Here is a 57,671-nt window from a genome sequence, read left to right as displayed (position 1 = left end):
ACTCGTACGGTTGATCGGGGCACCCGCCTGGCGGCGTGGTGGTTGAATCGTAAACCATCCTCGCGTGACCGTGGTGACGAGGCGAGAGGTGATGTACATCGCATCAGCTGCCGTCTTCACCTGGGCTTTCTTGGCCTGGCCCCTCCGGGGGCGGGTCGGTGGCCCGTTGGCGGAGGTGGATGGCGGTGTTGGCGCTGCATGCCTGCCTTGTCGCTGCACGACGGAATCCCGCCCGCCGTGAATGCACAAGAGCAGGCCGCGGGTTCCGCGCAGTCCGCAAAACCATCGGCCCGGCTGCACCGCTCCAGAAATGCAGCCACGGAGTCGCAAACTGCCGGCCTGCCTGCTGCTCCAGGACCCGCCTGGCGAATCGCAGCGCGTCAAGACGCGCAGGCGGCTCTCGCAACTCACCTGTTGCTCCCGGCTGCGGTGCGGGGGACAAGCGCTCTCTTCGGTGCCACTGCCCATTCGGACCGGCGCCAGTCCGGGAGTCCGCTGCGCGCGGCGAGCGTCGAACGACTCGCCATGTTGATTGACTCGACAGCATGGCGGAGTGGGAGCGATAGCCGGCACGGCCGCTCAGAACCTGTGAGGCGAGTGCCGACGGGCCATGCGGCCATGGTTGTCTACCGTGATCCCGGCCTGCAATTTCAGCCCACCGCGAGGGTGTCAAGACCGGGTTGGCAGGACGCCCGCGTAAGCGGTGATCACAGGTAGGTACGCTGCGGGGCCGTGACTCAGGCGCCCGGAAGATGGGCCCAGAAGTCGATCAACGCGCTGGCGGTCTCGGCGGGCTTCTGCAGATTCGGCGAATGCCCTACTCCCGTCAGCACCGTCCGACGGGCGTCCAGTCGCGTGGCCATGTCCTGCAGCAGCCCCGTCGCCCAGGTGTCGTCCTGGTCGCCGTACAGGACGTGCTTGGGCAGCGCGGTGAGGAGCGCGAGCTCCGCCGTCCGGTCGGGTTCGGACAGCAGTTGCCGTCCCACCACGCGCAGGTGCGAGGGGTGGGTACGCAGCCAGCGCAGGCGAAGGCGCTCCGCCTCGGTTGGGGACGCGTTCACGGGCCGGAGCTTCTGCATTGCCTCCCATACTTGCGCCATCGTCATGGTGTCGAGTGCCCCCAGGAGCAGCTTCAGCTGGAGTTGCCGCTCCTCGCCGACCTGGGCCGGACCCGAGGACAGCAGCGTCAGGGACAGGAAGGGGTGTGGGTCCGCAAGCACCGCCGCCCGAGCGACGTGGCCCCCCATCGAGTGTCCCAACAAATGCACCGGCGCGCCGAGAGCCTCGGCCTGGGCCAGCACGTCCGCGGCCAGGGCCTCCTGCTGATACGTCTCCTCGTCGTCGGAGCCGACCGTCTCGTCCTGCCCGCGGGCGTCGACTGCAACCGCGCGGTAGCCGGCGTCGAGGAGGTATGACAAGAGAGGGATGAACTCGTCCTTGCTGCCCGTATAGCCGGGCAGCAGCAGAGCGGTCCCACGGGGACCATCCACCGGAGTGGCCTGCAACGCGGCGAAGTCGCCTCGCCGGGTGCTGAGGCGTATGGGCCGAACATGATGGGGCAAGGTGAAGGGGGAGTCAACGAGCACCCACGGATCCTACCCTTGGACATTTGCCCGGCCTCAAGGTCCGACGTGGTGTCCTGCCAGGCAGAGGGTGGAGCCATCGGCGACGGGCGGAGGGATGCCGGCCTGGCCTGTGGGGGTGGATCTTGTCGGCGTGGCTATTGGCTGGCTGTCCCTGGCCCGCGTCACCGGCCGTATCACCACCGGCAACGCGCGCACCGGCGCAATGCCAGCCACAGCGGAGGGCATGGTCTGCACGGCACTAGCGGTACTGCACCTGGCTACCTGCAACGGTGGCCCCAGCACCGGCAACGGGATCGTGAGAGGCATCGCGGCCAGTCTTTGGGGCTGATCGCGATGCCCTGGCCGGCGCGCTCTCGCCCGCTCCCGACGCATCGAGCGGAGCGCCGAACACGTCGAACACGAGCGGGAGTTCAAGTCCACTCGTGAGCCCCGCCGGGTCTACGCCGACGGTCCGCCCGGGACGTGAGTTCGGGGCACGAACCCACGTGTGCGGCTGTGCGGTTCAGGGCACCCGGCTCGCTCACTCCGCACCGGTACAGCCAGCCGACGTATGTATGTACTGGCTTCAGAGCGAGGAAGCCCTGTCACTGGTGCCGTTAGCGCTGCGACGGAGGGGCTGCTTCCGAGCCTGCGTTGTCGCCGTCAGTGGTTCCCGTCGCCTGGTCGATCAACATGGTGGCCAGTTCCCGGGCGTCCCGATACGGAAGCGTGTCATTGAGTGAGGTGGACAGGGCGTTGGCGCCCTCGAACAGCACGGCGAGCCGCCGTCCGAGGGTCTCGGGCTCGCGTGCGCCTGCTTCGGCGGTGGTTTTGATCAGGCGCTCGGTGAACTCTCTCTTGTGCTGCTCGACCAGTGCTGTGGCTTCGGGCATCGTCCCGGCAGCTTCGACGGCGACGTTGTGCAGTGGACAGCCGCGTACGACCCCTGGTGGCGGCGAGCCGGCGAACAGGGCCAGGAGACGCTCGCGCGCGCTGAGGTCGGTGCGCTGCAGAACGGTCTCGCCGTGCACGGGCCCTTCCGGGTCCGTCTCGAGACGCTCCAGGTAGGCGCTGACCAATGCCTCTTTGCTCGGGAAGTGCTGGTAGAACGTGCGAGTCGACACCTGCGCCACCTCGGTCAGCTTCGCGATACCGGTGACGTGTATGCCGTCGCGGGCGAACAACTCGACGGCGGCGCGCAGGATGCGCTCCCGCGCCCCACGCCCGCCTCGTCGAGGGGTACCGGCCGTCAAATCAGTCGCTGCCATGCCGCAAGTATAGCGATCGCTTTACTTCCAGCAAGAGGCATGTTACGTTTCACGAGGTACAGTGATCGCTTTACTTTGTGGGAGGTGCGTGCGATCTGCTGCAGCCCTTTCCGCGGGCGGGGAGCGTCGGTAGCACCTGTCCCGAGCCTGCGGCCCGGAGTGCTGTGGCGATCGCGCCTTGAGGGCCTCCGGCAGACAAGGGTCGTAGAGCTCGCGGGACCGGTGTGCTGGTCACTTGCCGACGGCCTATTTCGGATCCAAGAGAGGCAATCATGCAGGACAAAGAGGTCTCCGTCGGCGCAGTGCCGGCATCGGAAGAAAACGACCTGGCCGAACTCGGGATTGCTGCCGCGGCCGCCGCAATTCGGGACGGCGACATCACGTCCGAGTCGTACTCGGCCGCACTCCTGCGACGCGCGCGGGAGAATTCGGATCTGAATTCTTTCATCACGATAGACGAATCCGCCGTGCTGACTGCGGCCAGGGACGCGGACAAAGCGCGCGCGGCGGGCTTCAGAGTGCCCCTCCTTGGCGTCCCGATCGGCGTGAAGGACAGCTACGCGACGCGTGGCCTTCGCACAACGCTTGGAGTCGAGGCTCTGCGAAGTTTCGTGCCGACCGAAGACTCCCAGGTTGTCGGCTCGATCAAAGATGCAGGCGGTATTGTCCTCGGCAAGGTCAATCTCGTTGAAATGTCTTTCGGGCTGACCGGAAGCAACAGCTTCTACGGACAGGTGAAGAACCCCTACGGACACGAGCACGTGCCGGGCGGGTCTTCGAGTGGCTCGGGCGCATCTGTCGCGGCTCGTATCGTGCCTGCGGCGTTGGGCGGCGACACCGTCGGCTCCATCAGGGTCCCCGCATCACTGTGTGGCGTGGTGGGCTTCAAACCGACCACGGGACGGTGGCCGAGGGGTGGCGTCGCGCCGATTTCGCACACGCTTGACACGACAGGCGTCCTGGCGCGCAGCGTCGAAGACTGCGCGCTGATCGACCAGGTCGTCACGAAGGATGCCGCCGCTCCCCGTTCTGGTCGTTCCGATCTGCAGGGGGCGAGGTTCGCTCATGCTCCCCGGCAGTACATGGAGTTGATCGACCCTGAGACCGAAGCGCATTTTGAGAATGCGCTCCTGCGTCTGCAGGACGCTGGTGCCGAGGTCGTCGAGATTGACCTCGGTGAGGATTTTTCGCCACTGGCGGACCGGTTGACGTGGAACCTCTTCTTCCGTGAGGCGAGGGAATCTGTGACGGAATTCCTCCGGCAGCACAACTTCCCGGTTTCCTTCGAGGAAATCTACAACGAGCTCAAGCCCGAGCTCAAAGAGGTGTGGAGCCATCTCGTTCAGCCGAGCGGACAGGGCTATATTTCGCAGAAGACCTACGAGGCAATACTTTCCGTCGACCGCCCGGAACTTCAGCGTCGGCTCGGTAGGGTATTCACGCACGGGTTCGATGCCCTGATCTTCCCGACGACGCCCACCCCCGCACCGCTGATCGAGCACCGGTCGAGGTTCAAGGTCGCGGGCGAAGAGGTCAGTGACCTGTTCCTTGCGAAGAACACCGTTCCCACGAGTGGAGCAGGCCTGCCTGGCATCAGTATCCCGATTGGTCTGACCGGACATGGCCTGCCCATAGGGATCGAGATCGACGGCGCACATGGCAGTGACAGGAAACTCCTTGACCTGGCACGTCGAGTCGAGACCGTTTTCGACGCCCTGCCCGCACCTGAGGAAAGGACGGTGTGACACCACTTGACGGGGAATAGCTCGGGCGCCGCCGCGCGGGCCCACCTACGGCTTCGGCATCGGAGCCGCCGGCGTGCACATCTGCTGGCTCCAGCAGAGTCTGTATCCCAACCCCTCGCGTGCTCTCAGGCGGATTTTTGACCTAACCTGCGGCCACGCCTGGCTCACGCGGGGCGGGGTGGTCGATGCCGGCCGCACTTGGCAGGCCGCACGGCGCTCTCCGAAGACCGCAGTGACGAGGTCCTCTGCAGCGGCGACGCTGGCGGTTGTCGCCAGACCGTGCACCATCCGGGCGACAGACGACGGACTGCTTTCCCGCCGCCTGTGCGGCTCCCCGCTCGGGTCATGGTCCGTGGCAGACCGCCTACGAACGCTTCGCTCCCGGGTCCCTTTGTGAAGCTGCTGGAGCCGTGCAGGCCAAAGATGACGCCGTGGGCGCGGTGGTGTGGACCGTGTCGGTGGACGCCACCACGAACGTGCCCACCAGCACGCCGCCGGAGCCGCAGGAGGGGAACCGGCTCAGGACGGACCAAAGGGCTCCGCCACCTCCGATGCCTGACCAGGCGCTGGGCCGGTCTCGAGGCGGATTGACCGCCAGGGTTCCCTCGCGGGTCGAGGAGCACGTCATCGGCAGCTTCCTGTGGTCCGCCTGATGATCCAGACGAAGGTCCTCAGTGGCCCGACGCCCTCCGATCACCGGCCTTCCGCCGCCTGCCCCGGGCGCCTACAGTTTGATGTCGCGTGGTTCAACTCAGGTACCACACCGGCATTTTGAGGCAGCGGCTGACTGGTCGCGCGGGGGGCAACATGCAGGCGCTCGGTCCGGGCGATCCCACACACGTCGGCGGCTACCGGCTGACAGGCAGGCTTGGCGAGGGAGGCATGGGGAAGGTCTACCAAGGTCGTTCTCCGGGCGGGCGTCTGGTCGCGGTCAAGATGGCGCGGCCCGAACTCGCGGCCGACGTCGGCTTCCGCTCACGGTTCCGCAGCGAGGTCGAGGCTGCGCGGCGCGTAGGCGGGTTCCATACGGCACAGGTCGTCGACGCCGACCCGGACGGGGACCCGCCGTGGATGGTGACAGCCTTCATCCCAGGCAAGCCCTTGGACGCGGTGATCGTCGAGGACGGGCCGATGGACCACGCCGAGCTGGGTGAGCTGGGAGCCGCGCTGGCGGAGGCGCTGGTGGCCATCCACAGCTGCGACCTGGTCCACCGCGACCTGAAGCCGTCCAACATCATCATGACCGACGACGGACCACGGGTTCTCGATTTCGGCATCGCGCGAGCCCTGGACGAGACCCGGCTGACGAACACCAGCATGGTCGTCGGTACGCCGGGGTTCCTCGCCCCCGAGCAGATCGGGAGCGGTCTCGTCGGGCCCGCGTGCGATGTCTTCGCGTTGGGCGCGGTGCTGGTGCACGCCGCCGGTGGCCGGGCTTTTGGCGAGGGCGGCCACATGTCGCTGATGTACCGGGCCGTACACGACGATCCGGACCTGTCCGCGCTGCCGGACCCCCTGCGTCCACTGGTCGCCCAATGCTTGGCGAAGGACCCACGGACCAGGCCGACGGCGGAACAACTGCTCCTCGCGTTGGCTCCGGCGACCGACGGGGCGGGCCGGGACACGGTCACCGGTGCGCCCGCGGTCGCGAACGGTTCGGTGCAGACCTTCGTCACGGCCGTCGATCCGGACGCGGCCACGGCTGTCACTGCGCGGCGACCGGCGGCCACCCGGCCCACCATGGCCCCCGGTCTGCGGGCGGTCACCTTCCGCACGCCATGGACGGCGCGCGTCGCCGCCGTGGTGCCGTTGGTCTTCCTGTGCGTCGTGACGGGCGGGGCGTCCGCCTACCTCCTGAGCGCAGGAGCGGCGTGGGCATGGGCTCTTGCGTTGCCCGCGGTCCCCTGCGTGCTGGGCATCCTGAGCGTTTTGATGCGGAGCCGCAGTAGCGTCCGGCTGGACACCGACGGCGTGACGACGCGGATAGGTACCTGGCTCGGTACGAAGTGGGACCTCGTTCCCTGGGAGGACGTCGCCGCCGTCGATGTCGTCGTAGGCGAGCGGCCGTTCGCCGTGCTGAAGCTGGGAATGTTCGACGATGCGCCCCTGCCGCGCGGCGCGACCGGTGATCCCGTGTTCGGGCCGATCGCCGACGTGAATTTGTGGCAGCGCATCGAGGCCCTCGACCCGGACGGCACTCGGCGCAGGCTGCCGGGATCCGCCCCGCGGGAGACGGCGCGCGTCGCACTGGAGGCCGTACGGCGCTTTGCCCCGGAAACCCTGTCGGACGAGGAGGCCGCGACCGGGGGCGCCGCGGCGACCACGAGACCGGCCGGCGGAGACGGTTCCAGGCGGAACACGCCCCAGGACACCGTCACCCACATGGAGTTCACCCGGAGCCGACGCCGCATGGTCGCTGCCGGCGGGGGATGGCTGTCTCTGGCCGTCTGCTGCGGCGCAGTGGCGTACATGATCTGGGGGCGCGGAACGTACCCCGACAACGTCGGCACGTACATCCTGGGCATAGCCTCGATCATGGGTCTGGCCTTCTGCGTCGGCAAAACCATGTTCCCCCATGTGCTCACCGTGACCTTCGATGCGGAGGGCATCAGCGTCCACAGCCGGGCTGAGCGCACCGCGCCGGCCACCACGCAGGTCGTCCCGTGGCGTGACGTGGCCGCTGTCTCCCCCGCTGACAACTCACAGGGCCTCGACTGTGAGATCGAGGTCCGGGTGAAGGAGGGGAGACCTCTGCCACGCCCACAGCACGGACTGGTTCCCGAGGAACCCAACCGTCTGAGGGTGACCGTTCCCTATCCGTCCACCGTGACTGCCGAGACGAAGCGCCACCGCGTCGCGGCCCTGGTCAGTCGCCTGGCCCCCGACGTACACATCGACTACCTCTGAGCCGATGGACCCTCCGTCACTCCCTCGCTGAGGGTGCTCTCGGACCTCCCTGCCCGTCGGTCGGAAGACGAGTCTCCCTGTCCCAGCCGGCCGTACAAACGTAGCGGGTGAGCGCGCGCTCTTCGTCCCCATTTTCTTGGGTGGTTCGACGATCGCCTGGCCGGCAATGGTCATGCACGCCTTCAACTGCCCGTGCTTCCACCGTGCCATGGATTTCGAGCCGGACATGCCGAAGCCGCCGGCACCGGGAGGAAGCCCGCGAAGTACGGAGCGACGGCAGCCCGAGTGTGAGTAAGCGACCGCGGATGTGCCCGCGCAGGATGGGTTACCTCGTCATCGGGCGTAGGCCTGACCAGTCCCCGGCGGTGCGGGCGGCGGGCCGCTGTTCGTTGACTGGTGAACCCCCTGCGTCCGTGGCGCCTGAGCAACTTACGCCGAACTTGAACCGTGACGTGTGTCACTTTCGCCTCGGAGGCTCTGCTCTGAGTGGGGGCCAACCGGGTTGAGGAATTCGACGGGACGTTTTCGCCCGCTCGGCCATGTCCGCTCGACACGATGGAACGACGTGACTCCTCTCTTCAAGATGCGCGCTGCCTTGCCGGTTGCCGCCTCGGCCGCGACCTGTGTGCTGGTGCTTACCGGGTGCTCCCAGAGTGGCAAGACCTCACCCGGTTCGGCTGCCTCGGCAGGCTCGGCGTCGGCCCCGACAACCGCCGCGAACGGTGAACTGGCGGTTCCTCAGGACGCCGACGAGGAGACCAAGAAGCAATACCTCTATCAGAACGCCCTTGCTGCCTGTATGCGGGAGAAGGGCTTCACCTACACACCGCGCGTGGAGAGCGCCGAAGCAGAGCGGTTCCCGTTCGACGGGCAGGACTACGAGCTGGCGAAGGAGTACCGCGCGAAGTACGGGTACGGCGTCACGTACGCCCGGGTCGTCTATCCGAACGACGTCAACGCCATCGGCTCGCGGGCGTACACGGAGAAGTACGAAACAAGTCCCGACCAGGAGTATCGGGACTCGCTTTCCCCGGCTCAGCAGCGGGCTTACGAGAAGGCATTTGGTGAGCTGGTGTTGGTGGACGGAAAGAAGACGGAGCTGCCGGGCTGCCGCAAGGACGCGGAGTTGAGGGCCTACGGTCCGGAGAAGTCCGAGGCCGAACGCGCCCGTGAAGCGGACGCCGCCAGGGCCGCGGACCGAGCGGCGCAGCAGGCTCTCGACGGAGACCCGCAGTTGGTGTCGCTGGCCCAGGACTTCGCGTCCTGCCTCCGCGATGAGGGGATCACTGTCACCACCACGCAGCCGACCTCCATCGGTGACATGGTGAAGTTCGCGGTCAACGGCCAAGGCGAGAATGTGGACAAGCTGAACAAGGAGACCGCGAGGGCCAAGCTCGCTCAGGAGATCAACGTCGCCCTGGCGGATCTGGAGTGCGGCAAGGAGTTCCGGGCCGCGTACTTCCCGAAGCTGGCCAAGCACCCCTTCGTCGGAGTCGGCGGATGAGCCGCGTCCGTAGGGGGCCGGCGGGCCGCAGCAGGCAGGTCGTGATCATCGTCGGCGTGGTGGCCGTAGTGGGGGTGGGCGGCTGGATCACCGGTACGCAGATGCAGTCGCCCGCCGACGCCGCAGCCGCGCACCAGCCGCCGAAGGCCGGTTCGGTGACGGTCGCGGTGGCGCGGCAGAAGCTGACCGCGACCGTGGTGGCCCAGGGGACGGTGGAGTTCGGGGCACCGCAGGGCATCTCGCTGTCAGGTCCCGTGGGCTCCTCCGGGGACGACGAGATCGCGCAACGGGTCACCAAGCTGCCGACCGAGGGAGAAACCCTGACCGAGGGCAGTGTCCTGATGCAGGTCAGCGGCCGTCCGGTGTTCGTGCTGCGAGGCCCGGTACCGATGTACCGCACGCTCGGCCCGGGCAGTTCGGGCGAGGACGTCCGGCAGTTGCAGGGCGCGTTGCGCAGGCTCGGCCACGACCCCGGTGCAGTCAGTGGCAACTTCCGCGAGGGCACCGCGGCAGCGGTCGGCCGCTGGTACGAGAGCAAGGGATACGCGCCGCAGAACCCCGGCGTCGCCGATCGGCAGCAGCGCGCCGAACTGGAGGCGGCGGTGTCTTCCGCCCAGCTGGCCCTGCTTGAGGTGCGGTCGGTCGGGGGCGACGGCACGGACGGCGGCACGGTGACCACACCGCAGTCGGGTGAGGCCGCGGATCTCCGGCTGCGTTCCGCGCAACGGCAGTTGGACCAGGCGAATGCAGCGCTGAACGCGTTCGAGGCCACCTACGGCACCAAGGTCCCGGCGGGTGAGGTGGTCTTCCTGCCCGACCTTCCGGTGCGTGTCGACAAGGTAAAGGTGGGACTCGGCGGCTCCCTGGACGGCGAGGTGGTCACCGTGACGTCCTCCGACGTGGTGGTGCAGGCCACGGTGCCCGGAGCGGACGGCGCCGCACTGCGCGAGGGGATGACGGCGCGAGTCGAGACGGCGGACGGCCGCGAGGTCCGCGGTGTCGTGTCACGGATCGGCGGTGCGGGCGCCGGTCAGGCCGGTGATCGGGGCAGCGACAAGGCCGGTGCCGCGTCGGGAGACGGCCAAGGGGCCGGCACGGACGAGGAGTCCGGCGAGGAGGGAGAGGCCGCGGCCGGATCGGGCCCGGCCGACCCGTCGGCACCCGTGCCCTTGGAGATCTCCGTACCCGATCCCGGTCCGCTGCGGAACCAATCGGGCGGGGCCGCGAAGGTGACCATCGAGGTGCGCGCCTCCAGAGAATCGGTCCTCGTGGTGCCCCTGGCGGCGGTCCGCACGTCCACCGACGGGAAGGCCCGCGTACAGGTGCAGCGGAACGGTACGACCGTCACCGTGCCCGTCAGCGTGGGAATCGCCGCCGCAGGGCTCGTCGAGGTGACCCCCGACAGCGGTTCGCTGGACGTGGGTGACCAGGTGGTGGTCGGACAGTGAAGCAACGTACTACGGCGGCCACGCTCGGAGAGCCCCCGGACGCTGACACGGTCATCGAGCTCCGTGCGGTCTGCCGGACCTTCGACGCCGAACCGCCGGTGCGCGCGCTGCAGGACGTGGACCTGACGGTCCGCCGAGGGGAGCACCTCTCGATCGTCGGCCCGTCGGGGTCGGGGAAGTCCACGCTGCTGAACACCCTGGGCCTGCTGGACCGGCCGACGTCGGGGAGCTTCTGGCTCGACGGGGTGCTGACCAATGTCCTGGGCGACCTGGAACGCGCCGCTCTGCGCGGAAGCCGCATCGGATTCGTCTTCCAGTCCTTCCACCTGCTGCCGTACCGGACCGTGGAGGAGAACGTCATGCTGGCCGAGGCCTATCGGGCTCCCCGGCCGGGCCGCGGACGCGGTACCCGGGCCGAGCGTGCCCGGGAGGCCCTGGCACGGGTCGGTCTCGGGCACCGTTTCGGCTTCCTGCCCGGCCGGCTGTCCGGCGGCGAGCGACAGCGGGCGGCCATCGCCCGTGCCCTGATGGGCGATCCGGCCCTGCTGCTGTGCGACGAGCCGACCGGCAACCTCGACAGCGAGAACACCGAGTCGGTTCTGGCGCTCTTCGACGAACTGCAGTCGCAGGGCATGACGCTGCTGGTCATCACCCACGACGACTCCGTCAGCCGCCGCGCGACCCGGCGGGTACGGATACGTGACGGCCGACTCGGTCAGGAGAGCACATGAGGCGTCATACCCGTGCCCTCAGGGATTCGGGGGCGCGACCGCTCAAGGCCGAACCCCCGGTCTCCGGTTCGGACCCGAGACAGCCGCCCCGAGCACGGGCCACCGAACGCCGCAGCGGCGAACACCGCCGCTCACGCCGCCACGACCGGCCAGGGCGCCCGTGGATCGACCCTCGAGACCTGTGGTCGGAAGCGCTGGCAGGAGTACTCGCCCGCCCTGTGCGATCGGCGCTGACGACGTTGGGCACCGTGCTCGGTATCGCCACTTTGGTGATCACGATCGGGGTGGCATCGACGGCGGCGAATCAGATTGTCGGCCGGTTCGACGCCCTCACCGCGACCTCCGTGAGTGTCACGGTGCCGCCCCAGCAGCCCGGCGCGGACAGCCCCCCGCTGGTGGACTGGGCAGGCGTCGAAGCGGTCGAGCGGCTCGCCGGAGTCGTGTCGGCCGCGGCGCTCGCCGACTCGGGCGGCACCGCGAACGTACAGGTGCGGGCCAACGACGTGGTCGCTCCGGGGGAGCTGACGTCACAGACCCTCGCGGTCGTGGCGGCCGGCCCTGACCTGCCCGAGGCTGTCCGCGGCACGATGGTCAGCGGTCGCTTCTACGACGTCGGTGACATCGCCCGCCACGACCGGGTGGCGGTCCTGGGGGACCAGGCGGCCCGGCTGCTCGGCGTCGACGACGTCCGGCACGCTCCCGCCGTCTTCTTCCGCGGCCAGTCCTTCACCGTGATCGGCGTGCTCGGCGGCTTCCAGCGCGAGCACCGGCTGTCCGCGGCGGTGATCCTGCCGCCGACCACCGCCGCGGACCGGATGGACCTAATGAGTGTCACCAAGGTGCTGGTCAACACCTCGCTCGGTGCGGCCCAGCAGGTCGCCCGGCAGGCGCCGATCGCCCTGTCTCCCGGGAACGAGGACGCTCTCACCGTGGTCGCCCCGCCGGACCTGTCCAAAGCCAGAAAGGGCGTCCAGGGCGACGTCAACGGACTGTTCTTGGTGCTTGGACTCGTCTCCCTCATCGTCGGCGCCATCGGCATCGCCAACGTCACCCTCGTCACGGTGATGGAGCGGACGGGCGAGATCGGACTACGGCGTGCCCTAGGCGCATCCCGACGCCAGGTGGCGGGTCAGTTCCTCGCGGAGTCGACCATGATCGGCCTCCTCGGTGGAGTCATCGGCGCGGCCCTCGGCATCGTCGCGGTGGTCTGCGTCGCCGGGGTCAAGGAATGGACCCCCGTGCTGGACCTGCGCCTGGCCTTCGGTGCGCCGGTGGCCGGAGCTCTGGTCGGCCTCCTCGCGGGTCTCTACCCCTCACTGCGCGCTGCCCGCATGGAACCCGTGGACGCGTTGCGGGCAGCCTCGTGACCCGCTACGCACAAGCCCGGATACGCCGCCCACTGCCCGGACGGCTGCCCGCGCGGCCCGATGCGGTGACTACGACGGGCCTCCAGGAAACTTTTCGCAGCCCACCGCGCAGAGGGGGAGTCGCGAGACCGGAGGACGAGGTCCCGGTCGGTCGACGGGGCCTGCCAGGTGCGCGCTGTGGACCGATGTCGCAGGGACCTCACCGATGGTGGAGGCGGTCCCTGACCCCACCGACCCCGGTGGAGCCATCGTGGAGACTTTCAAAGTGGACGCCGAGCGTCCGGAACGCTGTGAGGTGCGCCACGGCGGGCAACGTCTTCAGCGCGCCAAACGGTTCAGTGTGCGTGAGAGCACCCGGCGCACATCAACAGACGGTACGAGGACGGCATGGGAAGCGGTTGGACGGAGTTCGAGGAGTTTGTGGCCCAGTGCGGACCGCGGCTGCTTCGCTCGGCCTGGCTGCTCACCGGCGACCGGCACCTCGCCGAGGATCTGCTGCAGGCCGCCCTGGCCCGCAGCTGGCCGAAGTGGCGGCGCATCCGCGACGAGCACCCCGAGGCATATGTGCGGCGGGTGATGATCAACGTGCACGCCTCCTGGTGGCGGCGGCGCTGGCGGGGCGAGGTACCGCACGCGTCGCTGCCCGAGTTCGCGGTGCCGGGGGACCGCTACGGAGAAGTGGACCTCGAACGCACGGTGCGGGAGGCGCTCAGGCGTCTGCCGGCCAGGCAGCGGGCCGTGGTGGTGCTGCGCTACCTGGAGGACCGCAGCGTGGAGGAGACCGCGGCGCTGCTGAACTGCTCCGCCGGAACCGTCAGGAGCCAGGCGGCCAAGGCCCTGCGTACGCTGCGTGGCACTCTGCCGAATCCCGTCGCGCTGAGGAGGTGATCACGTGAGCACCGGCAAGGACGAGCCCGGGCCGGAGGTCGAAATACTGCGAGCAGCACTGCTGGATCGACCAGTGGATCTTCCGGCACCGCCCGACCGGATGACAGCGGTACGCAACCGGTTCCGCCGTACCCGACGGCGGCGCGTCGCGGCGACCGCAGTGCCACTGGCACTGCTGACGGCCGTGTTCCTGCCACCTCAACTGGCTCCCGACCGGACACCCGAAATGGCGGGCCCGGCGTCCACACCGGCCTCCTCACCGGGGCCGACGAGCCTGCAGAACCTCTTCGGCCTGCAGTTGCCCGTTCCGCCGCACTGGAACCAGCTCACTGTCCCCTCACAGCGCGAGCGGGCCTCCTCGGTGCGCTTCATCTCCACCGAGCCACTCAGCACGCCGGAGAAGACCTGTCCCGACCTCCGGACCGACGACTGGACCGACTCAGCCTGCCTGCCCCTGTCCGGCAGCGGCCTCGGAGCCCTCGTAGCCTTCCAGATCGAGGACGACCCCGCGGCAGCAGTCAAGGCGAAGGGCCACGCCGCGCCGGTGGTCGTCGAAGTCTCCCCCTCCTGCCGCTCCCTGTCCGGAACGAAGATGTACAAGGTGCAGCGGTCAGTGGGCGCCCGGCACCCCGACGCGGTCCTCACCGGGACGGCCTGTGTGGGTGAGCTCACCTCGGAAGCTCACACCGAGCTCATGTCCATCCTCGACAAGGCCGTCTTCCCCTAGCTCTCCCCGGACCGCCGCCGAAGCAACATGAGAGACGTGCAGGACCGTACTGCCATCGCGCCGCCCGCCTGCTCCGACACCTGTCCATGAGACAGCCCCGGCCGGTCGCAGCCCGGCCGGGGGGCGGACGACCAGCCGTCACAACCGGTAACGGCTGCCCACCCCGGGGATCGCCCGCGCGCCGACAGCACCCGCGACCGGTTTTCGAGAGGTTGGCACGCCAGGGCACGCGCATGGCGGCCCCTGTCGTGCAGTGCCTGTCCCCATGGCCGTGCTTGTCGTCAAGCGGGAGCCCCACGGGAGCCACGTCAGCAGAGGTGGGCGTGATCTTCCGCTGCCGAGGTGTGCGTGTCTGAAGCAGCGTTCGTACTTCATCCCTCGGAAAAGGCAGTGACATTTCTGATGGCCAGATCACAGAGACAATCGGCAGACACTCTTGCCGTCGCCAGGGTGTTCGCTTCGCGAGCGGCCGGCGAGACCGTTGCGGCGTCCCCGGACTGTGGGCAGGGCCTGAGCGAAGGCCTTCCTGCCGGCGGGGGTCGCTGTGGGTAAGTCTGACGCGCAGCGGGGTGGGCGTGGAAAGAGGCGCCGCAAAGCCCCTCGCCGCTCCGTGTGGGTCCGGATGGTTCTCACCACGGTCGTGATGAGCGCGATCGTCGGAGGAGGCGCCCTGGCCATGCGGTACAGCGCCGAGACGGCAGCCACAGGCGTTCAGGTGCCCTCGGCACCGGATGTGACCGCGTCCCCGTCCCAAGGGGGCACGCACTCCCCCCGCCCCTCACCCGTGCCGTCACAGCCGACCAGGAGCCCTCGGCCTGAACCGACGACTGAGGTGCCTGTCGCCGGCCCCGGCACTTTCACCACTGCACAGGCATCCGGTACTCCGGTGGGCTCGGGCCCCCTGCGCCGCTACCGCGTGCAGGTCGAGGACGGCATAGACATATCCGCTGAGGATGCCGCCGCGGAGATTCAGACCATCCTCGCCCACGAGCGAAGCTGGGCCGCCCACGGCCGTGGTTCGTTCCAACTTGTCTCGTCCGAGGCCGACTTCGTGATCAAGATCGCTACCCCTGCCACCGCTGACCGGCTCTGCCTGGCACAAGGTCTCGACACCCGCGGCGAACTCAACTGTGAAACGTCCGAAGGCGTCGTCGTGAACCTGCGTCGTTGGACGCTGGGCTCGCCGCAGTTCGACGGCACTCCGGCGGAATACCGCCACCTGATCATCAACCATGAAGTCGGTCACGAGATCGGCATCCGCACGCACATGGGCTGCCCCGGCCCCGGGCAGCTCGCACCGGTGATGATGCAGCAGATCAAGGGGCTGAATGGCTGCCTTTCCAATGCCTGGCCGTACGAAAAGCACGGCAGATACATCACGGGTCCCACCGTGTACTGACGTGGCGGGCCCGGGTCCGGGGCTGACCACGAGCCAGATGCGGGTCGGGAACGAGGACCCGGACGCCGTGAACGACATCGGCGTCCAACGGATCGTGGTGGAGCGCAACCACTGTCACGGCCTCCCCAAGTTGAGACTCTGGTGAAGCGGTGGGCCGTCAGCGGGGAGGCCCTCGGCGGGCTCTCCTGTTCCTCGTTCTCGGCACGGCTCGGCCGTGCCCGTGACACCACCGTCCGGCACTCGCCCCCGAGTACCCGAACCACCCCACTGCAAGGACATACCCGGCGAAAGAGGAATCCAGCACTAGTTTCCGTGGAGTTGGAGGACGATGCCTGTGACACCGGTGAGTATGGAGGCGACCCCGGCGCGGACCGCCGCTGCACAGCGGGCGGGGGTGAAGGAGGCGGGGTCGTACGTCGAGGACATGCCGAGGCCCTCGCCGCGGAACGAGGCGCCGGACCAGTCGACGGCGGTGACGTTCTCGGTCGGCTCGGCCAGCTCCGCGCCCACCACGAGGAACTGCTGCGAAAGGTGGTGGGGGGTCACTGTGGCGAGGGCGTCGATGAGGTCGTTGCCCGCGCTGACGACGAGGTCGGGTTTCATGTCCAGGGCCTCGGCGATGCGCGGGACGGCGTCGGCCGGGTGCGCGGCGGTCACCGTGCGCAGGTCGGCGTCCTCGTCTTCCGCCCACCGCTGGACTGCGGCCACGAGGGTCCGGGTCGGACGGTCGTCCCCCGAGGTGACCAGGACGACACGGTAGCCCTCGGAGGGATGGAGGCCGGACCACGAGCCAGGTCGCGGAGTCGCGGTCGCCTCAGGGGCGGGCGGGTCGGCCGGGTCGACGAAACCAGGTCCCGCGGCGCCCACGGCGGAGGGGCGGGGGTGCGGTCGTGACCAGTCGTCACCGGAGCCGCATGCGGCGAGCGGCAGGGCGAGGGCGGCAGCCGTGGCCAACGCGGCGACGGACCGAAGCGAGGAGCGCAAGATGATCGTTCTCCGGGTGGTGAGTGGTGCGCCCTCATCCTCATCTGCCGATCCTGCCGGATCCACTCGAGCGACGGCGTCCGCACACTTGTTTGCCAAGGGTTCTTCGATGCTCCGGTTCGGGTTCAGCGAAAGCGCGCACGCTGCGGTGGCAACGTGAAGGAGCCACATGTCACACCACCTCCGCCGCCCCCTTACCGGAATCGTCGCCGCGCTGATCGCCGTCCTGGCTGTCTGGCAGCAACCCGCCTCGGCACACGGCTTTTCCTCGACCGTGTACGCCCACGTCTCCCGATCCGACGGCGGCTTGCTGCAAACCACTCTGGAACTCGAGTACGACCTCTACGTCGTGTCCGCCGCCGACGTCGAGCACGACGACGCCCTCTTCCGTGACGGCACCTCGGCCTTCGAGTCCGGCGACGCCCGTGCCCAGGCCGCGGCGCTGAACGCGCATGCCCGGTCCGCCGTCGCGTACGTCGCCGAGCGCTTCCCGGTCACGGCCGGGGGCGGGCCCTGCACACCGTCGCAGGCAGGCCGCTTCACGATGAAGCGACGCGAAGGCGTGCCGTACACCGGCCTGCGACTCGACTGGTCCTGTCCCGGGAAGGGCGGCGACGAGGTGCTGCGCAGCGGCCTGTTCCCCGACGCGGAGGGCTACGTCAAGGGCGTCAAGACCATCGTCACGTACGACGTCGACGGCCGCTCGGGCAGCGCGGCGCTGGACGCCGCACATGCGTCGTTCTCCCTGGCGCAGTCCTGGTACGAGCGCTTCTGGGAGTTCTTCCGCCTGGGTGCCGAGCATCTGCTGACGGGGATCGACCATCTCCTTTTCCTGCTGGCGCTGATAGCCGGTTCACGCCGTCCGCGGGAGGTCGTGCTGGCCGCGACGAGCTTCACCGTGGCGCACTCAGTGACCTTCATGCTGGCCGCGCTCGGTGTCGTCGAGGTGCCCTCACACGTCGTCGAACCGGTCATCGCGCTGTCGATCGCCGTGGCCGCCGGCTGGTACCTGTGGCGACTGGGCCGTTACGGGGGCAAGGCCATGGACCTGGCGGCGCGGGAGGAGCGCGGTCGTCCGGGGCTCGACCGCGCCGGCTGGTCCCGCCTGGCGGTGGTGTTCTGTTTCGGCCTCGTACACGGTCTGGGCTTCGCGGGCGCCCTGGGGATCGAGGCGGCGTGGTCCTGGACGCTGCTGTGGTCGCTGCTCGTGTTCAACGTCGGTATCGAGGTCGTGCAGTTGGCCGTCATCGCCGTGGCGTTCCCGCTGCTGCTGGCGCTGCGTCGGCACTCGCCACGGGCCGGTCTGCGCGCCACGGGCCTGCTGTCCGCCGGGGTTTGTGTCATGGGACTGCTGTGGTTCGTGCAACGCGTGGCTGGAATCTGAGATTTCCCGACCTTTACATACCTTGGACAGTCTTCCACCATCTGGCGGTTTCGCATTCACCGGATCATCACTTGGCGGCATGAGCGTGCAGATCTCCACTTCATGCACGTTCACGCGTGCACAACGGAACAGAGAACGAGACTCATGAGATCGAGCACTTCCCCGCAGGCCCGTAGGCCTGTGCGGCGCCACATGGCCACCGGGGCCACTGCGGCGTTCCTGGGGCTGACCGTCGTCCTGGGCAGCGGCATGGCCATCCCGGCCGGCGCTGCCGAGTCCGCGACGCTCAGCGGCGTGATACTCGGCGTGGGTGCCAACGAGTCACAGCGCACCGTGACCTGGTACTCCTCCACCGACACGGCGCAGGTCATCCAGGTCGCGCCGACCGCGCAGGTGGCGAACGACGAGTTCCCCGCGGACGCGGCCACCTTCGACGCCATGGGCGCGGCGAACATCGCGAGCAGCGGCGGCTACAACCGCCACGCCACGATCACTGGCCTGAAGGAGCACACCCAGTACTCCTACCGCGTGGGCAGCGAGGGCAACTGGTCCGCCACCTACTCCTTCAAGACGCAGGACTTCGAAGGCGACTACGACTTCCTGTTCTACGGCGACCCGCAGATCGGCTCCTCCGGCGACCTGGCCAAGGACCAGGCCGGCTGGCAGGACACCGTCGACGTCTCGCTGAAGGCCAACCCGAACGCCGAGATCCTGGTGTCGGGCGGTGACCAGGTCGAGACGGCCAACACCGAGTCCCAGTGGAACGCCTTCCTGGCCCCCAACCAGCTGCGCCAGTACCCGTGGGCCGCCACCATCGGCAACCACGACGTCGGCGGCAAGGCCTACGAGCAGCACTTCACCACCCCGAACACCGACCGCTCGGCCCCGTACTACGACAACGGGAACCCGGCGGGGACCAAGTCCGGCGGTGACTACTGGTACATCTACAAGGACGTGCTGTTCATCGACCTGAACAGCAACAGCTACAACTCCGCCAGCGGCGGCGGTGACGCGGCGCACGTCAACTTCGTCACCGACGTCATCAACAAGCACGGCGACGAGGCCAAGTGGAAGGTCCTCGTCTACCACCACGCCATCTACTCGCCGGCCGCGCACGCCAAGGACGGCGACAACAAACTGCGTCGTACGGATTTCCCGACAACGTTTTCCAAGCTCGGCGTGGACCTGGTCCTGCAGGGCCACGACCACAGCTACTCCCGCAGCTACCTGATCAAGAACGGCGAGAAGGAGAACCCGGCCGAGAAGCCGGGTGCCGCCGACGTGTACCCGGGTCCCGGTGGCGTCCTCTACGTGACGGCCAACTCCGCCTCGGGCTCCAAGTACTACGACATCACCAAGCCGGACAGCAGCGGGACCAGCGGCGCGGGCAACGGCGCCGACCCGCTCAACCCGGACAACTACTGGTACAACTCGGTCCAGAACCAGGAGCACGTCCGCACCTACGTCAAGGTCCAGGTGCGCAACGACAAGCTCGTGGTCGAGAACATCCGCAGCGCCGCCAACGGCCCCGACCAGCCGGTCGGTTCGCACGTCGACGACGTCACGGTGCACCCGTTCCACGGCGACAAGCAGGACCTGCAGGTCGACGTCCCCAACCCTGCTCCGGGTGAGTTCGGCTGGACGATCGACGGTTACAACGGCCTGGTCGACCTCGGTACCGCCAAGGAGGAGAACGGCGACCACTTCGTCGCGGGCGGCAAGATCAACCCGATCCTCGTCTCCGACAGCCGCCGCTCGCTCGCCCCGTGGTCGATCGCGGCCAACGTGAGCGACTTCCGCGACGCCGACAAGACGTTCTCCGGCTCCTACCTCGGCTGGACGCCGTACGTCCTGGACGGCGGCGCCGGTGCCGCGGCCGGTGACCCGGTGGCGTCCGGCTACGACGACCACGGCCAGGGCCTGGCCGTCTCGCGTGGCCTCAGCTCCGCCGAGCAGGGCCACCCGCGGGGCAACGCCAAGCTCGGCGCCGACCTGGATCTGAAGATCCCGGACAGTGTCGACAAGGGCGGATACCGCGCCACTCTCACGATCACTGCGCTGAGCAGCTGACCGGAACCGTTTGACGGCGGGGCAGGCACCCGACGGTGCCTGCCCCGCCCCCTGCCAGGAGAACCCCGACATGCACCCGTCCACGACACGCCGCGAGACCGGCCTCGTCACCGCCCTCACCCGCACCGCCGCCCTGGTCCTGCTCGCGGCCCTCACCCTGGTCGGCCTCCAGGCCCGCCCCGCCTCGGCCGCCGACGGCGACGTCACCTGGACGGTGCGCACAGCCGCGAACGGATACGGCGACGACCGCTCCAGCTACAGCTACACCGTGAACCCCGGCGGCAAGGTCGAGGACGCCATGGTCGTCGCCAACCGCAGCAAGACCCCGCTGCGGCTCGCGCTGTACGCCGCCGACGGCTACACCACCGACACGGGCGAACTCGACCTGGTCACCAAGGACAAGAAGTCCGTGGCGGTCGGCGCCTGGGTGCACTCCGAACGGGACAGTGTCGTCATCAAGCCCGGCAGGACCGCTGAGATCCCCTTCACCCTCACGGTCCCGGACAACGCCACCCCCGGCGACTACGTGGGCGGCATTCTGACCTCCCTCACCCAGTCCGACGACACACGCGGCATCAACGTCGACCGCCGCCTGGGCATCCGCGTCAAACTGCGGGTCAGCGGGAAACTCGACCCGAAGCTCGCGATCGAGGACCTCCAGGTCGACTACGCGGGCACGTCCAACCCCTTCGGCACGGGCGAGGCCACCGTCACCTACACGATCCGAAACGCCGGCAACGCCCTGCTCTCGGCGCGGCAGTCGGTGTCGGTGGAGAGTCCGTTCGGATGGCTCCGGGCGGAGGCGGGCCACATCACGGCGCCGCCGGAGTTGCTCCCCGGGGAGAGCTGGAAGGTGAGGGTACCGGTGCACGGCGTGGCCCCCACGGTCGCCCTGACGGCCACCGTCCACCTCACCCCCCTGCTCACCGACGCGTCGGGCTCGATCACGCCCCTGGACCCGGTCGAGACCACGACCCACGGCTGGGCGGTCCCGTGGACCCTGCTGGTGATCCTTGTCGCGCTGCTGGCCGCCGTCGCCGCGACCGTCGTCCTCATCCGCCGCAACCGGAAGCGCGGGAAGGAGCGTGAGGACGCCCGCGTACGCGAGGCCGTCGCCCAGGCCCTGGGCGAGGAGGAGACCCGTAAGACCCCCACGCAGCCGACACAGTGACCAGCTTCGAGCCGCGCCGTTCCAGCAGAGTGAGGTATGCCCGGCCCACCGCTACGGGCCGCGGCGAATACGTGCGGTTCCTTCAGCACCGGTCGGCAATGTCCGCAGCACCCGGCTCAGCAGTGGTGGCGTGCGACCGCGCCACGGTGCCTCAGACTCTTGGCGGATCAAACCCCGGCCGGATGGGAGCCACCGGGCCAGGCCAGATCCCACCCTCTCGAACCTGCCACCGATCGCCGTCTCTGCGCCGCGATCGTCGACCGTCTCGCATTCGACGGCACGGTCAAACGTCCCGCTGGCCCATGCCGAAGTGGAGGAACGCCGGATCCGCATGATGGAGTCGGGCGGCGACTAGCTGTATCGCCCTGTGAGGTTCGGAACGCGGCTGGCGGGTGGTTGGCCTTTCAGCGCGGTGTGTCCGCGGTGGTAATTCTAGGTGTGCGGCCAGTCGGGGAAGGCGTCGCGTCGTTCCTGCTCTGACCGGTCGGGGCGGGCGTAAGCCCACTCGTCGAGCGGGGTGCGGTTGAACCGTTCGACCTTGCCGTTGGTCTGGGGCCGGTAGGCGCGGGTGCGCTTGTGCGTGATCCCGGCCGCGGCCAGGGCATCGCGCCACAGGCGGGACTTGTAGCAGGAGCCGTTGCCGGTCAGCACGCGCTCGACGGTGACCCCGCAGGCGGCGAAGAACGCCTGTGCCCGGCCCCAGAAGGCGACGGCGGTCTGCTTCTTTTCGTCGGTGAGGATCTCGCTGTAGGCCAGGCGGGAGTGGTCGTCGACGGCGGTGTGGATGTAGCTGTAGCCAGCGCCGGAGCGGGTCTTGCGGCCCGCTTGGCGGCCGAGGACCTTGTGGCCGCCGCCGTCGGGGATGTTGCCGGGCTTCTTGATGTCGACGTGCACCAGCTCGCCGGGCCTGTCGCGTTCGTAGCGGCGTATGACGCGGCCGGTGGCCCGGTCCAGGTGCGTGAGCCGGGCCAGGCCGTAGCGGGTCAGCACCCGGTGCACGGTGGAGGGCACCAGACGCAGCAGGCCGGCGATCCGTGCCGGTCCCCAGCGGCGCAGCACGCGCACCTTGATGATCCGCCGCTCGGTACGTGTCGGCGTCCGCCGTGGGCTGGCATGCGGGCGGCTGGAGCGGTCGGCCATGCCCGCCTCGCCGTGCTGCCGGTAGCGGTCGGCCCACCGCTTAGCGGTGCTCACGGAGACCTGGAAGCGTTCCGCGGCCTGCCGCAGGGGCCAGTTGTCGTCCACGACGCAGCGGGCCAGGCGCAGGCGTCCGGTCTCGGCCAGGGGTGCGTTACGGTGCGGCATGAGGGCCTTTCTGGTCGCCGGTGCAGATGTGGTAATCCACACCGAGCCAGAAGGCCCTCACCCATTTCAAGATCACACGTCAGTGATCGCTGTCACCAACCTCCGTGGACAGAACAACTAGGTCGCGCTGATACCAGGTGCCTGGCTTACCGCCGAGGTGGGCCGGGTCGGCGGGGCCGACGGGGACGAACCCGGCTTTCGTCAGCACCTTTTGGGACGCGGCATTCTGGCGGACGGTGGCCGCTCGCAGTGTGCGCAACCGGTATTGACCCGCCGCCAGTTGGCACAGCTCCCGGACGGTCGTGGTCGCCACGCCTCGGCCGGCGACGTGCTCCGCGACCCGGTAGCCGAGTTCCGCAGCGTGGTCTTCGATGTCGACCAGGTTGAACCTGCCGAGTACCGAGCCGTCCTCGGCGACGAGCACGTGGAAGGCGCAGATACCGGCCTCCTGCTCGGCCAGCAAGGCGTTGTACCGGTCGGTGAACTGGTCGAAGAAGTCGTCGCCGCGGTCGGGGACCGAGGCAGCGAAGTAGGCGCGGTTCGCCAGCTCGAAGGCCAGGACCGCCGGGGCATGGCCGGCATGCAGCCGCTTCAGCTCGGGCATTGCCCGACCTTACCCACATGGTGCGCTGAGGCCACCTGGTTTCCGCCAGCGGCGACAGCTCCAAGGTCAGAGCACATAACGATCTACGGCTGGAGTGGCCAGGACCGGCCGCAGTACACGCCGGAATACGTGTAACGGCGTGCGAAGCCTGACCGGCCCCACGGTTACGGGCCGTGGCAAACGTGCTCTACGCGCCGGACGGGCCGATGTGCTTGGTCAGGTCAGGGCGAGCTGTGGTCAGGGTCCTCCGGGTCGATCGCCCCCTGGGTGACAATGACCGGCCTTTCGGCGCTGAGAGGAGGGGGCGTATCTGCACGTTCCCTTTACCTCATGCACCCCTGGGGGGACCTACTTGTTCACCACCACGTCCGGCGGTCGGCACAGACGCCGGATACGAATCGCCCTGCCCGTCTCCGCGGCAGGTGTGGCCGTCGCTGTCGCCGCCGCGCTGCTGACCACCTCCGCCGAGGCCGCGACGCCGCTGCCGCAGCCCTCCGTCAAGCCCGCTACCAGCTCACCGTCGGACGCCGAGCTGAAGCGGCGACTCGCCACCGCGGTCGCCGGTGACGACACGGCCGGGCAGGCGCTGACGAACTCGTCGTATGGCGCAGGGACCACGGGACAGGGCATCGACCCCAAGATCATCGGTGGGACCACCACGACCATCACGGCTGCGCCGTGGATGGCTCAGCTCTGGTACGGCGACGACAAGGGCACCGCCGACACCGCCGATGACGTCGGCTTCTTCTGCGGCGGAGTGGTCGTCGCGCCGACCAAGATCCTCACCGCCGCGCACTGCGTCGCCGGATACGACTGGCACAACCACGGCTCGGTGATCACCAGCACCGCGCAGCTGCCGTCCGTCGACGACCAGGGTTACATCACCGACCTGCACGGCGGTGCCATCACCGGCGTCTGGCGGCAGTGGCACCACTCGTCGTACCGCGCGTCCACTCTCGACGCCGACATCGCGGTCCTCACCCTGCCGTACGCGATCAGGGCGACGCCGATCCGCATGACGACGGCCGGGGACACCACCTCGTACACCGCTGGGACCAGCGCCAAGGTGTACGGCTGGGGCCGGACCAGCTCCACCCACGACAACATCTCCGAGACGCTGAAGACGGCCACGCTGCCCATCCAGTCGGACAACACCTGCGCCACCGCCTACGGCTCCCACTTCGTCAAGGGCCACATGGTTTGCGCGGGCACGCCCGCCACCGGCAGCGACGAAGGCACCACGACCGCTTGCAACGGCGATTCCGGCGGCCCGCTGGTGGTCAACAACCGGATCGTCGGCATCGTCTCCTGGGGCGTGGAGGACTGCGTCGCCGCGGGCGCCTACAGCGTCTTCACCAAGGTGACCACCTATGTCGGGGCCACCTACCCGCGTCTGGACGACACCAACTTCGACGGCGACCACCGGGGCGACCTGTGGCTGCGCAGCGCCTCCACGGACACCGGATACTCCCGGTACTCCCGGGGCACCTCGTTCGTGGCCGGTGAGAACTGGGGCAGCTGGGCCGGGGTGAACGTCGTCGTGCAGACCGACCTCGACCGCGACGGCTACCAGGACCTCGTCTACCGTCGCAGCAGCGACGGCGACGTCTTCTGGGCGCACTACGTCGTGTCGCGCGACTCCTGGATCACCCAGCGGATCGCCGACAACTGGAAGACACGCACGCGGATGGCCATCCCGGGTGACGTCACCGGCGACTACCTGCCTGACCTGCTGTCGGTCGACTCGGCCGGCGTGCTGTGGATCTACCCCGGCAAGGGCAATGGCACCTTCGCCACGCGCGTGAAGGTCGGCACCGGCTGGAACCAGTACAACTGGCTCCGCGGGCACGGCGACTTCACCGGCGACGGCCGGACCGACCTCATCGCCCGCAACGCGAGCAACGGCTACGTCTACCTGTACAAGGGCACGGGCAAGGCGGGCACCGGGGCGTTCGCCAGCAGGATCAAGGTGGCGATCTGGAGCAGCTCGACGTACAACGCGGTCGACGCGGTCGGCGACGTCAGCGGCGACGGCCGCGCCGACCTCCTGGCCCGCACGCCCGCCGGCACCCTCTACCTCTACCGAGGCACCGGAAACGCCACGGGCGCCTTCTTCACCGCTCGGGTCTCGGTCGGGACCTACTTCAAGGCGTACGACATCCTCGCCTGAACCCTCAGGTGAGCCGGGAGACATCCGGCCCGCCACCGCTACGCAATGTGCCCACCCGAGCTCCGGGTGGGCACAGTGCGTCATGCGCGTAGGCGTGAACGGCCCGGGGTCTCGACGGTGTGGTTGCGGTGGTGCGAGTTGGCGAGGGTGAACTTCCGTACCGGTTCGAAGTGGGCTGCGCTCGGGTTGGCCCAGGACGCGTAGGTGGGGGAGAAGCACAGCTCGACGCGGTTCCTCTTCGCCCAGCGTCGGATCGTGTCGCCCTTGTGGGCGGACAGGTTGTCCAAGATGACGTAGACCTCGACGGTCATTCCTGGCGCAAGCGGTGTCCTGGCTGCGAGCCGAGCAGACCGGTACCTGGTACATCGGCGGCAACGGAGAGATCGGCCGCGACAACGCGAGTGGGAAACTGCCCAGCTACGACGCGGGGCGCATCAACGCGTTCATGCAGACGATCGATCAACACAATGCGGCGTGGAAGAACTGGTTCACCTCGCATGGCATCGATCCCTTCCGGGTGCGCTACGAGGAACTCGACGCCGACATGGGGGGTGTCACGCAAGGCATCCTCACGTTTCTGGGGCTCGAAGCGCCTGACCGACGCCGGATGGTGCCCCGCCACAAGCGTCAGGCCGACGGGCTCAGCAATCAGTGGATCGATCGTTACCGGGCGGAGTCGGCACCCGACTGACGAGCTGACGAGTTCCTGGGCGTGGGCGGGGTGGGGGAGGGGCCCGGAGCCAGGCGTGTCTGCGGGCCAAAGCGAAGTAGCCGATCACAACCGTGACCGGTGGGTGTGCGGGCCGTGCTGGCAACGCCCGCCATTCAGGTGCTATCGGCGCCGTCCGCACCGTCGAACGTTGCGCCTCCAGCGCGGCTTCACCGCGTCAACCATGAGTCTCGGCGCTGCCCAGCAAATGCCTTGCCGACCCCTGAAGGCTTGTCTCGTGTCCTCCACGCGCGCTCGGCGACCCGTCGCGCCGGATCCGGTCCTGCTGGTGCAGGGCTTGCCCGGCGAGGCCACGGAAGCAGGTGGGGAGCGCGACGGTCAGCCGCGGGGGCCGCTTCGGTCCTGGTAGCCGAGTTCGAGATAGCGCGTGCGGGTGCTCCATGAGCCCAGGTCGGGAGTGTCGGCCCGTACGTCGTGCCAGGGCCGGTTGCCGGAAGCTGCCGTCTCGGCGTGGCCGTCCCCGTCGTGATGCCCAGGGCGCCCGGCCCAGAGCCGTACTCCCGACCGTGCCTCTGACTCGCGGACCGGCTCCCAATAGCCCACCGAGAACGCACCGGCGAGCTCGTGCATGGCGATGAACGCGGCTACGCCTCCTTCTGGATCCGTGCGGTCCGGACGTTCGGTGAGGGCGTGCCACAGGAAGTGCATGTTCGGTACCCGTACCTCGGGATGGAAGCGGAACACGAACCGCTCGAGCTTGATCGAGCCGATACCCGGCAGCTGAACCCGGGTGAGCGGGATGACCTCGCGCTCGCCGCCGGTCCAGGTCAGAGTCCTGTTGTGGCCCCTGTATCCCGGCTCGCCGAAGAGCGTGACGTGGACGCGTTCCCTGCGGTCCGGCCGGCGGTTGTGCAGGAAGCCCGCGCCGGCCACGGCGCCGCCCACCGATGCGAGGCCCGCCAGAAGGATTCGGGTCTTGCGCTTCGTCGGCACGAGCACCTCTCATCTGACGGGACGGCCCCTCCATCATGCGCCATCGACGACCTGTTGATCCACCGTCAGGCCAGACGCCGACGGGATCGCCAGTCACTCGACTCCGGCATCGGCCGTCATGCTCCAGGCGCAGTCCAGCGACTGCTGGTCGACAAAACCGGTCGACGGTGGTCGCCGCGTTGTCCGATCATGCCGCCATGCCTCTGCGAGATACCCTTGCCCGAGTCGACGCAGACCTGGCTGCCGGCCGGGTTCCTGTCGCGCGCCAGCGTTTGCGCGGGCTGGTGTCGTCCTTCCCGAACGACCTGATGCTTCGTCGACGCCTCGCCGAGGTGTACCGGCTCTACGGAGATCCTGCGGAAGCGGGTCGATGGATGTACCTGGAACACGACCGGGACGCCGCTGAGTCCGCCGCCTTCGAGGCGAGGTACCCCACACCCGCGCACCGCATGCGCGCACTTGCCTGGCAGGGTTCGGAGACGGGAGCCCCCACACCCTTCGCCAGGGAGCAACTGACAGCGGTACGCGTGGCCTGCTCCGGCGTCCTGGGTCACGACGTCGACTGGGACACGGTCCCCGCCACCGGGATGCCGGACAGAGGGACAGGCTCCCTGTCCAGCTTCCTGGCCGGGGCGGGATGCCTGGTGGTGATCCTCGGCAATCTCGCGGTCTGGGTGAACGGCCTGATTGCCCTGTTCCGCTGACTCATCGGGCCGGGCGGTGCCGTTCTCTTCGCCGCTGGTCAAAGTGCCCGCGGCGTTCGGAGCGTCGGCCAAACCCCCGCCAATGTCACATCAGTTGACCCTCTACCTGCCTGTTCCGACCTCGATGGAGAGGTCGTTGTCCACCGTGTAGCAGGGCCGCACGATGCGACCGCCGACCGCTGTGGCGGGGAGGACGAAGATCTCCTTGCGGTGTGCGATGTCGTCGAGGAGACGGCCGAGACGTATCGGGGCAGCCGCGCCACCGGTTCCCGCTCGGGCCTCGACGAGGAACACGTCCCAGACGCGGTTCGCGTCCCCGCCGTCCGCCGCCAACTCCGTGAGGTCCACGGTGAAGGAGAAGCATCGGCCGTCGTGATCGCCGCGCACGGCGACGGTCCGCGCGGCGCCCCTGCCACCGCGCGGAAGCAGTCGCATGACCGTCTCACCGGCGAGCGTGGCGCCGTGCAGCCTTGCGTGAACTGTCAAGGAGCGGTCGGTGACGTCGACGGTGCCGACCTCCGCGTGCGCCGCCCGCAACCAGGTCCGCAGCGCGAGGTAGCCGTCCTTGGTGACGTACGGGACGCGCACGGCCACCGGCGACGGCCAGTCACGGAGGTGACCGTCCACCAGGGCCCGTAGGTCTCGGAGGCCGGGGCGCAGTCTCAGTCGCTCGGCGCCAGGGGCGGGTAGCAGGTAGAGGTCCCAGCGCCCCTCGTCGAGCACAGGCAGGGTCTCCAGGACGGCCCGCAGGTTTCCGTCGTCCGCGGGCCGCAGGTCGAGGGAGTGGAGGATCTCCGCGGGATCGCCCTTCTTGGGGCGCAGCCGCAGGAGCAGCCGGGCGCCCGTACCGGCCGGTGCCTGAAGACGGATGGTGAGCCGGCCGTCGGCGTCGGTCGTGCAGGCGGCACGCGGCTGTGCGCCCGGTGCCGTCTCGTGGTTCGTGGTCATCGCCGTCCCCTCCGTACTGCCCGTAGCGCACCGGAGGCCATGGCGTACGCGGCGTCGCGCGCGGCGAATCCCTCGCTGACCAGGGCGCGTTTTATTCGGCTGGCGGCCGGTGGGACCGGAGCCGGTGCTTCGCCCGCGCGAGCCGACCTCGCGGCGTCGATCAGCCGCTCGACCTGCTCCACGACGAGGGCCGGCGCGTAGCGCCGCGCGTTCTCCTGGGCCGTACGGCCCATATGCCGGCGTCGTTCGTCGTCGCGCACGAGTTCCAGCAGCGCGGCGCCCAGCGCGTCGCGGTCGTCGACCGGTACCAGCCGGCCGTCGACACCGTCCTTGATGATCTCGGCGGGTCCATGCGGGCAGTCGGTGCTCACCACGGGCAGTCCGCAGCGCATGGCCTCGACTATGGTCATGCCGAATGGCTCGAAGTCGGCGGCGGTCGCGGCGATCGAGCCCTTGACCCACTCGCCTTCCATCGGGGCCGCGGCTCCCATCAGGAAAACGTTGTTGTTCAGACCGAGACGTCCGATGAGCTCTCGCAGGCGGCCGTGTTCCTCGCCTTGGCCGTAGATGCGCAGATGCCAGTCCGGGTGCTCGGTGGCGACCAGGGCGAACGCCTCGATGAGCAGGTCGTACCGCTTCACCGGGACCAGCCTGCCGGCCGCGACCACGACCTTCGCGGTGCCGTCCGCCGCGGGCAGCACCGGGTCGGGCACACTGTTGGGCAGTGCCTCCACGCGCACGCCGGGCAGCCACATCTTGCGCCGATATGCGGCGGCGTCGGCCTCGGTGACCGTGGTGAGCGTGTCGAGTCGGCCATAGGCCCGGCGCAGCGCGATGCGCAGGCGGGGCGAATGGTGGTCGAGGGTCAGATGCTCCTGCCCGATGAGGATCACCCGCTCCGGTGCCTGATGCGCAAGGTGCACGTTGAGGCCGGGCCGGGTGCCGATGACCACGTCGGCCTCCGTCTCCGCGAGGTACGCACCGATTCGTTGGTCCGTCAGCTCGCTGTACTGCCGGTAGCGGTACTCGGCGGCGGGGAAGACCCGCGCCGGTCTGAGGTGCAGGGGGTGTTTCCTCTCATGCCGCAGATCCACGAGCGGCCTCAACGACACTTTCGGGTCGAGCGTGAAGTTCGGTTGCTCCCTGTGCCGCATGGCGGAGACGATCTCCACCTGGTGCCGGCCGGCCAGGGCCTGGGCCAGGTTGAACGTGGTGGTGATCGTGCCTCCGATCCCATAGGCGTTGTGGAGCAGGAAGGAGATCTTCATGGCGGACTAGACCCCGTGGAACGTTGATCGGTTGCCCGCCGTTACAGCTCCGTTGCCTCGCAGGTCACCTAATCGCCATGCTCGACGAGGCGTATGCGCTCCGGCACATGGGCGGGCACGAACCGTCGCATCCGTTTCGGTCGCCGTCGCGCACGGGAAGACCAGGAGCCTGACCAACCCTGCCTGACGAGTGTGGTGATGTCCGCGCAACTGCCGGGCCGGGTCGGGCTGCAGAACACACCCTGCCGTTCCCGTTCGAGGTGGTAGTCGATGGCCCCCCGCCGGAGTCCGCGGTCGCGTTCTGGCAGTGGCAGTGGCAGTGGCAGTGGCAGTGGCAGTGGCAGTGGCAGTGGCAGTGGCAGTGGCAGTGGCAGTGGCAGCGCAGCCGGTTCGGCGAGCAGCGGGCGTCGTTCGCCGATGGCCAGGCAGGCGGTCGCCGACAAAGCCGAGTGGCTGCTGGGAGGCGAGTAGCAAGAGCTGCCTACGCAGGCAGAACCCGGCGTCCTCCGGCCCCCTGGCCAAAGAGCTCCGAAGATTCTGACCTGCCCGAGGGGCATGCTCAGTACGGGAGACTGACGACGAGGCCCGGCACCGATCCGCCTGTCCGCCGGGTGGGCGTCATAGTGTCGTTCCATCGCATAGGCTTCGCCCGAACTGATGATCGCTCCGCTTGGCGGGGTGGGACGGTTCCTGGTCAAGACGCATGCAGGAGCACGTGAGAGACGCCGTGATTTCCGAGCCGGAAATGGTGGAAGACGCCCCTTCTTTCGGGGCGTATCGAGTAGTTGGTGACCTCGGTGGTGACCACGGTGGTGAGCCGGGGGAGCGCGGAAGCCCACGAAAGCAGTGGTTGTGGGCCGTCGGTGGCATGCTGATGGCATCCGCGGTGTGGTCGTTGGCGGTGTTCCGTCTGGACCTCGGTGTGCCCGAGCCGGAGACGCGCGGCTACCAGCTCACCCGGCAAGCCTGCCGAACCGTGCAACTGCCCTCCATGGGCGCGGAGATAGCGCCCATGGACAGCACCAGCGTCATGTCCTCCGGGCTGTCGGAGCACCCTGCCCTCGACCACGTCCAGTGTTCCATCCACCTGCGTCCGGACATGGAGGCGGCGGGTGCTGGGGGAGGCTGGTTCGTCGACTACACCGTCAGTGTCAACGTCACACTGCACAAGAAGAGCGACCCACGCATCGAGTTCGACGCGGAGCGGCGGGTCACGGGGCTCGGCGTCGTAGAGGAGGAGGAGGTGGAGGCCGTCGCCGGCATCGGGGACGGGGCGTACCTGATCACCTCGGATCTCGGCAGTACGGAACTGCGGGTTCGGGACGGCGGTGCCGTCCTCTCCCTCGGGCTCTCGGCCATGGTCAGCTACCTCGGCGAAGACGCGGACGGGCCGGTGGGTGAGGCCCCGGAGACCCCGGACGTGTCCGCGCACCAAACAGCAATGATCAACGACATGCGCGTACTCATGTCCCACCTGAAGAGGTAGGCCGCTGGAGCCTCGGACGCACGGACTCGGCCCCCGCAGCGACCCCTTCGACGGCCGGCGGGGCCCTGTCGGTAGCCAGCGGCGACTCGGAACCCGCCGTCCGAGCCTCCCCTGGGCAATGGGCGCGCTGCGTGCGGGGAGGCCGCCGGCACGCACAGCCACGAACCAATCCGTGGCTAACCTGGGGAAATCGGCTGGGCTGCACTAAAAATCGTCTCATGAGATTCGTACTAGTTCATGGCGGATGGCAGGGCGCCTGGTGCTGGGACGCGGTAGCGGAGCACCTCCGCGCGAGCGGGCACGAGGTTTTTGCGCCGACGCTACGTGGTTCGGAGGACGGCGATGTCGACCGTTCCGGGGTGAACCTCACGACCATCGGGGAGGGGCTGATCGAGGCGATCAGGCAGGAGGGGCTGGAGAACTTCGTGCTGGCGGGCCACAGCGGAGGAGGACCCGTGGTTCAGTACGCGGCGGATCGCCTGGCGGAGCTGACACGCAGGGTCGTCTTCGTCAGTGCCTGGGTGCTGCATGACGGTGAAGCCATCCATGACGTCCTGCCGCAGCCCCTCGCTGACGCTGACCGGGCGGCGGCCGCCCAGCGCCCGGACCAGACGATCCCGATGCCCCCCGACCTCTGGGAGACCCACTTCATGAACGGGGCCGCCGAGGAGCAAGTCGCCGCCACAGTGGCTCGCCTGGTCCCTACACCACTCGGATGCTCGCAGAACCCATTTTTCTTCCGCGGTTCTGGACCGCCCAGCCGCCCGCCAGCTATGTCTTCCTGCGGGACGACAATGGCGTACCGGCCGAATTCTACCGAGAGATGGCCGACAAGCTGAGCGAACCACGCATCGTCGAAAGTGACGGCCCGCACGAGGCGATGCTGACGCACCCCGAAGCGCTCGCGAGCGCGCTCCTCACCGCAGCAGTGGACTGACATGAACCTCCCCGCCGCGGGTGATCCGAAATGGACCGAGTCGTTCTCCGGGCTGTCCGAGCTGGTGTTGGGGTGGCTGACCTGGGTTTGCACCTTTTTCGTTGGTCGGTCTTCTATCGCTTGATGCGTCCCCGGATGGCGAGGGCTGCGAGGCCGAGCAGGACGGGTTCGCTCAGACGGGAGGCCATTTCGGTGTAGGTGCCGGCGGTGGTGAGGTCCTGGTTGGAAGACCGGAAGATCACCGAGTTGACCACCACTCGCAGGCTCTTCTCGAAACGCTGGGTGGAGAGGCGCTCGCGGATGGCGTTGGTGGGGTTGGTCGGGTCGGGTTTCTGGGTGGGCAGCCGTACCTGCTGGCCGCTCACGCTGCCAACGGTCTCTGGCTTCCAGTTGTCGGCGGGCAGGCCCCAGAGCATCATCGCAAGCAGTGTGCTGGTCATCGCGAGCAGCAGCCACGCGGCGGCGCGGGTGGCGCGCAGTCCGTATCCCGAAAGCGCCCAGTACGCGGCCAGAAGAGCCCGTTCGGCGCGCGGCCTGCTGTGGTCGTGGCGGCGCATCTCCATCTCGCCGTAGTAGAAGTCCGCCGCGTCCGGCTCGTTCTTGCTGTCCTCGAATGCCTTCCGCAGTGCCCGGTAGACGGGAGCGAGCTGTGCGGGTCCCACGTGTTCCGTGTGCCCGGTGTCATGGACGGGCTGCTGCCAGCCTGGAACGGCAGCGGGTTGGCGCGAGCGCCAGTGGTGTTCCTCGGCGAGGGTTCGGCGTTGAGTGAACCGCTGGGGCAGGAGCTGCCGCCATTGCGTGCGGGCGGGGACGGTGGCGAAGGTGCAGTTGCCTTCCAGGCGGATCTGGTCGAGGTGGACGGTCCTGGTGAAGAGGCACCGCGTCAGGTCGGTGTCGGCGAGCACCAGGTGGGCGGCGTCTACCCCGCGCAGGGAAATGATACGCACCCGGGAGCTGGCTGTGTAGGTGAGGCCATCTTCCGGGACGACGGCACCGCGGGTTCCGTGTGAGTGGCCGAAGTGGGCTTGCTCGGCGGCGATGGTCAGGGGGTATTCGAAGTCGGCGTGCGCGAAGTTGACATCGGCATGGCGTAGTCGCAGCGTGGCGGTTGATGCCCACCTCGTCCGGTGACACTCCAGGGCCCGGGCCGCGATCGACAGAGTCACCGGCCCGTCGAACGTCGCCCCTGACAGGTACACCGTCTTCCCGCATACAAGTGGTCCCAGCTCCCCAGCTCGCTTGAAGACCGCCGCCCCGAAATCGACGTCTTCGGTGAAGCTGGCCGCCTCGAAGTCGGCGATGCCACCGAAGGCGGCCGTCCCGAAGTCGGCGATGCCACCGAAGGTGGCCAGGTGGAACAGGGCGTTGCTGTCGAAGGTGGCCGACGCGAACCGGGCGTCGCCGTTGAAGGTGGCCGAGTGGAAGCCGGCCTCGCCGCTTATGGTGGCCGACCCGAATTGGGCGCCGCGGTTGAAGGTGGCCGACGCGAACTGGGCGTCGCCGTTGAAGGTGGCCGAGTGGAAGTAGACGGTTTCGCAGAAGGTGGCCGCCCTGAACCCGGCGTCGGTGAAGGTGGCCGAGATGAATACGGCGGCGTGGGCGAAGGTGGCAAGGAGGAACCAGGCCGGACCGGTGAAGGTGGCCGTGTGGAACCGCGCGTCGCCGTTGAAGGTGGCTGATTCGAACCCGGCAGTGCCGGTGAAGGTGACGAGGTCGAACTGGGCTTCGCGCGTGAAGGTGGCCGATTCGAACCAGGCGTTGCCGGTGAAGGCGGCCGACCCGAATTGGGCGGTTCCGGTGAAGGTGGCCAGCTCGAAATTGGCGTTGCCGACGAAGGTGGCGGATTCGAAGCGCGCATCGCCGAGACGGGGGTGGTCGGTGGTGGGATCGTTGAGGGCGTTAAGTACTTGGTCGAGCAGTCGGTCGGTGAATCTGGTGCCCCGGTAGTCGATGTCGTCGCCAGGGTTCAGGCTCGCGAGGTGGGTGTCGCGGTCGAGGCTGGAGAGGTGCGCCAGGCAGGCCGGGTGCGGGTCGACAGAACGTCCGGTGCAGCCGGCGCGGTTCCCGCCGGTGACGCCGTCACCACAGCAGGGCCATTCCGGATCGCCTGGGGCTCGGGTAGATGCCATACGGGTGAGTACACCGCCTGTCGGCCGGCCGTTGCCAGGCAGCCCCTCTAGCAAGTCCGCGCGCCTTGCATCACCCCGTGGAACACTCTTCGCCCGCCAGGGAAATCGTCGTGCGGTGGGTGATCCACCGCAGCCGTCGCCGGCCGGGCCGGAGTATCGGCGCGCGGCCAGGCCAGTGGCCTTGCGCAGTGCCTGTTCCGGCGCGGCGCGGATCTGCCGGGTCAGCAGTTCCATGTCGAAGTCCGGCGTCCCTGAGGACGACGCCGGTCTTGAGGGCATGGGGGGAGACGGCTTCGTTGGATCTGGCCGCTGGTGTGCCGGACGGGGCAGAGGCTGTCTCTGCGGGCGGACCCGACCTCACCGTCGCAGCGCGGAGCGCAATGGTCGGCGGCCTTTCACCAGAGTGGCTCCGGGTCGAGACGACCCCACACTCGAGCACGAGCCGTTTCATGCGACGGGGGCGAGCTTCCGGATTCGCACCAGAGTGGCGACGTGGGCATCTGAGCGAACATCCTTACGGCAGCCAGCGGACTGCTCGGCGCTGGTTCGATCACCGGCACCCTTCAGTGGACGGTGGCGTGCGCGGGTATCGGCTGACCGGGAACAGCGCGCGGCTGCGGGAGCCTGTCGGGCCACCCGCCGCGACACCGTCGACGCCTGCCACCGCTACTTGACGGCCACCTCGACCAGTTCCCCTACGACACCGCGCTCGACAGCGGGTTGCCGATCGCCACCGGCGCGGTAGAAGGCGCCTGCCGTCACCTGATCGCTGATCGCATCGACATCACCGGTGACCGCTGGGGCCTTCACGAAGCCGAAGCCGTACTGCGGCTCCGCACGATCGTCGGACCAACGGCGAACTCGACTCCCATGGGAACTTCCACACCGCCCGCGAGCACGAGCGTCTCTCCCCCCGCCCCCGCAGACCAGCAGGACTTCAACCTGACCGCTTGATCACGGGCCTGCTCGCGGTCAGACAGCGACCCATGAGGTTCGCACACAGGCCACCGGCGTCGACGCGGACCCTACAGTGCCACCTTCTACACGGCCCAGGACGTCAATCTCCATACAACGGCAGGCTCACCAGTGAGTACCAAGCTGCCTCACTTCCGCTGAGGCACAGGGGAGTGGCGGGACCGAGGGTCCCGGCGCCAAGGCTTCACCGCCCGAACTGCACAGCGGTCACAAGCTCGCCAGACGCTACCGCCTTGAGGACTGTGTCACCCGTCTGGACGGTTTCAGCAGTTGGCGTGCGTTCGACGAGAAACTGCGCCGCGCCGTCGGCGTGCATGTCCTGCCGGACGCCGACCTCGTTCGCCGCCGGGTCGCTCGCCACCGCGTCGGACAGCATGCGGATCAGCAGCGGCGCGCCGAGGAACGAGAGGCGTCGCGCCACGACGTCCTGCACCCGTGCGGCCTGCTCGGCATAGGACGAGGAGCCGGACAGAGCAAGCATGGCCTGCTCGCGCATCCGGCCGCGGGCCAACACGATATGCGTCAGTTTCAGGCCGCCTGCGGCTGCCCACAGTTGCAACCGCGCCCGCTCGTCGGGGTCGGCACAGCGGACTGTCACATGCGATTCGTACAGGGAAGCGGACACCCGCGGTTGGCCAGACCACAGCCGGGCGCGGCATCCCAAAAGGGCCTTCCGGGCTCGCTTCTGCGGCGGTAGGGATACAACCCTCGCGGCCCGTCGTGAGTCGGAGTCGTCGTGGTGAGATGCGGGCCGTCGTGCAGCCGGGTGGTTGGAATGGCATACGATGCGCGCGACCTTCATAAAGATCAGATAAGAGGATGTGTACGTCATGGCGATCCCTGTTCCGTATCGTTCCCTTCGCGGTGTATCCGCCGTTGTCGCTCTGCTTGCGACGGGTGCGGTGGGGTGTTCGGATGTTTCGGACGCCGTGGACAGTGCCAAGGACGGCGCGAGGAAGGTGGCTCGCCAGCAGTCGGTGTTCTCGCTGGACATCGGTGACTGCTACAACCCGAACGGCAAGGCGGAGGGGACGGCGTACGCCGTCGAGGTCGTGCCGTGCGAGGAGGCTCATGAGGGTCAGGTCGTCGGTGAGTTCGCGATCGACGAGGGCAGCAAGTATCCCGGCGATGAGGGCGTCGCGGCGATCGCGGACGACCGCTGCCCGGTCGAGGCGCAGAAGTACGCGCCGGACACGTGGGCGCTCCCTCAGGGTGTGGGGCTCTTGCACTACACCCCGACCAGAGAGAGCTGGGCGACGGGTGACCGTGCGGTGAGCTGCACCTACACCATGGAGAAGGGCACGTTCAGCGGTTCGCTGGACACGGCGAAGTCCCTCAAGCCCGAGCAGAGCACGTACCTGAAGGGTTCGAACGCGGTCTACGAAGCCTTGTGGGCGAACCAGTCCGAGAAGGACACCGTGGAAGCCGACCTGGCCGGCTACAAGGCGCAGGCCAAGGCCGTCGCGGCCGCCCTCGACGCACACGTCGAGGGCCTCGACGGCATTGAGGGTGCCGAGGTCGAGAAGCTCCGCGGGACGTTGGCGAAGGCGGCGGGGGACTGGGAGAAGGCCGCGAACGCCGCGGACGTCGACGAGTTCTACCTCGCCTACGACCCGGCGTTCACCGGCATCGACCCGAACAAGTCGGTCGCCGCCCGGAAGGAACTGGGCCTCGCCACCACGGTTCCGGCCGACGAGGCCGAGGTCTGGGCGGGCTGACGCCGTCGGAAGGGCCGGGCTGTCCCTCAAGGACCCGGGCCGACATGCCCGTGCCGCGGTGACAGCTGCGGCACGGGCGACAGGTGTCGACGGAGATATGACTGCACCTGCAGTCACGGCGCGGACAGCTGGCGATGTGACCGCATAGGTCCACTGACCGGGTCGCGGCGGCGCTTCCCTTGTGCCGAGCAGGCGTTCAGACGCCCAGAAGCACTCGCGCGAGGGACTCGTCAGGGGAGAGTGCAGGAGTCATTGGTAGTCGGATGTCATGTGTTGCCGAGGGAGGCGTCGCGACCTGATTCAAGAATGCAGCGAAGAGTCTGCCGGTGTGAATGTTTGGGTAGGCGGCGACTGTAAGGGGGCCCATCGGAAGTGCAGGAGCGGATATGCTCTGGGGCCGGAGCGCGGGACGCCCGAGAGTGGGCTGGGGGAGGATGCATATCAAGCCATGCCGGCACCGGCTTGATACATGGCAGGCCGTGTCACGCCATTCGTCAGGGAGTGGTGAAAGGGGCGGGTGTGAAAGGGGAGATTTCAGCCGTGTCGCCGACGCCGAGCGGCTGTTGTGTCTTACATGTCCAGTCGCGAAGATCGCCGCCATCCGGCTGGACGACCCAGCCCCGTAGAGCGCGACGTGCAGTCCCCGCTGAAGAATATCGCCGGTCGGCCGGAGATCCTGGCGAAGGCATCGTCCTTGACGGAACCCAGTGCGCCTTCTGGAGCGCTACCGAACGCGTCGTCAAATGCAGGGCAGCTGGCCGCCGGCTCTACTGCCGGCAGTCGATCCACAGCACCAAAGGGGCCGGCAGGCCCCCTCTCGCCGCTCAGCGTGGCGACCCACCGGCTCGGCAAGCAATTCCTCGAACCCACCTCGCGCCAGGACTCCCGCAGTCCCGCGCTGACGTCGGTCGAGGCGCAAACTGACCAGGCATCCGAGGTTCTCGACCGGCAGCCCGCAGCCCGACGGCTCTCATCCGGAATGTCCTTGCCGCGCTCGACAGCCTGACGCGGGGCAGGACGCGCTGCCCCCAGGGGAGAGTGAATGGTGTTCGTCTTCGCTGCTTCCGACAAAGGCGGCACCGGCCGCTCAGTCACCAGCGCCAACATCGCATTCCACCGCGCCCTGGCCGGTGACGACGTCTGCTACCTGGACTTCGACTTCGGCTCGCCCTCTGCCGCCGCGGTGTTCGACGTGCCATGGGCCATGAGCGGCGTCAACCAGGGCGGCCTCCACTCCTACCTCCAGGGCCAGGTGCACGAGCCGGTCCGGATCGACGTCTGGACGCACTCCGAGAGCCGGGCACTGCGCCAACGGCCTGCCGCTTCCGGCGATCTGGTGCTGCTCCCCGGCGACCGCGGCGGCGGCGAGTTCGCCGTCGGCAACGACTCGTTGATCCGCTGCACCGACCTTTTCCTGCGGCTCCACAGTGAGTTCGACGTGGTGCTGGTCGACCTCAGCTCCGGCCGTAGCTATGCCGTCGACTTGGCACTCCAGGCCACCGCGCGACCCGAGATGCACGGCGTCGGCGCCCGGTGGCTGGTCCATCACCGCTGGACCCGACAGCATGTGATCGCCGCCTCCGAGTTCGCCTTCGGCCCACGCGGCATCCTCAGTGGCGGCCTCGCCCGTGGCCACGACGCCGAGGAACTGCGCGGCAACATACGTTTCGTACGGGCCGCCGTGCCGGATCCCGAGACGCTGCCGTGGTCCCTGGCGCCGCCCGCCCAGTCCGCGTGGATGCACATGTGCGACCGGGAACTCCCCCAGCTCGCCGCCGACCGGGGCGTCGGTCGCAGAGCGATGCTCGGCTCCGTACCGCTCGATCCCGTGCTGCAGTGGCGCGAACAGCTCATCACCGACGAGGACGTGCTCGGCAGCCAGGTCGCCGGACCGCAGACGCTGAAGGCGTTCCAGGACCTGGCCGGGAAGCTCACCGACGCCTGGGAGATGCCATGACCGAAGCCGCAACCGGCGCCGTCTTCCGGGAGAGGACCGCCGAGCCACGCACCCAGGCTGTACCGCTCGCCCATGTGTCACTGGAACTCGGCCACCTCTCCATGGAGGACTTCGAGGCCGGTCCGGAACGGCTGCGCGAGCACTTCGCCCGTGTCCGGCCGTGGGCCGACACGGCGCGCACGGTCGCCGCCGCCGACGCGCGCAGGGCCCGAGTGAGCACCTGCTATCTGGTGGACGAATACTGCACCCCCTGCGCCACCCCCGCCGCGGTTCTTCCCGTCCTGCTGGCCGAGGCCGAACGGGCCGGCCTCGTCATCGACTATCTGGTCCGCGAGTCCGGCTGCGCCGCAGCCGACGGCGTCCCCGTCGCCGAAGGGGTCGCGGCACGCCTCGTGGAATCACCGCCCCCAGGCAGTGACGGCTCCCGGCCCCCGGTCGGCCAGACCGGCTGGCTCTCCAACGGCCGCCGCACGCCAGGCACGCAGATCCTGGCGGCGATGGCCGACGCCGCCGACTGGCAGCCGCCGGCCGAGACCACCGCCCGGCGGCACTCGGTCTTCCTCGACGCTGAGCTCTGGCACGAGCCCGGCGGCCGGCGCGTCTGGTCGTGCTCGTTCCTGGCGGCCGTGTGGCAGCTGGCCAGGCTCGGCTTGCTGCGGCACTTCGGCGAACCCGTTCTCCAGCCCGTGCCGTTGACAGCCGGCGGGGACTTCCCGGACGACTGGGACGAGCTGCCGCCCGTGATGTGTCTCAACCCCTCCGCCGCGCCCTTCTCCGCCTACCGCACCTGCTCCGTCCTGCCGTCCCGCCTTCTACCGGTCGAACATGCGGTCCGGGTCGTTCTCGACCAGGTGGACATCCCGTCACACGCTCTCGCCCAAGTCTCCGAACGCGCCATCGGTGAGGGCCTTGCGGTAGCCGAGGAAATCCCCGACCGCATCTCCTACGTCTTCTACGAGGAGCCCATACATGGTCGGGCCGGCTGACACCGGTGAGGGCACCCAGCAGAGGCCGGAGCCGGCGCTGATCTTCGGCGAAGTGCACACCTGCCTGCTGCGGCACAGCCAGACACTGCTCGGGCGCGCTGCCGCCGACCTCTTGCGGCTACGAGCAGACGAGCGCGTCCGGCTCTCCGAGCGACCCAACCTGTACGTTCGCTCGCCCGACGTGCCGACCGGCGTGGACTGCCAGCTGCCCTCCGCGTGCGGCGCCAAGATCCGCGCAGTCGGCACCGTCACCACCCGCGCCACGCTCACCGAGGGTCGCCTGCTCCAAGTCGGCGCCCACTGCACGGTCACCGCCGAGGGCGCCGGCCGGCGCCGCCGTTGGGGCCACTACATGGCCCGCCCCGGCGTCGTAGAACCGCTTGGCATGCTTCCCGAGCAGGATGTCGCCGACGGCTGTCTCGGCGACGGCCGCCGCCCCGGTGACCTCGACCTGGGAGCGATCGCCGACCGTACGCTCACCCGGGTGCTGCGGGACCGGGCACTCGACAAGCAACCGCCTTTCAGGTCCCGGGTCACCCGCCTCCGTTGGATTGCGTTACGGGCGGCCGACGGCGAGGGCCCCGCAGTGGAGCAGTTCACCCTCGCGGGGAACGGATTGCGGACGGCGAAGATACGGCTGCCGACGGGCATCTCAGCCGCCGCCGCAGCGGAGCTCTGCCATGACTTCGCCCTGCACGACTGGCTACTCACGACCCTGGCCAGGTTGGTCGAGCGCAGCCGACTCGGCTCGAGGGACGGGCGGGAGGCGCTGACAATGCTGCGCCCTGCCGTCGACCACCTGATGCACCTGTGGATGCCGGGAGCGCGCGTGGACCAGCCTCTCCGCCCGCTGTGGGAGGCGTTGGAGCGCCAACCTGGATTCACCCGGCAGTGGCAAAGCCTGGTGCAAAGGATCAGGGATCAACTGGCCCTGCAGACCATCACCCACCTGCAGACCATCGCCCACCCGCAGCCCTGACCGCCCGACGCAGGGCGGGCCCGCTGTCGGGTGCCGAAGCGCACCATTTCTGACACCGGGGCGCTCTGTGCTACGTACTCCTGGCCGGTGACGGCAACGGCCGGTGCTGGCTTCTCGAACTGGCGGTCGATCGCACCCATCGGCAGCAGGGGCACGGGCGCCGCCTGCTCGACGCAGTGCTGGGCCTCGCGGACGACAGGCAACTCGGCACGGCTGAGCGTGGCGCCGGACAACCACCCTGCCCTGCGGCTGCACCTGGCGGCGGGCTTCTGCCTCGCCGAGCGTCGCCGCGACCACCTCGGGCGAGCCCGGACCGCCTGGTGATGGTCATTGAGGTATCCCGCCGGACCAGTTGGCTGGCGCGTGCCGTCACCCGGCAGACAGCCGGGCCGCCACAGCTGAGCACAAGGCCCTCGCCCGGGCGTCGGCGTAGCCCTGCAGTATTCCGACCGCCTCACGCCGGTGCGACGCGGCGGCGGACGGATCGTCGGTCCGATCCAGGGCAGCCGCCAGGTTCTCAAGTGCGCCCGCGACCCCCCAACCGTCGCCGAGATCCCGGAACTGTGTCACGGCGAAGCGGTGGAACTGGACGGCTTCCTGTGGCCGGTCCAGCGCCTGGTAGGCCAGCCCGGTCATGTCGAGCGCCGTTCCCTCCATCGCCTGGTCACCCAGGAGCCGGCCGATCGAAGCGGCTCGCTGAAGCGCGGCCAGTCCGTCCTCGGGTCGGCCTGCAGCCAGGCAGACCCGCCCCAGTTCGATCTCGCACTGGCCTTGGTAGATGACGTTACGGGTCTCGTACGCCATGTGCAGGGCCTGCCCGATGTGCCGGTCTGCTTCGGCCAGGAGGCCCGTTTCCCGGTCGATCGTCGCTTCGACCCACAGGCATTCAGAGCGGGCTCCGGGGCTCTCGCCCTCGTGCAGCTCCCGGAGTGTGGCCGCAACGCACTCGCGGGCCTCGTCGTGGGCACCCGCGTCGAGCAGCGCCTCGGCCCGCCCGATGAGCCCCCACACGATCCACAGCCGCAGCTGCAGCCGTCGGGCGATGTCCAGCGCCTCCTGGTACGACTGGAGAGCTTCGTCGAGTCGGCGCCCCAGCCGCAGCGCGTGCCCCAGCATCACCAGCGCGGCGATCGTCTGCCACGCGTCGTCGACCTGACGGGCTGCGGCCAGCGCGGCGCGGCTGTGCTCGATGGCCTCCTGGACGCGGTGCGCCTGCCGGTGCGCGATGCTCATGCCGAGGAGGGTGACGGCCTGGCCGAGCAAGTCCTCGGACCGCCGGGCGGCCAACAGCGCCTGGTCGGCCATCGGTAGCCAGCCTTGCACGGGATGCCGGTCCAGGAAAGGCGTACGCAACAGGGCCGGCAGCTTCCACGCCACCTCGTGGAGACCGGCCTCGGCCGCAGTCCTGCTGACCGCCACCAGGTTGTCGGTCTCCACGGTGAACCAGGCCATGGCCCGTTCGTAGTCCGAGACATCCGGAAGCCCCGGCAGATCGGCCCGCGCGGCATGCACGTGCCAGTCGTCGGCGTACTGGGCGTCGTGCACCTCGGCAACTGCCGCCATCGCCTCCAGGTACCACTCGCACAGCCGCCTCACCGCGGCCTCGCGCCCTTCCGGCGTCTCGTCGTTCACCGCTTGTTCGAAGGCGAAGGCCCTGAGCAGGTCGTGGAACTGGAACCGGTCGTAGGCGGAGGGGGAGATCAGATGCGTGCCGGCCAGGGAGTCGAGCAGCCGCCGCGCGGTGACGGTGGAGACTCCTGCGAGGGCTGCCGCGGCGTGCACCGAGAAGTCCGGCCCGGGGTGCAGACCCAGCAGCCGGAACATGCGGGCGGTCTCGCCGCTCAAGGCCCGGTAGGACCAGGCGAACACGGTGTGCACCGCGTCGCTGTCGTCTTCCTCGTCCGCCGAGAGTGCTATCCAGAGGGAGGACTCGTCCTGCAGATCGCTGATCAGCTCGCTGAGCGGCATGTGTGGCCTGGCCGCCGCCCGCTCGGCCGCGATGCGCAGCGCCAGGGGAAGACGCGCGCACAGACGGGCGAGCCGGGTCAGTTCCAGCTCGGGGTCCGGGCCGCGGTGCCCCTGGGTGCTGTCCCGCAACAACCCCACGGCCTCGTCCTCGGCGAGGACGTCGAGGTCCAGCCGGTGCGCGCCGTCCCGGGCCACCAGCCCGGACAGCCGGTCACGGCTGGTCACCAGCACCATGCACGAAGCGGTTCCGGGCAGCAGTAGGCGCACTTGGCGTACGGCCGCGGCGTTGTCCAGCACGATGAGCATGCGCCGGCCGGCGAGCAGGGACCGGTAGAGCGCAGCCTTGTCCTCGGGATCGTCGGGGATCGCTCCCGGCGCGACCCCCAGTGCGCGCAGGAAGCGCTCAAGCGCCTGGTCGGCGGTGACGGGCGGTCCCGCGTCGTAGCCCCGGAGATTGACGTGGAGCTGGCCGTCGGGGAATCGGTCCTTGACGCGGTGCGCCCAATGCGTCGCGAGGGAGGTCTTGCCGACGCCGGCGGTGCCGGCGATCGTCGAGATCACGACGGTTTGTGATCCCTCGGCGCCGCGAGCCAGGATGTCGTCGAGGCGGTCGAGCGCCGCCTGCCTGCCGACGAATCCCCTCACGTCTGCGGGGAGTTGCCGTGGGCTCGGTCCCTGCGCGCGATCCCCGTGATGGAAGTGGATCCCGCCGGTGACGTCGCGCGCCTGGACCACGTCCCAGGCGTTCCCGGACAACTCGGAGCGCGTCGTCCCGGACCGGTCGGGACTGCGCTCGTCCCGCCCCTCGGTGCCCCCCATCGGCACGGCCTCTCGGTCGCAAGCAGCTGGCCACCGTCCACCCGGTGTCCTCCTTCCAGTCAACCAGCTGAACTCCATCAGCGGGCGCAAGCACACCATTTGACCAATCGCCATCTGGCTGCGATTCGGGCGAATCCCTAGTCTGGAGCGGTGGCTGTCTCAGCGGATCCTGAGGTCGTCGTTGTCGGGTGCGGGGTGGTGGGACTGACCACCGCACTGGTGCTGTCGGAGGCGGGACGGGCGGTCAGCGTCGTCGCCGACCGTGTGCCCCAGCGTACGACCTCGGCGGTTGCCGGGGCCCTGTGGGGGCCGTACGTCTTCGACGATCCCCGGGTGCTGGACTGGAGTCTGCACAGCCTGCCGGACCTGACGGCGATCGCCGCCGATCCACGGTCCGGCGTCCGCATCGTCCAGGGGGTCGAGGCCTCGCACGACCCGGCGGAGCCTCCCGACTGGCTGCGTTCTGTGAGCGGATTCGCCACCTGCGGATCGGCCGAACTGCCGCCCGGGTTCGGCTGGGGATGGACCTACCGGGCGCCGATCTTCGACATGCCCGTATACCTCGACTACTTGCTGGGCCGTCTGGTTGCGGCCGGGGCCACACTCCGCCTGCTGGACGGCCCGCTGCGCGACCTGGACCAGGCGCTGGACATCGCTCCTGTGGTGGTCAACTGCAGCGGTCTGGGGGCCAGGGACCTGGTGGGCGACCGGGAAGTGGCGCCGAGCTGGGGGCAGTTGGTGATCACAGAGAATCCCGGCATAGAGGGGTTCTTCTCCGACTTCCCCGAGAGCCGGGATCCCACCTATTGGATTGCACATCCCGACCACGTCGTCCTGGGCGGGATGGTCCGGCACGGGAGGGGCGACCTGCGGCCGGACCCGCACGCCGCCGAGCGGATCGTGGCGCGCTGTGCCGCCGTCCTGCCTGCACTTGGCCGCGCCAGGGTGAGGGAACTCCGGGTCGGACTGCGGCCGGTGCGGCCGCGCGTACGGCTGGAGCTTGGTACGCACCACGGCGCTCCAGTGGTGCACAACTACGGTCACGGAGGCTCGGGGGTCACGCTGTCGTGGGGATGCGCGCGGCAGGTCCAGTCCCTGATCGGTTGAGGAGAGCAATGCCGTGTCCCTGTACCTGCCGTTGAACCCTGAGCGCTACCATCCGGACCCGCGAGAACCCGTCGACCGCTGGTTCCAGACGGCGAGCGCCTCCAACGTCCGTACGACGATGGAGATCGTCGCCGACCTGGTGGGCCCGGCGTGCAGCGCCGTCGTCGATCCCTTTGCCGGCGGGGGGAGTTCCGCGACGGCGGCCCGGCTGATGGACCTGCCGTTCTTCGGGATCGAGATCGATCCGGTCCTCGCCTGCGTCAGTCTGGCGAAGAGCCGGGCCACTGTCGGCCATGCCCGGATACTGCAGCGACTGCCGCCGATCCGCGACCTTGAGAGCCTGCTCTCGGTGCTGGCGTTGCTCCCCACGTGCGCCAGTGCCGACGAGGTGGCCGTCGCGTCCTGCTTGGCCGTCGTACTGGCGCTACGGGCCTCGCGCGGTACCCCCCTCGGGTACCAGGAAATCACGGGTGATCTCGCGTGTCACCGGCGCCCCGCTGCCACCGGCCGGTTGGTGTGCGCGGATGCGACAGTCCCGGCCAGTTGGCGGGACCTGCCGGTTCCGCAGGAGGACGCCGTGCTGTACACCTCGCCGCAGTTCGGACGAAGGTCGCCGCTGCTGGGCGCCCCACCGCGACTGACCGCAACGGCACGGGGTGTCCTGGCCTCCGTCGGGGGCGACCACGGGCGGAGCACGACCCCGGAGGATTCGGGCTTCGCCGGAACCACCGTGGCCATGCTGCGTCAGGCGGCCGCCGTGATGCGGCGCGCGACGGTGGTCATCGAGCATGAGCCCGACGACGACGGACACAACGCGACGGAGGAGACCCTGGAAAGGACCGCGGCGGCGCTGCCAGGACGGGTACACAACGCACGGTTCATCTTCTGCGGACAGTTCACCTGGCGCGGACCGCTGTCCCTCATCGTCTTCGATCTGCGGTGAGGATGCGACTACGTGCCCGAAAGCCAGCGCTTCGCCTCGCTCCCGGCTGATGCGACAACGGCGGCCGCGGGCCGCATGCCACAGGAGGGCACATGAAAGAGCAACCCATCGTCCTGGTGACAGGAACGGCCGTGGTGCCGTCACAGGCTCGCCGCCTGATCACCGACCGCGGGTTTGCACTACGGGAGGTCGCCGACGACCACGTGGGCACGGACGACCTGCATGCGGCGCTCGAGGGCGTCTCCGGCTACCTCATCGGCGGATACGAGGAGCCGGAGCCCGCCCACTTCGAACGAGCCGTGGCCTTGGAAGTCGTCGCGTTCGTCGGCACCGACTTCCGCAGCTACGTGCCCGGTTGGCGCACGGCGTACGACTGGGGGGTGGCTTTGGCGAACACACCGGGAGAGAACGCGGCCTCGGTCGCGGAGTTCACCGTTCTGCTCGCGCTCACGCTTGCCCGTCCGTTCACCGACGTCATTGTGAGACCCTCGCAATCCCCAGGCGGCCCGATCTCCAGGGTGTCGCCTCCCGAAGGCCGCGAACTGGGCGGTCGTACCCTGGGGATCGTCGGAGCAGGCCGGATCGGGGCACGCGTCGCCACGATCGCCCAGGCACTGGGCATGAGAGTGCTGTACACGTGCCCGCGGCGCAACCTGGCCCTCGAGTCTGCCACGGGCATCGCGTACACCGACCTCGACAGCCTCCTTTCCCAGTCCGACGTGATCAGCCTGCACCGCCCGGGGCCCACTGCCGACGAACCGCCGATGCTCGGCAGACGGGAGCTGGCGATCTGCAAGGACGGCGCCCTGTTGGTGAACACGGGTCATCATGATCTCGTTGATCCGGTGGCACTCGCCTGGGCGATTGAGCACAGCAACCTCCGGGCCGCAGTCGATGGGTTCGGATCAGGCGACGCCTGGGCCGCGCTCGCGGCACTCGGCCCGGAACGCTTTTTGTCCGTCCCCCAGATGGGCTTCCTCACTCGGGACGCGGGGCTGCGCGCCGGCCTGCGCGCAGCCCGCGCAGTGTGCGACGTGTTGTCAGGGACCGGTTCTCCCGACGTCACCAACCCCGACTTCCGCGAGCGGCGGAAAATCGCGCGCGGCCGCGGATGATGCCCGAGAGCCCAGGCGGGCGGAGCTGAGCACTCAGCAGGGGGCAAACTGCTGGGGCTGGTAGGGGAAGGCGGCCTCCGCGCGGCCTGGACCATGCGGCAGGGACCTGGCGTACGTCCTGTGCAGCCGCCGGGCGCGGCCGTCCCAGCGCGGCGTGAACGCCGTGTGGCCGTGGACGACGCGTGCGTTGTCCAGGATCAGAAGGTCACCGGGACGCATCCGCACCGTGTCGGTGACCTCGTCCCGCGCCTCGGGGAGCGCCTGGAGGCTTGACGAGCCGACGGGTTCCGAGGCTCCAGTAACTCGCGGTCGCAGGCGAGCCGAGGATCGGCGGAAACATCGTCGAGCACCAGCACGCGCGTCTGCAGGCTCGATCTGTCCGCAGGGCGGAAGGCCAGGTCCGTACCGCATGTCATACGGCGCCCGCACAGGATCTCCGGCTCAGCGGCCCCGAGCAACGGCAGTGTGGCCCGAGCGGCCGCCACGGTCGTCCCGGCAACGCCGTCATGGTCCGCGCGCGAGCCCGCGAGCAGCAAGGAATTCCGGCCGCCACCGGTGATAAAGAAGCATTTCCGAGTGCGGGGACCCCCCGAGTTCAACTCGCGGTAAGCCGTGGGCATGCCCATCGCCGTGCCATCGCCGGGAGCCAGCCTTCCATGGCAAGCAGCGGGCGGTCGACCGGGGCGGTCCTGCTGGCAGGCGTACTCGGCAGCGCGCCGACCGGGCGCGGAAGATCCGTCACGTGCAGATGGCCATGGCCGTCTCGTCCCGTTCCCAGCGCTTTCAAGCGCTCCAGAAGCGGGCCGGCAGCATGCCGGCCAGCTTGGCTGCGGCGCGGACGAACGCCGCGACATTCTGACGCGGCACCGAGGGCAACGCCACGGCCAGTTCGTTGAACGTCTCATGCCATTGTCCGCACGTTATATGGATGGAACGCCCAGCATCCGTGGACCGTCACTCGGATTCCGATGGCACCAGGGAGTCGTAGAACCGGCAGCGCGCTTCGAGCGCCGCGCTGACGCCGTACTCGATGTCCGCTCTGTGCGAGGGAACTTCCGCCGCGGCGTCGATCAGCGACTCGAGGAGTTCGGTGTGCCGTGTGTCGGCTTTCATGTTCTCGGTGAAGTACGAGAGGTCGGCCGCCGGAAAACGAGACCGGACGGCGTCTTCCAGCGGGCGGAATTCGGCGAGCGACAGATATTCATTCGCGTAACAGAAGGCGCCCACGCCTCGCCAGGCGCTCGACGTCGTGAGTTCGCGCTGCGTATGGAGGAAGGCGAGCGTCCCCTCGGTCGGAGGGCAGTCGAGGTGGCCTCTGTCGACTCCCATCGACTCGAGTAGCTTGTCGAGCAGCACGGCATGGGCCTGATCGGGATCTCCCTCACCGAACTCCTCCCAAAGGTTTTCGGCGAGCACCGTCCTCATGCTGAAGTCATCGGCGTACGAGATCAAAAGGCCGATGGACCGGGGAAAGGCGTACGACACGTGCCGTTCCTGAAGCCCCCAGGCGACGAGATGCTCGGAATCGGCCCTGTCGGAGGCCACCAATGCGAGGAACGGGTGGCGAAGCACCCGGTGTTGATCCACGAAGCTCCGCAGATATTGCGACGTTGCGCGCATAGCGACCACCTCCGCAGTACCCAATCGGCTCGGCCTTACGTCTACGGCGTCTCCGCCCCGGGGGCGGGTGGTGGGGGCGGAGCGGGGGTCCCGAAGGTCAAACCGGAGAAGTCCCGCCCTTGCACCACGTGCCCGTACTGGGTGCCGCCGCTGACTGTGTTGTCGACGTCACCGTCGCTCGTTCGAATGACTTTTGCGTGTTCATGCCACTGTTGCAGGACGGCGGAGAACTCCGGATCGACCGCGGCGCGCGTCGCCAACGCGGTGCTCAACGCCTGTGCACGGGCCGTATCCCCGGGCTCCTCCTGAAGCCGGATCAGCTCGACCTCTCCGGTGCTGACAGCCGGAGCCGGCGGGGATGCGTCGTGGCCATGCCCGAACGGGCGGCGTACCAGCGAGCTGAGCCCCACCCACGCTTGGTGGCCGAGCGCACCGGCGGCGCCCCCTGCCAGTTCCGCGAGCAATGTCGCCGACACCAGATCCATGCCCCCACCGCCCTTGGCGCGTGCTGCCCGACCAGGACTGGACACATTACCGGTCGGGTGATGCCTCATGTGAGGTAAGTGCGGAATTGGTGCCTAACCAGGCGGTTTGCTGTAAATGATCTCAGACGTTACCGATCGAGGGAGAGCCGGTATGTACGGCAGAAACGTGGTGGTGGAGGCAGGCACGACGGCGGTTGTCATCGCGACCATTCCACGGAAAGGACGTCGCGACGCCCCGGACGGCGCAGGGCGGGCTCTCCGGGGTGCCCACCCTCCGTTCCGACAGAGGCCGTTTGGTTGCGGATCAAGGCTTGCCATCCGGGCGGCTCGGCCGTAGCCGCGGACACTGAAGGCGATTCGGTTGGCCGCGGCGGGTGCGCCACGAGGGGGTGTATCCGCAAGCGCTCCGGGCGAGGTAGAGATGACACGCCTGCAACTCGCACCGCCGGCGTGTCTCGGCTGCCCGCTCTTCCGCTCCCCTTCACGTCCCAGACGGCCCGCCGCTGCGCTGTGGCCGGATGATCACTCGTGTCTCTCCGCCGTTGCTCGCCCCACCGAGAAGGGCTCGCCTCCCTATGTCCCTGTTGAGTCGTCGCACACTGGTCACGGGCGCGTCCGCCGCCGGCCTCGCCCTGACGCTTCCCCGTCCCGCCCTGGCCGATGAGGCCGCGTCCGCGGCGGAGACCGCGTATGCGGCCTTCCGTATCGTCCGAGCGCGAGCAGGAGAGCCGGGGTATCCCGAGGTCACGCTGCCCGCCGGGTACACCGCTCTGTCCGGGGAGCCGGGCCGAGTTCTACGGCTTCGCCACGGGACCGAAGAACGCGGCCGGCGTCGAAGTCTCCGTCCGCTGGCCTGGGGTCTTCGTGAAGGCCGCGTCGTCCACATGGACACCAGGCTCGCGGTGAAGCGTGACCCCACGGACCCCTACCGGATCACCTTCACGCTACCCGTGAGTCAGCCGACGATCGGCGCCAATGAACCCACGCTGCAGATCTGGAGCCACCCCGACATCTCGGCAGGCATGTACTACAAGATCGACCACAACGACCCGGACCGGGTTGCCGGGCCCTGGCGGGACGTGCCCTGGCCGGCGAACGAGGTCAAGTCCCAGATCCACCAGCTCGTCGCCGCCCACACGATCCTGGTCGCTTCCGGACTCAAGGCGGCGGCCGCAGCCAAGGGCCACCGCTGGTTCGTCGCGGGTTTCGAGACCAACAACACCCTGCACGCGGACAACCCGCCCCACTGGCACATCTCGTACAACTCCGGGTCGGACTTCAACGCCCCCACCCACAACACGCACTTCTGGCTCGACAGCGATGCCCGCAACTTCTACAACGGCATGGACGTCACCGGTCTCGGCCGATTGAAGCACTACGTGGGCGAACCCGCCCGAATCCACGACTTCGACGGCGACGACAACGACGGCCGTGGCAATCTCGTCGCCACCATGACCATTCGCGAGGACGGCGGTATCGACATCGCCGCGCCCGAGGGCCCTGTCTACGCCATCGCGGCGGGCAGCGGCGGCTCCCTGATCGAGCAGGTCACGCTCCTGCGGGACGGAAAGCCCTGGCTGCGCGTCACGACCGACGACCATCAGCGGATCGGTGTGACGACCGTGCGGGTCCTGGGCCTGCAGGATCCCCGCGAGAGCTACGCGAAGGTGCTGCGGTACGACCCGCTGACCGGCGTGCTGATCTGACCTGGGTGCGGCCTGGCCGAGGAGCAGGGGGCGGACCGCATGGGAGGGGGCGGCGTGGGTGTCCGCCCCCTGTTCGACGTCCGGAACGGCCAGCAACTTCGCCGTCCGCACCGGCACGCACGCCTACCGACGTGCGGGGGTCGGCCCGAGAGCATGTGCCAGCCGCTGTGACCCCTCGTCCGCGCCCGGTGACCGCCTCCCACCTGGGCGCCCTGCGGAACGTCCCTGAAAGCACGTGCTGTCAGTACGGTGCATGATCGGATCGGTTCGCATCGGTCGGGTGCGGCCGGGATGCGTGCTGCCAGGGTTGGAGACGAAAGGAGGCCTCGTGATCTCGGGACTGAACCAGCTTGTCGATCTGGTAGAGGAGCACCTCGCGGAGGAGCCCGATGTCCAGGGGTTGGCGGGGGCGCTCGGCACGACCGAGTACCACCTGCGCCGGATGTTCTCGTCGTTGGCCGGTATGCCGCTCTCGGAGTACGTCCGGCGGCGGCGCATGACCGTTGCCGCCGCCGACGTCGTCCGGGGCGAGGGGGATCTGCTGAGCATCGCCGTCCGGCACGGATACGGCTCGAGTGAGGCGTTCGGACGCGCGTTCCGGGCGGTCCACGGTGCCGGCCCCGGTGACGTACGCCGCCATGGAGGCCCCTTGCGCACACAACCGCAGCTCAGGTTCCGCCTGACCGTCGAAGGGAGCACCCCCATGGACACCCGCCTCGTCAACCGGCCTGCGTTCCGGCTGATCGGACACGCCACCCGCGTCCCGCTCATCCACCAGGGCGTCAACCCGTACATCCAGCAGCACATCGCTGCCCTTCCGCAGGAGGAACACCTACGGCTGAAGGCCCTCGGCGACACCGAACCGGCAGGCCTGCTGCAGGTCTGCGACGAGGTCGACCCCGACGGTACGGAAGGCAGCGAACTGACGTACCTGCACGGAGTCGCCCTGGGCTGGGACACGCCGGCCCCGGACGGCCTCGACGCCATCGAGGTGCCGGACGGGACCTGGGCCGTCTTCCGTACGAGCGGACCGCATCCGCAGGCCTTGCAAACGACCTGGGCGGCGACCGCGACCGACTGGTTCCCCTCCAACCCGTGGCGGCTGCGACCCGGTCCCTCGATCGTCGCCACCCTCGAGCGCGCGGACGACTTCAGCACCGCGACCTGTGAGCTGTGGCTGCCCGTCGAACCGGCGTGACGATGACGCACCATCGAACGTTCAGTCACGTCTCCTGTTGCGTCGAAGCACGGTAGTCGCCACGTCGGCAGGCCTGTTGTCGCCCAGGTCAGCAGGTCTGCGCGTGCGACGTGACTGAGCGTCGTATTCGGCCGCCTCTGCGGTCTGCTGGCCGCTGGGTGGACGGCTTCACGACGAAAGCCGAGCAGCCCCCATGGGGTCCAGGCCGTTCGTACAGTGGCGCGCTCCACTTGGACGCCGTGGACGACGCCCACTCATCGGTCGCAGCGCAAAGAAGGGTCGGTACCCTCTCGGTCATGACGCCATCTACGACGAGCTCAGAGGCAGTCCGCCCGACCGCGTTGTGGGGCGTCTCTGTGGCGTCGCTGTGCGTCTTCCTCCTCAGCTGGGCCCTTTGCTGGGTGAACGCGTACGTCGTGAATGACGACCTACCGAACGCTTGTGACGACCTGCGTCGGCAGAGCTTTCCACCGGAGGTGGTATGCGCGTCCGCGGACGGCACGCTCACCGGTGCGAACGCTGGTTGGATAGAGGTTCTGTTCTTCGCCTCGCTCGTAGTGTTCGTGCTGCTCGCGAGCATGGCGCTCGCGTCCGTCCGCAGGAAGTGACGCGTACGGCCTTGGCCCGGTGGCCTGCCCAATGGTGCGGGGGCTCCGCGGAACCCCGGGTTGCTTGCGAACGATTCGCGGGCCGGCGGTCGTTGACCGTTCCGCCTGGGGTGGGGCAATCGAGTGGCGGCGTCGGTGTGAGGGCTGAGCCCACGGCGATTCGCGCCACGCGGTTGCCTGGACCGCTTGCCCTCATGACTCGGCCCCGGCCTGCTCGCGGCCGAGTCGGATACGGGGCCGCGTAGTAAAGTCGCCTTGATCACTACGAGGGGGACCCTATGCAGCTTCGGCATGCCTGGCGAACGGCGTTCGTCACCACGGTGCTCGCGTCCTGTCTGGTGTCTTGTTCCACGGGTGCCGAAAACGCCTCAGGGGACGCCGGGAGGCAAGACATGTCCCCTTCCTCGTCCGCAGCCCCGACACCGGCGGTCGCCGGGGCACAGGAGGCCGCCCCCGACTCGGACCCTGCCGCGTCGCCGGGTCCGGAATTGGTTCGCGACGCCTTCGCCGGCCTTCAGGCAACACTCAACGACACCTGCACAACAGGGTCGGGAGATTGCGCATACTTCCTGGGCAGGGTCCACGAAGAACTGGTCGGCCTCGACGCGGCGATGAAAGCGGACCCCAAGGGGCCGGACCACTTCCCTGAGCCCCTTGCTTGGATCTCGGACCTCCGCATGACACTTGACGGTGACACCTCCACGGAGAACCTGGAGACCCACCGCACAGAACTGGTCGGCGTCCGTGACCGGATCAACGTCTGGATGCAGGACCATCCCGACGACTACCGCTGAACACAGGCCGGATATCAGTCGATACTGCGACCATCCCGTCTCGCAGGGGCCCTCCAGACAGCGGCAGGCGCGGTACTCGGGTGGCCACGCAGGATTCGAGTCCGCGCACACTCGAACTCGTGACGACGCGCCGCGACCTCGGAGCCAGCCAGGAATCCAGGGGGAGTGGGCCGGTTGGCTCGGATCTTGCGTGGCCTCTCGCCCCTGCCGTCGTGCCAGCGACCGGACCGGTTGTCAGGGCGCATGCGCGGCTGGTGAAGCTCGGTGCCGCCTTGAATACGGTGGAAGGGCCGTGGCTGAGAGGACGCGAAGACGTAGACGTGTACCAATCTGTGGACAGCCGTCGAGCGGTACGGGCGTTCAGCGGTGAGCCGGTGTCCAGAGAGGCGCTCGAACGAGTGCTGGCTGCGGCCGCGCGGACGCCGTCGAGCGGGAACCTCCAACCGTGGCATGTGTATGTCGTGGCAGGAGAGCCCCTGACCGAGCTGAAGAAGCGCGCGACGGCCAGGGCGCTGGCGGGGAACCCGGGTGACGAGCGGGAGAACCCGATGTACCCGCCGGGTCTTGCCCAGCCGTATCTGGACCGCTTCCACGCGGTGGCCACCCAGCGGTACGAGGCGCTGGGGGTCGAGCGCGACGACCCCGACAGGCCCGTGAAGGTGGCTGCGAAGGTGCACCGCGTGCTGCTGGATCGGCTCGGGGCAGTGGGCGAGGTGGACTGGTTCGTTGCGCGATCGTCTCGATGGGCAGCCGGCGATCGACTGGTCCCTCAACCCGGCCGGTTCCGACGGAGCGCGGCACGAAACCTGCGCGAGCGACTGGCTCTGATCCGACCGAAGTGGGGGCGGACATCTTCGGATCCGCCCCCGCTGCAGTCACGGCCACGCCACGTGCCGACGAGGCGCGCAACGTCGACCGTCTGAGGGGGGCGCCGACAGACTGTGCCGAGCATCGGCCACCGCGGCGTCGCGTCCCTCGCCGCAACCCACCATGGACATTCAGGTCCGCGGCTTTGCCGTCGCCAACCTCCGCCGCCGCCCTGTCGTAGTGGAGATCGGCGGTCGTTGGGGGCTTCAGCCCCGAGACCGACAGCCCGTACCTCAACTACGCGACCCCGATCCGACACCGGATCGGTCTCCCGATTCCCTTGCCGGCCCCCGCACAGCGCCTATCCGAGGGCGAGTTGGTTCGGATCGGTGCGGCGCCGCTGGTCAGTCCCTCAGCGTCTGGAACGCTGATCCGGCTGGCGACACCAGGTGAGGGCGTCAGTAGGCGAACAGCCGCGCCACGACCACGGGTTCACCTAGGCCGGAGGACTGGCGCTGGTCGCCTGGTCACGGCTCCGGACCAGGCGTCCCAGGGTCGGTCATGCGAGGCGCGGCCGCTTGGAGATAATCAGGCGGGGGAGCGGGGTTGGTTCTGGTCGCGCCAGGCCCGTGGTGAGATTCCGTAGGCCTGTTTGAAGATTTTGCTGAAGTGGGTCGCGTCCACGAAGCCCCATTTTCGTCCTGTGGCTGCGATGGTCCGCAGTCGGCTGTTCGGGCCGGCCAGTTCTCGTCTGCATTCGGCCAGGCGGCGTGTGCGGATCCAGTCTCCGAGGCTGATGCCCGAGCGGGACAGCACCGCGTAGAGGTGACGTACGGAGATGCTGTGTGCGGCGGCGATCCGTGCCGCCGACAGATCGGGATCAGCCAGGTGCGCCTGGATGTATTGAGTGATTCGCAGACTGAGTGTCGCCTCAAGCGGCTCCTTGGCCAGACTGTCGTTGCCGTGCTGGGACATCAGGACGGCACGGAGGAGTTCGATGCTGGGTTGCACCGCGGCGTCGGCGTGCACGCCCTGGTGCAGTTCGTCGGTGACAGCCAATTGGGAGAAGTAGGTGAAGGCGAGGCGCGCAACGGGGTTGTCCGATCCCAGGGGCACCGCGGTGATGTCTCGTAACATCCGGTCAGGGAGCGCGAGTGTCGCGCGGGGGAAACGGATGAAGCGGTAGTCGACTCCCTCGTCGAAGAGATGTGTGTAGGGAGCGATCGATTCGTAGACGGCGAACTCCCCCGGCCTCAGCAGGCACTCGCGACCGTTCTGCACCACCAAGCTGCTGCCCGTCATCTGAACTCCGAGAGTGACGGCCGGCTCTTCGTCCTCCCGGGCGAGCCGCTCCGTCCGGCGGAGGGTGACCGCGGTCGCCCACGCCGAACAGACCCTTATGGGCCCCACGGTGCCTAGCCCGATGCGAACGGATATGTCCTCAGCCGGCGGGCCGTGGTCGATGTCGACCGCCACCATGGATTTCCACACCGCGTTCCGGACCACTTCCTCCCGGTCCCGCGGCGCTATGAACGCGGTATCCAGAACTGGGCTCATGAGGCAGACCTTTGTCTGCAACGGTCACAGAGCCGGCCTGACCGTACCTTGGCCCGTTCCCCCACAAGTCACCCCTCACCACGGACGGTTTCCCGACATCAGTCTGGCGCGCCTGTCTCTCGCTGTGCAACGGCTTCGACTGGCACCCGCAGGGGCCTCGCCTGTTGCGGCGCCACCTCGTCGAGGCGGTGCACTACTGACAAGGTTCCTTGCACGGATGACAAAGTTCGAAGCCCGCGAGGACCCTAAGGTCGATGGGCGAGGCCAGAGGAAGGAAGGTCACATGCCGGGCTTCTCGGGGACCGCCATCGATGGCGTCCTCGGTCCGAAGACGCAAAGGGCATGAAGCGGCAGCTGCGCGGAAGTAGCGGTCGGCCGTCGTGCCCTTCGCAGTGCAGGAACCCGACCCAGACGTGACGCATAGCACCAAGGGCCCTGCCGGTGGCCGGGTGAGCCTTTGCGCAGGCGGACGGCCTGACCGTCAGTCTCTTCAGGTAGAGCTACTCGAATAGAGGGAAATGTGAGATCTCGCGTACGAACACGCCCAACCGGCCTTCTCGCCACCGGGCTCTTGCTCGCTGGCCTGCTCGGGGGCGCCGTCAGCATGGCGCCAGCCGCCTCGGCGCACGGCAATTACGTGCACTGTCAGGGGCGTTGGCTGCACGAGCGGATCGGGAACAGCGACCTGAAAGTGATGCTGCCGGCGGAGGTCGGGTTCAGTATCGGCATCCATTGCTACCTGACGAACGGTGATGGCACCCTCGCCTACCCGTTGAGTGGTGTCGAGGTGTTGCAGCGGGCGTTGAACAGGTGCTACTCGGCGGGCCTCACCGTGGACGGCGCCTTCGGTGACAAGACCGAGGCCGCGCTGAGACGGGCGCAGACCCTGGCGGGTGTGACGGTCGACGGCGAGTACGGTCCCGCGACCCGCACCTTCATGAAGTGGCCGATGTACAGCGACGCCACCGGCAAGGTCACCTGCCAGCGCCACGGCGACATTCGGCGGGACCTGTGACGGCAGTCTCGTTCTGCCGAGGCGGGTAGCGCTGGCGGCCCAGGACCACAAAAGCGTCTCTACCCGGATGAGTCCGAGTTCGATCAAATCGAGTCCGATGCCGTAGCAGGCGCCACGGGTGCAACAACCCGCAGGTGCGGTCGAACAAAAGGATTCGCCGTCGCAGCGATGGGACCGGGATCTTCCGCCCCGCCCTGATCCGCCTGCTCGGCGCCGTTCTTGCGGGACACGTTCCCTGCACGGATGGCAAAGCCGAACCCGAGATGACCCCTCAGGCCCAACGGTGAGGCCGGAGTAAAGGGCGTCACACACCCGCACCACGAGCCTTGCCCCAGTTGGGGGAAGCCCGTCCACGCGGTCACCATCACCTCGACAAAAGGAGATCTCATGCGACCGGGAATATTTGCCAGGTCCTTGATCACGGCGTCCCTGGCGCTCGGCCTCACGGCAGTGGGCCTTGCCGGCGCGAGCGCGAGCTTTGCCGCCGGGCCGAGCACCGGAACGTACGGGACCACCGCCGTGGTCAACCTTGGCCTGAGCACCAACCAGGCCAAGGGCATGCAGGAGATGCTGATCGCCTACGACCTCGACAGCAGCATGGTCATTGACGGGGCTCTCGGCCCCGACAGCTGGAAAGCAATGCAACAGATGCTCAAGTGGTTCCACGGTTACGACGGCGCCCTTGACGGCGTTCCGGGCCCGAGGACGATCGTGGCCCTGCAGAGATGGCTGAAGGAGGACTGGGGTTACTCGGGCCCGCTCGACGGTATCGCAGGGGCAGGCACGCAGGCGGCCTTCGCCCGCGCGGGCACCTACTACTACCAGCTGTTCTTCTGAGTGCACCTGCCTTAGACGTCGTCTCATTTGGTGAGTCTGCGGTAGCAGATGAGGGTGCAGGCGATGGCGGTGAAGGCCAGGAAGTGCTCGGCCTTGCGTTCGTAG

At 68.6% G+C, this 57,671-nt stretch carries 46 protein-coding genes and 7 pseudogenes; 37 read left to right on the top strand and 16 right to left on the bottom strand.

Features of this window, described 5'->3' with window-relative positions:
• Positions 1-737: 737 nt before the first annotated feature.
• On the bottom strand, positions 738-1,490 hold the full coding sequence (locus AB0O67_RS12010) for an alpha/beta hydrolase (RefSeq protein WP_365448864.1): 753 nt from the start codon (positions 1,488-1,490) through the stop codon (positions 738-740).
• 190 nt (positions 1,491-1,680) lie between these two features.
• Between AB0O67_RS12010 and AB0O67_RS12005 the strand changes: the two genes are divergently transcribed.
• Complete coding sequence (locus AB0O67_RS12005; RefSeq protein ID WP_365448862.1) at positions 1,681-1,914, top strand: DUF6223 family protein; 234 nt, start codon at positions 1,681-1,683, stop codon at positions 1,912-1,914.
• A 268-nt stretch (positions 1,915-2,182) separates the two neighbouring features.
• Here AB0O67_RS12005 and AB0O67_RS12000 read toward each other — a convergent pair whose 3' ends face one another.
• The gene (locus AB0O67_RS12000; RefSeq protein ID WP_365448860.1) at positions 2,183-2,833 is read right to left on the bottom strand and encodes a helix-turn-helix domain-containing protein; all 651 of its coding nucleotides are present in this window, start codon (positions 2,831-2,833) and stop codon (positions 2,183-2,185) included.
• Between the two features lie 272 nt (positions 2,834-3,105).
• On the opposite strand from AB0O67_RS12000, the gene AB0O67_RS11995 reads away from it, so the two are divergent.
• From AB0O67_RS11995 to AB0O67_RS11945, 11 genes and pseudogenes are all read left to right on the top strand, one after another.
• Positions 3,106-4,578, top strand: a complete 1,473-nt coding sequence (locus AB0O67_RS11995; protein WP_365448858.1) for an amidase family protein — start codon at positions 3,106-3,108, stop codon at positions 4,576-4,578.
• Positions 4,579-5,003: 425 nt separating this feature from the next.
• Positions 5,004-5,180: pseudogene (locus AB0O67_RS11990) on the top strand (IS5/IS1182 family transposase); the annotation flags it as partial.
• Between the two features lie 280 nt (positions 5,181-5,460).
• Entirely contained in the window at positions 5,461-7,485 is a 2,025-nt protein-coding gene (locus AB0O67_RS11985; RefSeq protein WP_365448856.1) for a serine/threonine-protein kinase, read from the top strand.
• A gap of 583 nt (positions 7,486-8,068) precedes the next feature.
• On the top strand, positions 8,069-8,989 hold the full coding sequence (locus tag AB0O67_RS11980) for a hypothetical protein (protein WP_365448854.1): 921 nt from the start codon (positions 8,069-8,071) through the stop codon (positions 8,987-8,989).
• Positions 8,986-10,437 carry a peptidoglycan-binding protein gene (locus AB0O67_RS11975; RefSeq protein ID WP_365448852.1) on the top strand — a complete coding sequence of 484 codons (1,452 nt, stop codon included), beginning with the start codon at positions 8,986-8,988 and terminating at the stop codon, positions 10,435-10,437. Before AB0O67_RS11980 ends, AB0O67_RS11975 begins: the two co-directional genes overlap by 4 nt.
• Positions 10,434-11,168: an ABC transporter ATP-binding protein gene (locus AB0O67_RS11970; protein ID WP_365448850.1), complete on the top strand. Its 735-nt coding sequence runs from the start codon at positions 10,434-10,436 to the stop codon at positions 11,166-11,168. The genes AB0O67_RS11975 and AB0O67_RS11970 overlap by 4 nt, the downstream gene beginning before the upstream one ends.
• Before the next feature lie 218 nt (positions 11,169-11,386).
• On the top strand, positions 11,387-12,535 hold the full coding sequence (locus tag AB0O67_RS11965) for an ABC transporter permease (RefSeq protein ID WP_365448848.1): 1,149 nt from the start codon (positions 11,387-11,389) through the stop codon (positions 12,533-12,535).
• A gap of 387 nt (positions 12,536-12,922) precedes the next feature.
• On the top strand, positions 12,923-13,423 hold the full coding sequence (locus AB0O67_RS11960) for a SigE family RNA polymerase sigma factor (RefSeq protein WP_365448846.1): 501 nt from the start codon (positions 12,923-12,925) through the stop codon (positions 13,421-13,423).
• A gap of 4 nt (positions 13,424-13,427) precedes the next feature.
• Complete coding sequence (locus tag AB0O67_RS11955; protein ID WP_365448844.1) at positions 13,428-14,150, top strand: hypothetical protein; 723 nt, start codon at positions 13,428-13,430, stop codon at positions 14,148-14,150.
• Positions 14,151-14,772: 622 nt separating this feature from the next.
• Positions 14,773-15,549, top strand: a complete 777-nt coding sequence (locus AB0O67_RS11950; protein ID WP_365448842.1) for a DUF3152 domain-containing protein — start codon at positions 14,773-14,775, stop codon at positions 15,547-15,549.
• A gap of 1 nt (position 15,550) precedes the next feature.
• Positions 15,551-15,694, top strand: a complete 144-nt coding sequence (locus tag AB0O67_RS11945) for a hypothetical protein (RefSeq protein ID WP_365448840.1) — start codon at positions 15,551-15,553, stop codon at positions 15,692-15,694.
• A 158-nt stretch (positions 15,695-15,852) separates the two neighbouring features.
• Here the strand turns inward: AB0O67_RS11945 and AB0O67_RS11940 are convergent, their stop codons facing one another.
• Positions 15,853-16,533, bottom strand: a complete 681-nt coding sequence (locus AB0O67_RS11940; protein WP_365448838.1) for a hypothetical protein — start codon at positions 16,531-16,533, stop codon at positions 15,853-15,855.
• Between the two features lie 169 nt (positions 16,534-16,702).
• On the opposite strand from AB0O67_RS11940, the gene AB0O67_RS11935 reads away from it, so the two are divergent.
• The 3 genes from AB0O67_RS11935 to AB0O67_RS11925 all read left to right on the top strand — a co-directional run bounded on the left by AB0O67_RS11935 (position 16,703) and on the right by AB0O67_RS11925 (position 21,158).
• Entirely contained in the window at positions 16,703-17,917 is a 1,215-nt protein-coding gene (locus tag AB0O67_RS11935; RefSeq protein WP_365448836.1) for a HupE/UreJ family protein, read from the top strand.
• Positions 17,918-18,061: 144 nt separating this feature from the next.
• Positions 18,062-19,987 (top strand): metallophosphoesterase family protein, encoded by a 1,926-nt coding sequence (locus tag AB0O67_RS11930; RefSeq protein WP_365448834.1) that lies wholly within the window; start codon positions 18,062-18,064, stop codon positions 19,985-19,987.
• Between the two features lie 70 nt (positions 19,988-20,057).
• A complete protein-coding gene (locus tag AB0O67_RS11925) occupies positions 20,058-21,158 on the top strand; it encodes a DUF916 domain-containing protein (RefSeq protein ID WP_365448832.1) in 1,101 nt (366 codons plus the stop codon).
• Between the two features lie 351 nt (positions 21,159-21,509).
• On the opposite strand, the pseudogene AB0O67_RS11920 reads toward AB0O67_RS11925, so the two are convergent.
• Positions 21,510-22,463 (bottom strand): annotated as a pseudogene (locus tag AB0O67_RS11920) (IS481 family transposase).
• 79 nt (positions 22,464-22,542) lie between these two features.
• On the bottom strand, positions 22,543-23,067 hold the full coding sequence (locus AB0O67_RS11915) for a GNAT family N-acetyltransferase (RefSeq protein WP_365448830.1): 525 nt from the start codon (positions 23,065-23,067) through the stop codon (positions 22,543-22,545).
• A gap of 352 nt (positions 23,068-23,419) precedes the next feature.
• Here AB0O67_RS11915 and AB0O67_RS11910 point away from each other — a divergent pair, with 352 nt between their 5' ends.
• Positions 23,420-25,237, top strand: coding sequence for a trypsin-like serine protease (locus AB0O67_RS11910; protein WP_365448828.1), 1,818 nt, complete (start codon positions 23,420-23,422; stop codon positions 25,235-25,237).
• 4 nt (positions 25,238-25,241) lie between these two features.
• Here the strand turns inward: AB0O67_RS11910 and AB0O67_RS11905 are convergent.
• A pseudogene (locus tag AB0O67_RS11905) lies at positions 25,242-25,536 on the bottom strand (transposase); the annotation flags it as partial.
• Between the two features lie 26 nt (positions 25,537-25,562).
• Between AB0O67_RS11905 and AB0O67_RS11900 the strand changes: the two are divergent.
• On the top strand, positions 25,563-25,928 hold the full coding sequence (locus AB0O67_RS11900; protein WP_365448826.1) for a Stf0 family sulfotransferase: 366 nt from the start codon (positions 25,563-25,565) through the stop codon (positions 25,926-25,928).
• A 357-nt stretch (positions 25,929-26,285) separates the two neighbouring features.
• Here the strand turns inward: AB0O67_RS11900 and AB0O67_RS11895 are convergent, their stop codons facing one another.
• Positions 26,286-26,900, bottom strand: coding sequence for a hypothetical protein (locus tag AB0O67_RS11895; protein ID WP_365448824.1), 615 nt, complete (start codon positions 26,898-26,900; stop codon positions 26,286-26,288).
• Positions 26,901-27,097: 197 nt separating this feature from the next.
• On the opposite strand from AB0O67_RS11895, the gene AB0O67_RS11890 reads away from it, so the two are divergent.
• The gene (locus AB0O67_RS11890) at positions 27,098-27,604 is read left to right on the top strand and encodes a DUF6584 family protein (protein WP_365448822.1); all 507 of its coding nucleotides are present in this window, start codon (positions 27,098-27,100) and stop codon (positions 27,602-27,604) included.
• A gap of 102 nt (positions 27,605-27,706) precedes the next feature.
• Here AB0O67_RS11890 and AB0O67_RS11885 read toward each other — a convergent pair whose 3' ends face one another.
• Complete coding sequence (locus AB0O67_RS11885) at positions 27,707-28,552, bottom strand: transferase (RefSeq protein WP_365448820.1); 846 nt, start codon at positions 28,550-28,552, stop codon at positions 27,707-27,709.
• Positions 28,549-29,820, bottom strand: coding sequence for a glycosyltransferase family 4 protein (locus tag AB0O67_RS11880; protein WP_365448818.1), 1,272 nt, complete (start codon positions 29,818-29,820; stop codon positions 28,549-28,551). The genes AB0O67_RS11885 and AB0O67_RS11880 overlap by 4 nt, the downstream gene beginning before the upstream one ends.
• Positions 29,821-30,688: 868 nt before the next feature.
• On the opposite strand from AB0O67_RS11880, the gene AB0O67_RS11875 reads away from it, so the two are divergent.
• The 3 genes and pseudogenes from AB0O67_RS11875 (at position 30,689) to AB0O67_RS11865 (ending at position 32,243) form a co-directional block, all read left to right on the top strand.
• Positions 30,689-31,306, top strand: coding sequence for a hypothetical protein (locus AB0O67_RS11875; protein ID WP_365448816.1), 618 nt, complete (start codon positions 30,689-30,691; stop codon positions 31,304-31,306).
• A gap of 218 nt (positions 31,307-31,524) precedes the next feature.
• A pseudogene (locus AB0O67_RS11870) lies at positions 31,525-31,947 on the top strand (alpha/beta hydrolase); the annotation flags it as partial.
• Positions 31,948-32,021: 74 nt separating this feature from the next.
• Complete coding sequence (locus AB0O67_RS11865) at positions 32,022-32,243, top strand: hypothetical protein (protein ID WP_365448874.1); 222 nt, start codon at positions 32,022-32,024, stop codon at positions 32,241-32,243.
• 113 nt (positions 32,244-32,356) lie between these two features.
• Here AB0O67_RS11865 and AB0O67_RS11860 read toward each other — a convergent pair whose 3' ends face one another.
• Positions 32,357-34,606, bottom strand: a complete 2,250-nt coding sequence (locus tag AB0O67_RS11860) for a pentapeptide repeat-containing protein (protein WP_365448814.1) — start codon at positions 34,604-34,606, stop codon at positions 32,357-32,359.
• A 373-nt stretch (positions 34,607-34,979) separates the two neighbouring features.
• Between AB0O67_RS11860 and AB0O67_RS11855 the strand changes: the two are divergent.
• The 7 genes and pseudogenes from AB0O67_RS11855 to AB0O67_RS11825 form a co-directional block, all read left to right on the top strand.
• Positions 34,980-35,326, top strand: a pseudogene (locus tag AB0O67_RS11855) (ISKra4 family transposase); the annotation flags it as partial.
• Between the two features lie 160 nt (positions 35,327-35,486).
• Positions 35,487-35,672 (top strand): annotated as a pseudogene (locus AB0O67_RS11850) (serine/threonine protein kinase); the annotation flags it as partial.
• 505 nt (positions 35,673-36,177) lie between these two features.
• Positions 36,178-37,065 carry a septum formation family protein gene (locus tag AB0O67_RS11845; protein ID WP_365448812.1) on the top strand — a complete coding sequence of 296 codons (888 nt, stop codon included), beginning with the start codon at positions 36,178-36,180 and terminating at the stop codon, positions 37,063-37,065.
• Between the two features lie 1,045 nt (positions 37,066-38,110).
• Complete coding sequence (locus AB0O67_RS11840) at positions 38,111-39,022, top strand: SCO2523 family variant P-loop protein (protein ID WP_365448872.1); 912 nt, start codon at positions 38,111-38,113, stop codon at positions 39,020-39,022.
• A complete protein-coding gene (locus tag AB0O67_RS11835; RefSeq protein ID WP_365448810.1) occupies positions 39,019-40,008 on the top strand; it encodes an SCO2522 family protein in 990 nt (329 codons plus the stop codon). The genes AB0O67_RS11840 and AB0O67_RS11835 overlap by 4 nt, the downstream gene beginning before the upstream one ends.
• Positions 39,992-40,987, top strand: coding sequence for an SCO2521 family protein (locus AB0O67_RS11830; RefSeq protein ID WP_365448808.1), 996 nt, complete (start codon positions 39,992-39,994; stop codon positions 40,985-40,987). Before AB0O67_RS11835 ends, AB0O67_RS11830 begins: the two co-directional genes overlap by 17 nt.
• Positions 40,988-41,052: 65 nt before the next feature.
• A pseudogene (locus tag AB0O67_RS11825) lies at positions 41,053-41,139 on the top strand (hypothetical protein); the annotation flags it as partial.
• A gap of 217 nt (positions 41,140-41,356) precedes the next feature.
• Here AB0O67_RS11825 and AB0O67_RS11820 read toward each other — a convergent pair.
• A complete protein-coding gene (locus tag AB0O67_RS11820; protein ID WP_365448806.1) occupies positions 41,357-43,774 on the bottom strand; it encodes a tetratricopeptide repeat protein in 2,418 nt (805 codons plus the stop codon).
• A gap of 150 nt (positions 43,775-43,924) precedes the next feature.
• Between AB0O67_RS11820 and AB0O67_RS11815 the strand changes: the two genes are divergently transcribed.
• From AB0O67_RS11815 to AB0O67_RS11805, 3 genes are all read left to right on the top strand, one after another.
• Positions 43,925-44,881 (top strand): FAD-dependent oxidoreductase, encoded by a 957-nt coding sequence (locus AB0O67_RS11815; protein WP_365448804.1) that lies wholly within the window; start codon positions 43,925-43,927, stop codon positions 44,879-44,881.
• 13 nt (positions 44,882-44,894) lie between these two features.
• Positions 44,895-45,824 (top strand): hypothetical protein, encoded by a 930-nt coding sequence (locus AB0O67_RS11810; protein WP_365448802.1) that lies wholly within the window; start codon positions 44,895-44,897, stop codon positions 45,822-45,824.
• Positions 45,825-45,916: 92 nt separating this feature from the next.
• Complete coding sequence (locus tag AB0O67_RS11805) at positions 45,917-46,939, top strand: NAD(P)-dependent oxidoreductase (RefSeq protein WP_365448800.1); 1,023 nt, start codon at positions 45,917-45,919, stop codon at positions 46,937-46,939.
• Positions 46,940-46,972: 33 nt separating this feature from the next.
• On the opposite strand, the gene AB0O67_RS11800 is transcribed toward AB0O67_RS11805, so the two are convergent.
• From AB0O67_RS11800 to AB0O67_RS11790, 3 genes are all read right to left on the bottom strand, one after another.
• Positions 46,973-47,350, bottom strand: coding sequence for a TauD/TfdA family dioxygenase (locus AB0O67_RS11800; RefSeq protein WP_365448870.1), 378 nt, complete (start codon positions 47,348-47,350; stop codon positions 46,973-46,975).
• A gap of 543 nt (positions 47,351-47,893) precedes the next feature.
• Positions 47,894-48,559 (bottom strand): iron-containing redox enzyme family protein, encoded by a 666-nt coding sequence (locus AB0O67_RS11795; protein ID WP_365448798.1) that lies wholly within the window; start codon positions 48,557-48,559, stop codon positions 47,894-47,896.
• A 41-nt stretch (positions 48,560-48,600) separates the two neighbouring features.
• Entirely contained in the window at positions 48,601-49,044 is a 444-nt protein-coding gene (locus tag AB0O67_RS11790) for a hypothetical protein (protein WP_365448796.1), read from the bottom strand.
• Between the two features lie 884 nt (positions 49,045-49,928).
• Here AB0O67_RS11790 and AB0O67_RS11785 point away from each other — a divergent pair.
• The 4 genes from AB0O67_RS11785 (at position 49,929) to AB0O67_RS11770 (ending at position 54,273) form a co-directional block, all read left to right on the top strand.
• Positions 49,929-50,750, top strand: a complete 822-nt coding sequence (locus AB0O67_RS11785; protein WP_365448794.1) for a hypothetical protein — start codon at positions 49,929-49,931, stop codon at positions 50,748-50,750.
• A 328-nt stretch (positions 50,751-51,078) separates the two neighbouring features.
• On the top strand, positions 51,079-51,948 hold the full coding sequence (locus tag AB0O67_RS11780) for an AraC family transcriptional regulator (protein WP_365448792.1): 870 nt from the start codon (positions 51,079-51,081) through the stop codon (positions 51,946-51,948).
• 239 nt (positions 51,949-52,187) lie between these two features.
• Positions 52,188-52,556: a hypothetical protein gene (locus AB0O67_RS11775; RefSeq protein ID WP_365448790.1), complete on the top strand. Its 369-nt coding sequence runs from the start codon at positions 52,188-52,190 to the stop codon at positions 52,554-52,556.
• A gap of 1,090 nt (positions 52,557-53,646) precedes the next feature.
• Positions 53,647-54,273 (top strand): nitroreductase family protein, encoded by a 627-nt coding sequence (locus AB0O67_RS11770; protein WP_365448868.1) that lies wholly within the window; start codon positions 53,647-53,649, stop codon positions 54,271-54,273.
• A gap of 472 nt (positions 54,274-54,745) precedes the next feature.
• On the opposite strand, the gene AB0O67_RS11765 is transcribed toward AB0O67_RS11770, so the two are convergent.
• Positions 54,746-55,714, bottom strand: coding sequence for a helix-turn-helix domain-containing protein (locus AB0O67_RS11765; RefSeq protein WP_365448788.1), 969 nt, complete (start codon positions 55,712-55,714; stop codon positions 54,746-54,748).
• Between the two features lie 604 nt (positions 55,715-56,318).
• On the opposite strand from AB0O67_RS11765, the gene AB0O67_RS11760 reads away from it, so the two are divergent.
• Positions 56,319-56,729, top strand: coding sequence for a peptidoglycan-binding domain-containing protein (locus AB0O67_RS11760; protein ID WP_365448786.1), 411 nt, complete (start codon positions 56,319-56,321; stop codon positions 56,727-56,729).
• Positions 56,730-56,812: 83 nt separating this feature from the next.
• On the opposite strand, the gene AB0O67_RS11755 is transcribed toward AB0O67_RS11760, so the two are convergent.
• Positions 56,813-57,151 carry a hypothetical protein gene (locus tag AB0O67_RS11755; RefSeq protein WP_365448782.1) on the bottom strand — a complete coding sequence of 113 codons (339 nt, stop codon included), beginning with the start codon at positions 57,149-57,151 and terminating at the stop codon, positions 56,813-56,815.
• Here AB0O67_RS11755 and AB0O67_RS11750 point away from each other — a divergent pair.
• Positions 57,144-57,566 (top strand): peptidoglycan-binding protein, encoded by a 423-nt coding sequence (locus AB0O67_RS11750; RefSeq protein WP_365448780.1) that lies wholly within the window; start codon positions 57,144-57,146, stop codon positions 57,564-57,566. The genes AB0O67_RS11755 and AB0O67_RS11750 overlap by 8 nt on opposite strands.
• Positions 57,567-57,671: the final 105 nt, after the last annotated feature.

Origin of the sequence: Streptomyces sp. NPDC086077, from assembly GCF_040686175.1 — a bacterium.
In the GTDB taxonomy this organism is placed as follows: Bacteria; Actinomycetota; Actinomycetes; order Streptomycetales; family Streptomycetaceae; genus Streptomyces.
The sequence above is the reverse complement of the archived record's forward strand: the minus strand, read 5'-3'. Positions and strand labels throughout refer to the sequence as shown.

What these genes read in the sequence shown, in the direction of transcription:
- AB0O67_RS12005 (WP_365448862.1), top strand. Translation starts at nt 1,681, where the DNA reads ATGCCGGCCTGGCCTGTGGGGGTGGATCTTGTCGGCGTGGCTATTGGC.
- AB0O67_RS12000 (WP_365448860.1), bottom strand. Translation starts at nt 2,833, where the DNA reads ATGGCAGCGACTGATTTGACGGCCGGTACCCCTCGACGAGGCGGGCGT.
- AB0O67_RS11995 (WP_365448858.1), top strand. Translation starts at nt 3,106, where the DNA reads ATGCAGGACAAAGAGGTCTCCGTCGGCGCAGTGCCGGCATCGGAAGAA.
- AB0O67_RS11985 (WP_365448856.1), top strand. Translation starts at nt 5,461, where the DNA reads ATGGGGAAGGTCTACCAAGGTCGTTCTCCGGGCGGGCGTCTGGTCGCG.
- AB0O67_RS11980 (WP_365448854.1), top strand. Translation starts at nt 8,069, where the DNA reads ATGCGCGCTGCCTTGCCGGTTGCCGCCTCGGCCGCGACCTGTGTGCTG.
- AB0O67_RS11975 (WP_365448852.1), top strand. Translation starts at nt 8,986, where the DNA reads ATGAGCCGCGTCCGTAGGGGGCCGGCGGGCCGCAGCAGGCAGGTCGTG.
- AB0O67_RS11960 (WP_365448846.1), top strand. Translation starts at nt 12,923, where the DNA reads ATGGGAAGCGGTTGGACGGAGTTCGAGGAGTTTGTGGCCCAGTGCGGA.
- AB0O67_RS11950 (WP_365448842.1), top strand. Translation starts at nt 14,773, where the DNA reads ATGGTTCTCACCACGGTCGTGATGAGCGCGATCGTCGGAGGAGGCGCC.
- AB0O67_RS11935 (WP_365448836.1), top strand. Translation starts at nt 16,703, where the DNA reads ATGTCACACCACCTCCGCCGCCCCCTTACCGGAATCGTCGCCGCGCTG.
- AB0O67_RS11930 (WP_365448834.1), top strand. Translation starts at nt 18,062, where the DNA reads ATGAGATCGAGCACTTCCCCGCAGGCCCGTAGGCCTGTGCGGCGCCAC.
- AB0O67_RS11925 (WP_365448832.1), top strand. Translation starts at nt 20,058, where the DNA reads ATGCACCCGTCCACGACACGCCGCGAGACCGGCCTCGTCACCGCCCTC.
- AB0O67_RS11915 (WP_365448830.1), bottom strand. Translation starts at nt 23,067, where the DNA reads ATGCCCGAGCTGAAGCGGCTGCATGCCGGCCATGCCCCGGCGGTCCTG.
- AB0O67_RS11890 (WP_365448822.1), top strand. Translation starts at nt 27,098, where the DNA reads ATGCCTCTGCGAGATACCCTTGCCCGAGTCGACGCAGACCTGGCTGCC.
- AB0O67_RS11885 (WP_365448820.1), bottom strand. Translation starts at nt 28,552, where the DNA reads ATGACCACGAACCACGAGACGGCACCGGGCGCACAGCCGCGTGCCGCC.
- AB0O67_RS11880 (WP_365448818.1), bottom strand. Translation starts at nt 29,820, where the DNA reads ATGAAGATCTCCTTCCTGCTCCACAACGCCTATGGGATCGGAGGCACG.
- AB0O67_RS11875 (WP_365448816.1), top strand. Translation starts at nt 30,689, where the DNA reads ATGCTGATGGCATCCGCGGTGTGGTCGTTGGCGGTGTTCCGTCTGGAC.
- AB0O67_RS11865 (WP_365448874.1), top strand. Translation starts at nt 32,022, where the DNA reads ATGCTCGCAGAACCCATTTTTCTTCCGCGGTTCTGGACCGCCCAGCCG.
- AB0O67_RS11860 (WP_365448814.1), bottom strand. Translation starts at nt 34,606, where the DNA reads ATGGAACTGCTGACCCGGCAGATCCGCGCCGCGCCGGAACAGGCACTG.
- AB0O67_RS11845 (WP_365448812.1), top strand. Translation starts at nt 36,178, where the DNA reads ATGGCGATCCCTGTTCCGTATCGTTCCCTTCGCGGTGTATCCGCCGTT.
- AB0O67_RS11835 (WP_365448810.1), top strand. Translation starts at nt 39,019, where the DNA reads ATGACCGAAGCCGCAACCGGCGCCGTCTTCCGGGAGAGGACCGCCGAG.
- AB0O67_RS11830 (WP_365448808.1), top strand. Translation starts at nt 39,992, where the DNA reads ATGGTCGGGCCGGCTGACACCGGTGAGGGCACCCAGCAGAGGCCGGAG.
- AB0O67_RS11820 (WP_365448806.1), bottom strand. Translation starts at nt 43,774, where the DNA reads ATGGGGGGCACCGAGGGGCGGGACGAGCGCAGTCCCGACCGGTCCGGG.
- AB0O67_RS11805 (WP_365448800.1), top strand. Translation starts at nt 45,917, where the DNA reads ATGAAAGAGCAACCCATCGTCCTGGTGACAGGAACGGCCGTGGTGCCG.
- AB0O67_RS11800 (WP_365448870.1), bottom strand. Translation starts at nt 47,350, where the DNA reads ATGCGGTACGGACCTGGCCTTCCGCCCTGCGGACAGATCGAGCCTGCA.
- AB0O67_RS11795 (WP_365448798.1), bottom strand. Translation starts at nt 48,559, where the DNA reads ATGCGCGCAACGTCGCAATATCTGCGGAGCTTCGTGGATCAACACCGG.
- AB0O67_RS11790 (WP_365448796.1), bottom strand. Translation starts at nt 49,044, where the DNA reads ATGGATCTGGTGTCGGCGACATTGCTCGCGGAACTGGCAGGGGGCGCC.
- AB0O67_RS11785 (WP_365448794.1), top strand. Translation starts at nt 49,929, where the DNA reads ATGGACACCAGGCTCGCGGTGAAGCGTGACCCCACGGACCCCTACCGG.
- AB0O67_RS11765 (WP_365448788.1), bottom strand. Translation starts at nt 55,714, where the DNA reads ATGAGCCCAGTTCTGGATACCGCGTTCATAGCGCCGCGGGACCGGGAG.
- AB0O67_RS11760 (WP_365448786.1), top strand. Translation starts at nt 56,319, where the DNA reads ATGGCGCCAGCCGCCTCGGCGCACGGCAATTACGTGCACTGTCAGGGG.